Below are 57,671 nucleotides of genomic sequence, written 5' to 3'. Positions count from 1 at the left end.
CAATCAGCTGCTCTACAACTACGAGGGCGCGCTGGGCGGCAAGACCGGATTCACCGACGACGCCCGCCACACGTACGTCGGCGGCGCCGATCACGGCGGTCGCCGGCTGATGGTGACGCTGATGGGAGCCGAGGCCCAGCCGATCCGGCCGTGGGAACAGGCGGCACGACTGCTCGACTACGGTTTCGCCCTCGACCGCGACACACGGGTGGGTTCACTCGAGGACCTGCACCCGGCCGAGGACGGTTCCGCCGCGGTGCTTGCCGCACCGCCGCAACAGGATTCGGCCGCCGCGACGAGTTCCGTCGTCGCCTCCGGTTCCGACCACCCCGACAACACGCTGGCGCTGCGGGCGGGTGTGGGGTTAGTCGGGGCGGCCGTGGTCCTCGTGCTGGTGCTCTGCGCACGCCGGCTGTCCCGGCGGCGCTGACGGGCGTTGCTCGGCTCAGTGCTTGTTGCGGGTGAACAGTCCGGACAACCCGAGCGCGGCGAGGGCGCCCACCCCGACCAGGGCGAGTCCCCCGCGCACCCCCGGACCCTCGTGCACCTCGATCCGCGGCGCAATGACGGCCGGATCCGGCGGTGGCACGAAGGCGAGTGCGAGGCTTGCCCTGGTAGTCGCGGCCCACGCCGTCGAGAACAGCAGCATCCGGCAGGTCAGGTAGATGAACACGAGCAGGCCGATGATCGGGCCGAACGCCACGCCGGCGGGACCCGCGGTGACCGCCGACAGGTAGATGGCACCGACCTGCTTGAAGATCTCGAACACCACGGCCGCGAGCAGCGCCGCCTTGAGCGCGCTACGGAACGTCACAGGCTCCCGGGGCAGTCGGGCGATCACCCAGGCGAACACCGCCCACGTCGCGATCAGCGACACCACGGCCGACAGTGCGCGTAACCCGGCGTCGATGCCGGGCACCTCGTCGAGGTTGAGCACCTCGACCACCGTCCGGGCCACCGGACCGCTGCTCAGCGCGGAGGATCCGAGTGAGACCACCATCGCCAGACCCAGCCCGAGCAGTGCGGCGGCGTCGCCCAGCTTGGTCCGCACGAATCCCTGCGACTCGTGCTGGCTCTCCCACATCGCCGTGAGCGCATCGCGTAGATTCGCCATCCACCCCAGGCCCGCGTAGGCGGCACCGAGCAGGCCGAGTACGCCCACGCTGGCGCGGGACGCGATCGCCGAATCGACCACGGTGTTGAGCGTGTCCCCGAGACTTCCGGGAACGTTCTTGGTGATGGCGTCCTGCAGGTCCTGCAGCAATTCCGGCTGCCCGGCGAGCACGAAACCAGCGATGGCGAACGCCACCATCAGGATCGGAATCAACGCGAGCACACTGAAATACGTGATACCCGCCGCGTAATAGTCACCCTTTTGCTGCTGGTACCGCTGGGCGGCCCGCATCAGATGGTCGAACCAGGGGCGCGCTGCCCGCTGCCTGTCGAGAAAACTCGGTTCGTCAGCCACAGTGCTCATCCCTTCGGTGTCAGGAAACCTACCTTCTCGTACACGGCCGCCAGCGTCTGCGACGACACTTCACGGGCGCGGTGCGCGCCGGCCGCGATGACCCGGTCGAGCTCGGCCTCGTCCGAGAGGTAACCCTCTACTTTCGCTTTCAACGGTGTCACGAATTCGGCGAGTACGTCAGCCGTATCGGTTTTCAGATCGCCGTACCCCTTGCCCTCGTAACCGGCCACCAGCGTCTCGACCGGGGTGCCGGACAGCGCCGACTGGATGGTGAGCAGGTTGCTCACGCCGGGCTTGGCCTGCGGGTCGTAGCGGATCTCGCGCTCGTTGTCGGTGACCGCGGACTTGATCTTCTTCGCCGACACATTAGGGTCGTCGAGAAGATTGATCAGGCCGGCCGGGCTGGGACCGGATTTGCTCATCTTCGACGTCGGATCCTGCAGGTCGTAGATCTTGGCGGTGCCCTTGATGATCTGGGCCTCGGGGATCACGAACGCCTTGCCGAACCGGGTGTTGAATCGCTGCGCGAGATCGCGGGCCAGTTCGAGGTGCTGACGCTGGTCCTCGCCGACGGGGACCCGCTGCGGGCGGTAGAGCAGGATGTCGGCGGCCATCAGCACCGGGTATGTGAACAGCCCGACGCTCGCGTTCTCACTGCCCGACTTCGCCGACTTGTCCTTGAACTGGGTCATGCGGCTGGCCTCACCGAAACCGGTGATGCAGTTGAGAACCCACGCCAGCTGCGCGTGCTCGGGCACCTGGCTCTGGACGAACAGCGTGGCGCGGTCGGGGTCGATGCCGAGCGCCAGCAACTGCGCCGCCGCGATCTTCGTGCGGCGACGCAGCTCCTTCGGGTCCTGCGCCACCGTGATCGCGTGGAGGTCCGGGATGAAGTAGAACGCGTCGAAGTCCTCCTGCAGAGGCACCCATTGCTGCAGAGCACCCAGGAAGTTGCCGAGGTGGAACGAGTCGGCGGTGGGCTGGATGCCGGAGAGCACCCGCGGTTTCGCGGTCGGTTTCTGAGCTGCAGGGGTCGACATGAGTATTGATCTTTTCACGTGTGCCGTGACGACACGAATCAGATACCGCCCGTTACCGGTACTGGACGGTGACCGGCGCGTGATCGGACCACCGCTGGTCGTAGGTTTCGGCGCGCTCGACGACGGCCTGCTTGGCGCGCTCCGCCAGTTCCCGGGTGGCGATCTGGTAGTCGATGCGCCAGCCGGAGTCGTTGTCGAACGCCTTCCCGCGGTACGACCACCACGAATACGGCCCGGCCACGTCGGGTTCGAGCAGGCGAACCACGTCGGTCCAGTGCGCGTCCTCCGTGAAGAGCGCCGACATCCACTCCCGCTCGTGGGGCAGGAAGCCCGAGTTCTTCTTGTTCGTCTTCCAGTTCTTGAGGTCGAGTTCGGTGTGGGCGATGTTCCAGTCGCCGCAGACCACGACGTGCCGCCCCGCCGCGACGGCGGTGCGTGCGGTGTCGGTGAGGTACCGGGCGAAGGAGTCCATGAACCGCTCCTTCTCCTCCTGCCGGGGTGTCTGGGCCTCGCCGGAGGGCAGGTACAGACTCGCCACGGTCAGGTCGTCGAAGTCGGCCTCGATGTAACGACCGGCGGCCGCGAACTCCTCGTCACCGTGGCCCACCCGGAACACGTCGGCCGGCTTCCGGGACAGGATCGCGACGCCGTTGCGCCCCTTCGACGACGGTTCCGCGGACACCAGGCTCCATCCGCTCTCCAGGGCGGGTGCGAGGGTCTCGGCCAGTTGCTCGTCGGACGCCCGCGTCTCCTGCAGGCAGACGACGTCTGCCTCCGTGCGCTCGATCCACTCGGTGAGCCCCTTGCGGGCGGCCGCGCGGATGCCGTTGACATTGACGGTGGTGATGATGTGTGGCACGGCAAGCACCGTAGCGGACGGGTGCGACAGCGCGGTCACCCAGACGAACGGGTACCGCGGCGCTCCATCGCGACCGCCACGGTGAGAACCACGAGACCCGCGACGGCGAGCAGTGCGCCGACTGCGGCGGGAGCGGTGTAGCCGTAGCCGGCCGCGATCACGACACCGCCGATCCACGCGCCGAACGCGTTCGCGATGTTGAGGGCCGCGTGGTTGAGCGAGGCGGCGAGGGTCTGCGCGTCGGCGGCTACGTCCATCAGCCGGGTCTGCAGTCCGGGCACCATCGACGCTCCCGCCGCACCGACGAAGAACACCAGCAGCAGCGCCGTGTACGGGTTGTGCGACGCGATCACGAAGATCCCGAGCAGCACGCCGAGGGCCGTCATCGCGGCGAACAGGCCGGGAATCAGCGCCCTGTCGGCGAGCCGTCCACCGATCACGTTGCCCGCGACCATCCCCAGCCCGTAGATCATCAGGGCCAGCGGCACCAGCGACCGCGACAGCCCGGCGACGTCGGTGAGGGTCGTGCTGATGTACGTGTAGACGGCGAACATGCCACCGAAGCCGACCATGCCGATGATCAGCGTCATCCACACCTGCGGGCGGCGCAGTGCGCCGAGTTCGGTGAGGGGGTTCGTCATCCGCATGGCGGCGAGCGCGGGCACCCACGCCCAGATCGCACCCAGCGTCACCACACCGATCACCGCTACGAGGGCGAAGGCGCTGCGCCAGCCGAGGTTCTGGCCGAGCCACGACGCGACCGGCACCCCGACGACGTTGGCCACCGACAGTCCCATCATGACGAGCGCGACGGCCCTGGCCCGCCTGCCGCGCTCCGCGAGATGCGCGGCCACGAGTGCCGCGACGCCGAAGTAGGCGCCGTGCGGGAGACCCGCGACGAACCGTGCGGCCATCAGCACCCCGTAGCCGGGTGCGAACACGGTCGCGGCGTTGCCGATCGTGAACGCCGCCATCAATGCGATCAGCAGTGTCTTGCGGGGCACCCGCGCGGTCAGGGCCGCGATGAGCGGCGCACCGACGACCACACCCATCGCGTACGCCGAGATGACGTGTCCGGCGGTGGGCTCGGTGATGCCGAGGCTCGACGCCATCTCGGGTAACAGCCCCATCGCCACGAACTCGGTGGTGCCGATCCCGAAGCCGCCGAGCGCGAGCGCGATCATGGCGAGCGTGCGGACGGACGGATGCTGCGCGACCACACCGAGGTGCTCGGGGCGGACAGGGGTGGAAGTGCTCACAGACAAAACTTTCGACTAGGCAGAACTACGACTACGCGGCGCACGGCGCCTCGTTGCGCAACGACCCACACCGAAATTCTCTTCCCGGAATTCCGCTTCTCGCGCTGCGAACGACCGTGAGATGACTCACCCGCGATCCCGCAGACGCGGAACGGGACGCCCCCGATGTAGGGAGCGTCCCGTTCCGTACTGCCGTAGTGCTACAGCGCGGTGGCTACTGCTCGGCGATCGCCTTCTGGAGGTTGATGTCCAGCGTGCCGAGGAATTCCTCGGTGGTGAGGTAGCCCTGGTCGCCGCCGACCAGCATCGCGAGGTCCTTGGTCATCTGGCCACCCTCGACGGTCTTGATGACCACGTCTTCGAGGTTCTGGGCGAAGCCGATGACGTCGGGGGTGTTGTCCAGCTTGCCGCGGTGTTCGAGTCCACGGGTCCACGCGAAGATCGACGCGATGGGGTTGGTGGACGTCGGCTTGCCCTGCTGGTGCTGACGGAAGTGACGCGTCACGGTGCCGTGTGCGGCCTCGGCCTCACACGTCTTTCCGTCCGGGGTCAGCAGCACGGAGGTCATCAGGCCCAGCGAACCGAAGCCCTGCGCGACGGTGTCGGACTGGACGTCGCCGTCGTAGTTCTTGCAGGCCCAGACGTAGCCGCCCTCCCACTTGAGCGCCGACGCGACCATGTCGTCGATGAGGCGGTGCTCGTAGGTGAGGCCTGCCGCGTCGAACTCCGACTTGAACTCGGTCTCGTAGACGTGCTGGAAGATGTCCTTGAACGCGCCGTCGTACGCCTTGAGGATCGTGTTCTTCGTCGACAGGTACACCGGGTAGTTCTGCTGCAGGCCGTAGTTGAGCGAGGCGCGCGCAAAGTCTTCGATGGACTTGGTGAAGTTGTACTGCCCCTGGACGACGCCGCCGCCCTCGGGGAAGTTCACGAGCTCGTGCTCGATCGGCTCACTGCCGTCCTCGGGTGTGTAGGTGATCATCACCTTGCCGGGACCGGGAACCTTGAAGTCGGTGGCGCGGTACTGGTCGCCGAAGGCGTGACGGCCGATGATGATCGGCTTGGTCCAGCCCGGAACCAGTCGCGGAACGTTGGAGATGATGATCGGCGCGCGGAAGATCGTGCCACCGAGGATGTTGCGGATGGTGCCGTTGGGCGACCGCCACATCTTCTTGAGGCCGAACTCCTCGACGCGTGCCTCGTCCGGGGTGATGGTCGCGCACTTGACGCCGACGCCGTGCTTCTTGATGGCGTTGGCCGCGTCGATGGTCACCTGGTCGTCGGTCTCGTCCCGGTACTCGATGCTGAGGTCGTAGTACTCGAGGTTCACATCCAGGTAGGGATGGATCAGTTTGTCTTTGATGAACTGCCAGATAATGCGCGTCATCTCGTCGCCGTCGAGTTCGACGACGGTGCCCTCAACCTTGATTTTGGACATGGGTGCTTCGCGTCCTCCTAGGAAGTTTCCCTGGTTACACGGTTGCGGGCGCACTTCGTGAGTGGGTCCGCGAACGGTTCGCTTATCAAACGTAGACGGTCGAGGCGGCCGCTGGGGAGACCGCACCTAAACAAGACAAGCGTACTGCTATGCGCGAACCTCGCAACATGTGGGGCCGTGGAACCCGTTCCTACTCGCGGGTAACTTTTCCCTGCTAGCGGGCCTGATCGGTGCCGTTTCCGGTCGTTCCACCCCAGCCGCTAAGATTCACCACAGGTCATGAGTGCCAGCAACGAGCCCCGGCTAGCTGGCCGGCAACCCTCCACCGCGGTGGGGTGCCCCGGGTGATGACCTGGTTCCCTGATTCATACAACAGTCGGGTGACAAGCGCGGGTCCGACATCGGAGGTTCATGATGTGTTGTTGTTGTCGTAGATAGACCCCAGACAAGCCCTGCGCGCGAACGAACCAGCTCGTCGTCCGCGCCTCGTCAGAACACTGGAGTAGACAGCACATGACCGAGAACTGGTCGTTCGAAACCAAGCAGATCCACGCCGGGCAGACGTCCGACGCGACCACCAAGGCGCGGGCGCTGCCGATCTACCAGACCACCTCGTACACGTTCGACAGCACCGATCACGCTGCCGCCCTGTTCGGTCTGGCCGAGCCGGGCAACATCTACACCCGGATCATGAACCCCACGCAGGACGCGGTCGAGCAGCGCATCGCCGCCCTCGAGGGCGGCGTCGCCGCCCTCCTCCTGTCCTCGGGTCAGGCCGCCGAGACGTTCGCGATCCTGAATCTCGCCCAGGCGGGCGACCACATCGTCTCCAGCCCGCGGCTGTACGGCGGCACCTACAACCTCTTCCACTACACGCTGCCCAAGCTCGGCATCGAGGTCTCGTTCGTCGAAGACCCCGACAACCTCGAGCAGTGGCGCAGCGCGGTCCGCGACAACACGAAGGCGTTCTACGGCGAGACCATCTCCAATCCGCGGAACGACATCCTCGACCTGCCCGGCATCTCCGGGATCGCGCACCAGCACGGGATCCCGCTGATCGTCGACAACACGGTCGCCACCCCCTACCTGATCCGCCCGTTCGAGCACGGCGCCGACATCGTGGTGCACTCCGCCACCAAGTACCTCGGCGGCCACGGCACGGCGATCGCCGGGGTCATCGTCGACGGCGGCACGTTCGACTGGACCCAGGGCCGGCACCCGGGCTTCACCACTCCGGACCCGAGTTACCACGGCGTCGTCTTCGCGGACCTCGGTGCACCGGCCTACGCGCTGAAGGCGCGTGTGCAGTTGCTGCGCGACCTCGGGTCGGCGATCTCCCCGTTCAACGCGTTCCTCATCTCGCAGGGCATCGAGACCCTCAGCCTGCGGATGGAACGGCACGTGTCGAACGCGACCGCCGTCGCCGAGTACCTCGAGGCGCGGCCGGAGGTCGTGTCCGTCGGATACGCCGGGCTCGCGTCCTCCCCCTGGCACGACCGGGCGAAGCAGATCGCGCCGAGGGGGGCGGGCGCCATCGTGACGTTCGAACTCGCCGGCGGCATCGAGGCGGGCAAGAAGTTCGTCAACGCGCTGACTCTGCACAGCCACGTCGCGAACATCGGCGACGTGCGCTCGCTGGTGATCCACCCGGCGTCCACCACACACGCCCAGTTGTCCCCCGAGGAGCAGGCCGCGAGCGGCGTCACTCCCGGGCTCGTCCGCCTGGCTGTCGGCATCGAAGGGATCGACGACATCATCGCCGATATCGAAACCGGAATTACGGCGGCGGCGTCTTGACCGTGAGCGCAATACAGAACCTGCCCGTGGCGGACGGACGTCTCGGCACCCTCGACATCGGACCGCTCGAGCTCGAGAGCGGGGAGGTCATCCCGTCGGTGACGCTCGCCGTCCAGCGGTGGGGTGAACTGTCCCCGAACCGGGACAACGTGGTCCTCGTCGAGCATGCCCTCACCGGCGACTCCCACGTCACCGGACCCGTCACCGACGAACACCCCTCCCCCGGATGGTGGACGGGAATGGTCGGGCCGGGCGCCCCCATCGACACCGACGAGTGGTGCGTCGTCGCCACCAACGTCCTCGGTGGCTGCCGCGGCTCCACCGGTCCCGGTTCGATCGCCGAGGACGGTCGCCCGTGGGGCAGCCGCTTCCCGGAGATCTCCATCCGCGACCAGGTCGCCGCCGAGAAGAAGTTCACCGACCTCCTGGGCATCGACAAGCTGGCGTCCGTCGTCGGCGGTTCGATGGGCGGGATGCGCGCACTCGAGTGGGCCGTCACGTACCCGGACCAGATCGCGGCGGCGCTCGTACTCGCCGTCGGTGCCCGCGCGACCGCCGACCAGATCGGCACGCAGACCACCCAGATCGAGGCCATCACCAGCGACCCCGACTGGCAGGGCGGCGACTACCACGGCACCGGCCGGATCCCCCGCACCGGACTGGGCATCGCCCGCCGGATCGCGCACCTCACGTACCGCAGCGAGAGCGAACTCGACTCCCGGTTCGCGAACTCTCCGCAGGACAGCGAGGATCCGTGGCGCGGCGGACGGTACGCCGTCGAGAGTTACCTCCAGCACCAGGCGGACAAGCTGGTCGGCAGGTTCGATCCGGGGACCTACGTGCTGCTGTCGGAGGCCATGAACCGGCACGACGTGGGCCGCGGACGCGGCGGTATCGCCGCCGCGCTGGCCACGATCACCGCCCCCGTCATCGTCGGCGGAGTCGACTCCGATCGCCTCTACCCGATCCGCCTGCAGGAGGATCTGGCCGACGACATCCCCACCTGCGACGGTCTGCGGGTACTCAACTCGAGGGACGGCCACGACGGGTTCCTCACCGAGGCCGCCGCCGTCGCGAAGCTGCTGTCCGAGACGATGCAACTGGCACGCGCCGGGCGCTGACCCCGGCGCCGGGCGACGCCCGCTCGGACCGCTAGTCGGTTCCGAGCGGGTCGATCGACACGGCCAGCCACACGATCGCGCCACCGACGGCCACGAGTGCCCCCACGTCGAAAGGCTTGCTGCGCACCGCGAGCAGTCCGACACGCTCCGACGGCATCGTCAACCGGAAGACCGCCGCCAGCAGGGTGGCGACGCCGAACACGAACGCTCCTCGCCGCCACCGGTCCGCGAGCACGAACACGACGGCCACGGCGATGACGACGAGGACTGCCAGCATCGGCAGGTTCTTCTTCGCGAACTGCCCCCAGTCGGCCATCTCAGCCGAGAGACGCTGCGACACGCTCGGCCCGCTCCACGACGTTGGTCAGCAGGAAGGCGCGGGTGAGCGGTCCGACACCACCGGGGTTCGGGGACAGGAAACCGGCGACCTCCGCGACGTCCGCCGCCACGTCGCCGCGCAGTCCGTCCTCGGTGCGGCTCACGCCCACGTCGAGTACCGCCGCGCCGGGCTTGACCATGTCGGCGGTCACCAGCCCGGGAACGCCTGCCGCCGCGATCACGATGTCGGCGCGCCGGACCTCGGCTCCGAGGTCCCGGGTCCGGGTGTGGCAGAGGGTGACGGTGGCGTTCTCACTGCGCCGGGTGAACAGCAGACCGATCGGGCGGCCCACGGTGACACCGCGACCGACGACGACCACGTGCGCCCCCTCGATCGGGACCTCGTACCGGCGCAGGAGGTGCAGGATGCCGCGCGGCGTGCACGGCAGCGGCGCCTCCTTACCGAGCACCAGCCGGCCCAGGTTGACCGGGTGCAGGCCGTCGGCGTCCTTGTCGGGATCGATGCGCTCGAGGGCGGCGTTCTCGTCGAGTTGCATCGGCAGCGGCAACTGCACGATGTACCCGGTGCAGTCCGGGTTCGCGTTGAGCTCGTCGATGGTGGCGTCGAGCTTCTCCTGCGTGATGTCGCCGGGCAGGTCGCGGCGGATCGACGTGATCCCGACCTTGGCGCAGTCGTTGTGCTTGCCGCGCACGTAGGCGGCCGACCCCGGGTCGTCCCCCACCAGAACGGTGCCGAGACCGGGCGTGATGCCCTTGTCCTTCAGGGCGCTCACCCGCACCTTCAGGTCTTCGAAAATCTCGTCGCGGGTCGCCTTGCCATCGAGGATCGTTGCAGTCACGTGCCCCATTCTCTCAGGTTCGCCATACGCGCGTCAGGTCGGTTCCACCACGAGGCCATTGGCCGTCGCGTAGGCGATGGCCTGGGTGAGTTCGATCTGCGTCTTGTCCAGCGAGGCGGCCGTCCACAGGTTCGCGTCGACGAGGGCGCCGCGCAGGTCGGCGCCGTCGAGTTTCACGCCGCCGGTGCGGGCTCCGAGCAGATCCGCCGACCGGAGCACGGCCCGGCTCAGGTCGGTGCGGACGAGGTTGGCTTCCCGGAACCGGCAGTCCGTGAAATCCAGTCCGCGCAGGTCGGCGCCGCCCAGCGACGCGAGCGTGAAGTCGCATTCGTCGAACACCATCGGGCGCAGCCGGCAGTGGTCGAACTCGGATCCGAGGAAGCTGCAGTTACGGAACTCGCTGTGCCACAGCGTCGTTCTCGTGAACGAACAGGACCGGAACGCCGTGCCCACGTGATGAGACTCGGCGAGGTCGGCTCCGGTGAAATCGCAGTCGGTGAAGATCACCGACTCGGTGCGCAGTTCGCTCAGGTCGGCGTCGCGGAAAGTGCATTTCGTGTAGTGCCGTCGCTGCCAGTTCTGCGCGGGGAGTCGTGCGTCGCCGAAGTCCTCACCCACCACCTCTTCTACCGGATCCATGCGTCCATCATGCCGTCTCGACGTGTGGCCCTAAGCTGTGCGGGTGTTCCGAGTGATGTTCCACGAACCCCGAATCCCACCCAACACCGGCAACGCCATCCGCATGGTGGCGGGCACCGGTTGCGAACTGCACCTGGTGGGTCCGCTCGGATTCGACCTGTCCGAGCCGAAACTCAAACGGGCCGGGCTCGACTACCACGACCTCGCGTCGGTGACCGTGCACGAGAACTTGGAGGCCGCCTGGGCGGCGGTCGAACCCGCGCGGGTGTTCGCCTTCACCGCGCACGCCACCGTGTCGTACGCCGACATCGCCTACCAGCCGGGCGACGTCCTGCTGTTCGGCCCGGAACCCACCGGACTGTCGGCGGAGGTGCTGGCCGATCCGCACGTCACGGAACGGCTCCGCATCCCGATGCTGCCCGGCCGGCGTTCACTGAACCTGTCCAACGCCGCCGCCCTCGTCACCTACGAGGCGTGGCGCCAGCACGGATTCAGCGGGGCTGCGCTGTAACCCCGGCACCCGCCGCCGCGACGCCGGCGGCCGCGCCGAGGGCGATGTCCAGGAAGTCCCGCGCCGCGCCCTGCACGCCGCGCACCGGATCCCACACGGCGGACAGCCGACGCGGAAGGGTCAGCCCCTCCACCTGGACGGAGGCCAGCCGGCCGTCCGTCAGGTCGGCCGCGACCGCCAACGACGACAGCACCGCCGGCGCGTTGCCCGCGACGACCGCGGCCTTCACCGCCGTGCACGACGTCAACTCCAGCAACGGCGGGACGCACTGCGGCACCGCGTTCTCCAGGGTGGTGCGCGTTCCGGAACCGGACTCGCGCTGGATCATCGGCGTCGCGGCGAGTTCGGACACGGGAATCGGCGACCGGCGGACCCACTCGTGCTCCGGCGGCACCACGACCACCAGGTGGTCGCGGCCGATCTCCCGCACCTGCAGTCCCGCCGGAATGTCCGGGCCTTCGACGAATCCGAGATCCGCCTCACCGGACAGCACCCGGGCGGTGACCTCGGACGAATTGAGCAGGCGCACGTTGGTCACCACGTTCGGGTACTTGCGCCGCATCGCGACGGTCCAACCGGGAACGAGGTACTCCGCGATCGTCATGCTGGCCGCCACCGTCAACCCGGCCTGCCGCTCTCCGCGCAGGGCCGCGACCCCCGACGCCAGTTCCTCGGCCGTGGCGAGGATGTGGCTCGCCCATTCGAGGATCAGGGCGCCCTCGGACGTGGGTCGGACCCCGCTGGCGCCGCGGCTGAACACCTTGATGCCGAATTGGCGCTCGGCCGAACGCACACGTGCGCTGACGGCTTGCTGGCTGAGCCCGTGTTCACGGCCCGCCGCACCCATGCTTCCGAGCCGCTCGACGGACAGCAGGACGTCGAGGGCACTGAGTTCGGGAACACGGGGAGACAGCGGCACAACCCAAGGCTAGTCCCACAAACGCGATTTGTGGGCATTCAACGACAAGCCTTCTACCGGCCACGACGAGGTGACGGCAGGCTGCTGGTATGACCCCGAATTGGTTCGCAGCAGTGATGGGCACCGGCATCGTCGCAGTCGTCGCCGCGGCATTTCCCGCCGAGGTTCTCGTCGCCCATACGGTGTCCGAGATCTTCTGGCTGATCGCCGTGACGCTGCTCGTCGGGCTGACGACCGCACTGGCGCGGCACTGGATCCGTCGCCGCGACGACGCCCTCGCCGACGCCCGGAGCCACACGATGTTCCCGTTCTACGGGGCCGTGGCGATGGCCCTGCTGACGGTCGGTGCCGCCACCGGGTCGGCGGGTCACGAACTTCTCGGCGGCGTCGCCGTCCCCGTCTCGGCCACCCTGTGGACGATCGGGACCGTCCTCGGACTCGTCACCTACGTCGTCATGGCACGCCGGCTGACCCGGCCCCACCAGGTGACCCCGGTGCCGTCCTGGCTCATGCCCGTCGTGCCGCCGATGGTGTCGGCCGCCACCGGGGCCGCGCTGGTCCGGCATCTTCCGGAAGGCGCTCCGCGGATCGCGCTGCTCGTGGTCTGCTACGCACTGTTCGCGCTGGCGCTGAGCGCCGCGCTGGCCGTCGCCGCCGTCGTCGGGAGCCACCTGGTGCGCAACGGCCTCCCCGACCTCCCGCTCCTCCCCACGCTGTGGATTCCGCTCGGCGTCATCGGGCAGTCGGTGGCCGCGATCAACCTGCTCGGCGCCGCCTCCCGCCACGCCTGGCTGCATTCGGTGGGCGTGGTCTACGGGACCACGGTCGGCGCGATCGGAGTCCTCGCCCTCGCGGCCCTCGTCGCGATGACCGCCACCGCGTTTCGGCGCGGCCTGACCTTCGCGCCGAGCTGGTGGAGTTTCACGTTCCCCGTCGGCACCTGCGCGCTGGGCGCGAACTCGCTGGGCGTCGCATTGGATTCGGTCGTCGTCGTCGGTGCAGGCGTCACCCTGTGGTGCGCTCTGCTCCTGATCTGGGGCACCGTTGCGGCCAACACGCTGCGGCACGCCGCCGGCCTGGTGGGCGAGCGTGTCGCCCGGAACCGGGTCGACGCCTACAGCGTCACGCGCTGACGACGAGTCAGGCGCCCGACTCCACTGGGCGCCCGGACTGCATCCACGCAGACGTCCCGCCCGCGACCGACACGGCGTTGATTCCCCGCGCGTTCAGGTACTCCGCGGCCTGCAGGCTCCGGCCACCCACCGCGCAGATGACGTAGACGACCTCGGCGTCCGGGATCTCGTCCACGCGCGCGACGAACTCACTGAGCGGAATCAGCGTCACACCCGGCACCCGCGCCTGCGCGTACTCGTCGGCCTCGCGCACGTCGATGACGGGCGCACCCGACGCCAATGCGCCGTCCAGGGCATTCAGGTCGACTTCGATCATTGCGTCTTCGCCTCTTCTCGTTCCGCCGCCGGGCCCGACGGCGGGCCGGGCGGCCTGTTGGACATCCGGCGCAGACGGTACGCGCCGTACCCGATCAGCGCGATGACGGCCACGAATCCGAACCAGGGAATGAGCGCCCCCACGACGACGGCGGCGCCCTTGATCGCGGACAGCAGGGCATTCCAGCCGGCGACGATTCCTTCCCAGAAGGTGTCCGGGCCGGGGCTCGGCTGAGCGGCATCCGTGGCGGTGACGTCGATCGTGAGCGTGGCCAGTGCCACCTGGTCGCTCAGCGACCGCTTCTGGGCGGTCAGACTGTCGAGTTCCCCCTGACGTTCCGACAACGCACGCTCGGCCTCGATCAGATCCGCGGTGTTCGCCGCCGACGTGATGAGTGCCTGCAACCGGGTGACGGACGCCGTCAGCGCGCCGATCCGGGCGTCGAGATCCTGCGACTGCATCGTCACGTCGCTCTTCGTGACGCTGACGCTCGTGACCTTGCCCAGCTCCCGCAGATCGTCCAACGTCGTGGTGAGCGAATCGGCGGGCACCCGGATGGTCAGGGAACTGCTCGCATCCTGGTGGTCGGAGCCGGGCTGCTCGGTGAGCTGGTCGACGCGTCCGCCCAGGTCGTCGACCTTGTCCACGATCTGCCTGCCGACGGCCACCGGGTCGTCGGCGGTGATCGCGACCTGGCCGGTGACGATCTCCTGACGGCCGGTGGGCGCCTGGTCTTTCGCGGGTTGCTGCACCGCGCCGCCGATTTCCATCTGACTCGCATCCCCGGGCGAGGGGGCGGGAGTCGGTTGGGAGGAGGAGGAGTCGCTGCCGGAACCACCACACCCCGCGAGCGCCAGCGAAGCCACGACGATCGCCGACAAGACGTATCTCCTCATGTCCGAATGCTAGCGGTGCGAGCTCACCTGAAGTCCCGGGATGTGGCGGACACCCGCAAATCCATCAGCTGCAGCCGATCCGCCACCACCGTCACCGCGCCCTCCGCGTTCTGCACCTTGCCGCGCACCAGCAACGCGGGCGCCGTGTTGGCCAGCTTGCGGTATTTCGCCCAGAGACCCACCGAGCACACCACGTTGACCATCCCGGTCTCGTCCTCGAGGTTGATGAACGTGACCCCCGCCGCCGTCGCCGGACGCTGCCGGTGCGTCACCGCCCCACCCACCAGGACCCGGTCGCCGTCGGGGACCTCGAGCAGGTGCGCCGCCGGGACCACCCCGAGTGCGTCGAGTTGCGGGCGCAGGAACTGGGTGGGATACGTGTCCGGCGATACCCCGGTGGCCCACACGTCCGCCGCGGCCAGTTCGAGATCGCTCATCCCCGGCAGGGTCGGCGCGCGGGTGGACGCCCCGATCCCCGGCAGCCGGTCGCGGCGCTCCCCCGCCGCGGCGCCCGCGGCCCACAACGCCTCCCGCCGGGAGATCCCGAAACTGTCGAGAGCACCTGCGGTAGCCAGCGATTCAGCTTGCGCCGTGGTCAGTTCCACCCGGCCGGTGAGATCGAGGAACGACGTGAACGGCCCTCCGTCGCCGCGGGATTCGACGATCCGCTCGGCCAGTGTGGCACCGATGTGCCGCACCTCCCCGAGCCCGAGGCGCACCTCCGTCCCGCCCGCCTCGACGGTGGCGTGCGCGAGACTCGCATTGATGTCTGCACCGTGCACCTGCACCCCGTGCCTGCGGGCGTCGGCCACCAGCGACTGCGGCGAGTAGAACCCCATCGGCTGCGCCCGCAGCAGACCGGCGCAGAACGCCGCCGGGTGATGCAGCTTGAACCACGACGAATAGAACACCAGTGCGGCGAAACTCTGCGAATGACTTTCGGGGAAACCGAAATTCGCGAAGGCGTACAGCTTCTCGTAGATCCGGTCGGCCACGTCGTCGCCGATCCCGTGCAGATCCCGCATGCCCTGGTAAAGCCGCCCCCGCAACCGTTCCATCTTCTCGGGCGACCGCTTGGAACCCATCGCCCGGCGGAGCTGGTCGGCCTCGGCCGGGCTGAAACCCGCGACGTCGACCGCCATCTGCATCAACTGCTCCTGAAACAACGGCACACCCAGCGTCCGCTTCAGCGCTTTCTCCAGGGACGGGTGATCGTAGGTCACCGGTTCGAGCTTGTTGCGGCGGCGGATGTACGGGTGCACCGAACCACCCTGGATCGGACCGGGGCGGATGAGAGCCACCTCCACCACCAGGTCGTAGAAGTTCCGCGGTTTCAGCCTCGGCAGGGTGGCCATCTGCGCCCGCGACTCCACCTGGAACACCCCCACCGAATCCGCCCGCTGCAACATCTCGTAGACGGCCCCCTCGGAGAGGTCCAGCTGCGCCAGATCCACCTCGATCCCCTTGTGCTCCGCCACCAGATCGATCATGTAGTGCAGCGCCGAGAGCATGCCGAGGCCCAGCATGTCGAACTTCACCAGACCCACCGCCGCGCAATCGTCCTTGTCCCACTGCAGAACGCTGCGGTTCTCCATCCGCGCCCACTCCACCGGGCACACGTCGGCGATCGGCCGGTCGCAGATCACCATGCCACCCGAGTGGATGCCGAGGTGCCGCGGAAACCCCTCGATCTGGGCGGCCAGTTCGAGGACCGCGGGCGGAATGTCGGTGCCGGCCTCCTTCCCGATGCCGCCCCAGCGGCTGACCTGCTTGCTCCACGCGTCCTGCTGCCCCTGCGAGAACCCCAGCGCCCGGGCCATGTCCCGCACCGAGGACTTCCCGCGGTACGTGATGACGTTCGCCACCTGCGCCGCGTACTGGCGTCCGTACTTGGCGTAGACGTGCTGGATGGCCTCCTCCCGGCGATCGGATTCGATGTCGACGTCGATGTCCGGTGGGCCGTCGCGTTCGGGCGAGAGGAAGCGTTCGAACAACAGCTTGTTGCGGACCGGATCCACGTTGGTGATGCCGATGGCATAACAGACGGCGGAATTGGCCGCCGAACCCCTTCCCTGACAGAGGATGTCGTTGTTCTTGCAGAACGACACGATGTCATGGACCACCAGGAAGTAGCCCGGAAAGTTCAGCCCGGTGATGATGTCCAGTTCGTGCTCGATCTGCCGGTAGGCCTCCGGCCGGTCTGCAGGCGCCCCGTACCGGCGGCGTGCCCCGTCCATCGTGAGCTGACGCAGCCAGCTCGCCTCGGTGTGCCCGTCGGGAACGTCGAACGGTGGCAGTTGCGGTGCGATGAGCCGCAGGTCGAATGCGCACTCCAGCCCGAGTTCCGCGGCACCGCGGACGGCGTCCGGGTACGCGGCGAAGAGGTGCGCCATCTCCTCACCGGACCGCAGGTGCGCTCCACCGGCCGGCGCCAGGTGCCCGGCCGCGTCGTCGAGACTCTGACGGGCCCGGACGGCGGCCATCGCCATGGCCAGTCGCCTGCGCGGCGGCCCCGCGAAGTGCGCCGCGGTGGACGCGATCACCCGAAGTCCGTGCTGCTGTGCGAGTTCGGCGAGGCTGGCGTTGCGCTCACTGTCCTCCGCGACACCGTGATGGGTGAGTTCCACCGTGACCCGGTCGGCCCCGAACCGGTCGATCAGCTCCCGCAATCGTTCGGCCGCGGCGTCCGGGCCACCGCCGGCGAGCGCCTGACGCACGTGCCCCTTCCGGCACCCCGTCAGGATCTGCCAGTGCCCCCCGGCCGCGTCGGCGAGACGGTCGAAGTCGTAACGGAGTTTGCCTTTCTCCCCGCCCGCGAGGTGCGCCGCCGCGATCTCCCGGGAGAGACGCCGGTACCCTTCCTGGCCCCGCGCCAGCACCAGCAGATGTGCGTCGTCCAACGACAGTTCGGACCCGAACACGGTGCGCATCTTCAATTCCTTCGCCGCCTCCGCGAACCGGACCACACCGTAGAACCCGTCGTGGTCGGTGAGCGCGATGGCCTCGAGACCGAGCCGGACGGCCTCCTCCACCAACTCTTCCGGCGGGGAGGCGCCGTCGAGGAAACTGAACGCCGAATGCGCGTGGAGTTCGGCGTACGGAACGGTGGAACCGATGCGTTCCTGACCGCCCGCCCGGTACTCGCCCCTCTTGCGTGACCAGGCGGGGCTGTCGCCGCCGTCGCCCGGATACAACGACTCCGGGCTGACCCGCCCCGGCCTGCCCGACAGGACCCGCTCCATCTCGGACCACGTCGGCGGACCGTTTCCCCAACCCATCTGGCTACACCTCTTCATGCCGTGCACGTACCGTGCCGAGACCATGGAAGATGCCGCTGGGGAAGGCGCATCATTCGAACGGGAGTTCGATTGCTTCAGTCTGCCATCGCACGCCCGGACTGGTCAATGCGGGTCACATCACGAGCCCCGCGAGCCCCCGCAGCCGGTCCTCGGCAGGTCTTCTCGGACAGCTCACACACTTGCCCGAACCGGGGGTCTCGTAGATCAGGCAGCACGACGCCCGCTGCGTGAACCGGCGGGACACCGCCCCGGCCTGCACGTCGACGAACCGCGGGTCCGGCATCACCACACCGACGCGGCGGAGTGCGTCCACCAGCCCCCGGGCGAAGATACTGCCGCGTGCGCGGTCGCCGCACGCCGTTCCCGCGTCGAGTGCCCGGTTGGCGATCGAATCCGTCGTGATCGCCCACATCGCGGCCTCCCGCACCCCGGACACCGCGGCGAGAGCGTCGATGATCGGCGTCAGCGCCGCGGCCATCTCCGACGCCAGCTCGGACAGCCCCTCGGTGACCGGCAGTGCCGCCGACGCGGTCAGGCCGCCGAGGTACCCGTCTTCGCGCAGGAACACGGTGGCGTCGCGCAGCCTCGGCCGGGCGGCGAACCCCGTGACGAGGGCCGTCGCGACGGGGATCCCGGTCAGCGTCGAGCTGGCCGAGTACCACCACAGGGTGCCGTTCACCCGGGGGTCGTCGCTTCCCCACCGCCGCGCCGTATCCGCGACGCGATCCGCGAGCCAGCCCGGATCGGTCATGCGGTCGGCCGGGACGGTGACGGCGCCGGGCTGCGCGATCTGGTCGGCGATCATCGGGACGCGGCGGACGGTCAGCTCGTACGCGCGCCGCAGTTGCTCATCCATCGGCCAGCCCCAGGATCTCCATCGACAGCCTCGGTGTCGACCGCACCACGGCGCGGATGCCGAACACGTCGCCGAGCACGGCGCCGTCCAGCACGTCTGCGGGCGGGCCGGTGCTGATCACCCGACCATCGTGCATCACGGCCAGCGTGTCGCAGTACTCCACGGCAAGCCGGAGGTCGTGCATGGTCACGACGATCGCGAGGCCGTCGGCCGCGAGGCCGCGCAGCAGGTTCATCACCGTCAGCTGGTGCCGCAGGTCGAGGTGGTTGGTGGGTTCGTCGAGCAGCAGGACCCTCGGCTGCTGAGCGAGGGCCCGTGCGATCGACACCCGCTGACGTTCCCCGCCCGACAGGGCCTGCACGTCGCGACCCGCGAGTTCACTCAGCCCCACCTGCCGTACGCACGTCTCGACGATCTCACTGTCGACGCCGTTCGCCCGTTCGAACCAACCCCGGTGCGGGACGCGTCCGAGCGAAACCGATTCGCGCACGGTCAGTCCCGCGGACACCTGCGGTTCCTGGGTGCTCGCACCGATCGTGCGGGCCAGTTCCCGTCTGCCCAGGTCGGCACTGTCCGCTCCGTCGACGACGACGGCACCGGCGGTCGGGGTGAGCGCGCGGTAGCAGCAGCGAAGCGCGGTGGTCTTACCGGAACCGTTGGGTCCGACCAGCGCCAGCACCTCACCGGGACACACGGAGAAGTCGACACCGTGCAGCACTTCCCGCGATCCGAGTTCGGCGCGGATCCGGTGCAGGCTCAGTGCGGTCACTGTTCCGTCCTCCGATACTGCCGAGAGAGCATCCACACGAAGATCGGTGCTCCCACGAGTGCGGTGACGACGCCCACCGGGATCTCGATGCTCCGTGCGATCGACCGCGCGGCCGTATCCGCGCCGACCATCGCGATCGCGCCGAGGAATGCGGCGACGGGCAGCAGCCTGACCGCCCGGGCGCCCACGACGTATCCCGCGAGGTGCGGCACCAGCAGGCCGATGAAGCCGATGCCGCCCGCGACGGACACGGCGGCGCCCGCCAGCATCGACACCCCGAGCAACTGCACCACGCGGAAGCGCCGCACGTTCATGCCGAGGGCGGCGGCACCGTCGTCTCCGGCCTGCAGCAGGTCGATTCGGCTCGCGCTCAGCACCATCGCGGTCCCCACCGTCGCGAGTGCCGCGGCGGGGAAGATCATCGTCGACCAGCGCGAGTCGCCGAAGCCGCCGGCCAGCCAGTGCATCACCGAGCTGAGTTGATGCTCGTCGGCGACGACCAGGATCGAGAAGGTGATGAGGGCCGAGAACACTTGCGCCGACGCGACACCCACGAGGATGACGGCCGTCGGCTGCGGATACCGTCCGCCGATCGCCAGCGACAGGAACAGCGGCACCATCGCGCCCAGAAACGCGGCGACGGGGATGGTGAACGCGCCGAGGGCTCCGACACCGAGCCCGAGCACCGTCACCAGCACCACGCCGAAACCCGCGCCCGAGGACACGCCGAGCAGATACGGATCGGCCAGCGGATTGCGCGTCACCGCCTGCGCCACGGAGCCGGCCAGGGCCAGCGCGGCGCCGACCGTCGCCGCGGTCAGCGCCCGGGGCAGCCGCGAGTCGAGGACGATCGATTCCCGCGCCTGCGACCACCACGGCGCGAACGCGCCGGGGGCCATACGATGGGCGACGATCGCCCAGACGTCGCCGACCGGGATGCGCACCGAACCGAACGACACCGCGAGGCCGACGACGAACAGGGTTGCCAGCGCGAGCAGCACCATCAGTCCCGCGAACCCGACGCGCGCTGGGGTCGAGTGCGGCGCCCGCGACGGCGGCGCCGCACGTTCGGCGGTGACCGTCATCGCGCGCCGACGACGTCCGGATGCAGCGCACGCGCGATCGTCTCCACCGATCGCACCAGCCGCGGACTCTCGAAGAAGTCGTCGAGCGGCACCACCACGAACCGGCCGGCCTTCACCGCCGGTGTCGTCGACATGATCGGATGCGACTTCAGGAAGTCGATCTTCGCCTGCGCACTCGTCGAGCCGTAATCGAGGACGACGATCGCCTCCGGGGCACGTTCACCGATGATCTCCCAGGTCGACTTCGAATACGGCTTCTCCCCCTCGGCGAACAGGTTGGCCGCACCCGCATGGTCCGCGATGAGCTGGCCGACGCCCACACCGCCGACGGTCAGCGGGACGTCCTCGCCGGAATCGTAGAAGAACGTCGGAACCGGGGTGGTGCCCGCGATCTCGTCGCGCACCGTCTGCAGTCCGGAGGTCACCCGGTCGGTGATCGCGCGTGCCTCGTCCGGAACGGCGAGGACCTCACCGAGCTGCGTGTAATCGTTGTGCAGCAGGCCGATGTCGGGGAAACCCTGCCCGCAGTACTCGGAGAACAGGAAGGTGGGAATGCCCTGTTCACCGAGGGATTCGCGGGACCGACCCTCCTTCTCGTCGAATGCGCTCCGCATCCCGCCGACCACCAGGTCCGGGTCGAGGTCCAGGATCTGTTCCCGGGTCGGGTATTCCTTCGCGAGTTTCGGGATCTTCGCGAATTGTTCGGCGAACTCAGGCAGCGGGGTCGCGTCGCCGTACCCCGTGCCGACGATGCGATCGCCCACGCCCATCTCGATCAGCACCTCGGTGACGTGATCGTTCATGCTGACGATGCGCTGCGGGGGCGCGTCGAACGTCTCCGTTCGCGTGCAGTTGGTGATCGACACCGGTTCGGCGAACGATGCGGCGGAAGCGGTCTGCCCCACCGACTCCCCGCGCGAACATCCGGTGACCACCAGCGCGGCCACAGCGAGCGCGACCAGACCGGAACTTCTGAACAACTGACCGTGCATGTAAACCTCATTGCGGCTCAGAGCCACGAATGAGAAGTCGGCAGGCGCCCCCGCAGGCGCGCCTGCGGGACTCCGCTTCGTAGACCACGACGAAAAGGATGTCGCACACCCCACGCCGGGTGATCGGGCTCGCCACCGAAATGCTCTGGTGGCCTACCGTTGCGGGTCAGCGCCGGATTTCGACCGGCTTCCCCCTGCGTGTGGCTGCAAGTGCACTGCCGAGTATGCACGATTTGCCGGGAGCCGCGTCACACCCCCGCCGGTCGTGCACCGATCCGCACTACAGTCGGCAGTCGCAGCCGCCCGCCCTCACACCATCCGGAGTTGACGCATGACACGTTGGGCCTCGACCGTTGTTTCACGCAAATGGTGGGTCCTGACCCTCGCCGTCATCGCCGTTCTGGTGAGCGGCGCATGGGGCACCGGTGTCTTCGCGAAGCTCAGCTCGGGTGGTTTCACCGATCCCGGTAGCGAATCCGCGGAGGTGGCGCGGATAGTCCAGGACAACCTGGGACCGCAGACGCCGGACATCATCGTCATCTACACCGCACCCGACGGGAGGGCCCTGGACGACATCGGCCCCGAGGTCACCGCGAGCCTCGACCGGTTCGCCGCCGAGGTGCCGACGTATTCGGTGACGTCCTACTGGACCGCGGACGCGATGCGGAAGCAATTGATGGTGTCAGAGGACGGCACCAAGGCGTCCGCCGCGATCACCGTCGACCCCGACGCCGGAATCACGGCCGCCACGTTCAACGACCTGCTACCGAAGCTCGAGATAGAGGGCATCGACACGGAGTTCGCCGGCAATTCGGTGGTGGGGGTGGCGTTCAACAACCGGCTGCAACAGGACCTGGTGCTGGCCGAGGCGATTGCGCTCCCGATCACTCTCGTGTTGCTGGTCTTCATCTTCGGCGGTCTGGTCGCTGCGGCCGTTCCGGTGTTCGTCGGGCTGCTGTCGATCTTCAGCGCCCTGGCGACGCTGCGCCTGCTGACCCTGTTCACCGAGGTCAGTTCGTTCGCGATCAACGTGGCCTCCCTGCTCGGCCTCGGGCTGGCGATCGACTACGGCCTGTTCATCGTCGGACGCTTCCGCGAGGAACTCGAGTCCGGCGCCGACGTCGCCGAGGCCACCCGGCGCACCGTCCTGACGGCGGGCCGCACCGTGCTGTTCTCCGGCCTGCTGCTCGTGTGCGCGTTCTCGGGAATGCTCGTGTTTCCGCAGGACGTGATCAAGTCGCTCGGGTTCGGCGCGATGGCGGCGGTGGCGAGCGCGGCACTGCTGTCCCTGACCGCGGTCCCGGCGCTCCTCGCGATCCTGGGACACCGCATCAACGCGCTGAGCTGGCGGAAGGACGCGGCGCAGCGCGGTGAGGTGCGCGCCCGCAAGTTCTGGGGTTCCGTCGTCACGTGGGTGATGCGCAGGCCGGTCGCCATCGCGGTCGGGATCGTCGCGGGGCTGATGGTTCTCGCCGCGCCCCTGCTCAGCGCGTCTCTCGGTGAGGTCACGTACACGGCACTACCCGAGAACGATCCCGCCCGCATCGCGACGGACACTCTCACCACCGAATTTCCCACCACCGGAAACGGCGCCACCCTCATCCTCCGGGGAACGGACGGCGGCGCCCCGACCGCCGCCGACGGTGCGACGGTTGCGCAGGCCGCCGACCAGGTGGACGGCATCGGGGCCGCCAGTGTCGTGGCGTCGAACGGTCAACTGGTCGCCGTCCAGGCCGTGTACTCCGAGGGAGTTTCCACCGACGACCAGAGTGCCGCGGTGGAGGGACTTCGGGCCATCCCCGCGCCCGAGGGGACCGAACTCCTCGTCGGCGGCGGTCAGGCGACGGTCGACGACGGCAACGCGGCGATCGTGCACTGGATGCCGGTCATGATCGCGATCATGGTCTGTTCGACGCTCGTGCTGCTGTTCCTGGCGTTCGGCTCGGTGGTGCTGCCCATCAAGGCCGTGGCGATGGCGGGACTGAGCCTCGCCGCGACGTTCGGCGTGCTCACCTGGATCTTCGAATTGGGCCACGGTGCCGGCCTGCTCGGGGTCAGTCCGGCACCGCTCGAAGCGACGTTCGTGGTGCTCATCCTCGCCGTGGTCTTCGGTCTGTCGACCGATTACGAGGTATTCCTGATGTCGCGGATGGTCGAGGCGCACGCGGCGGGTGCGACCACGGAGGAGGCGGTGCGCTTCGGAACCGAACGCACCGGCCGGATCGTGACGGCGGCCGCACTGCTGCTCGTGGTCGTGACCGGTGCGTTCACCATCTCCGGCCTGTCGATCATGAGGTTCCTCGGGGTGGGCATGATCGTCGCCCTGCTCGTCGACGCGACGGTGGTCCGGATGCTCCTCGTTCCGTCCCTCGTGAAGTTGATGGGCGAGGCCAACTGGTGGGCTCCGGCCTGGATGAAGAAGGTGCACGCCAAGGTGGGTCTGGGTCACTAGTGCCACATCTTACTTTGGAGTAAGTTCGGGGCATGGCCACCTACCTCGTCACCGGCGGAACCGGATTCCTGGGTCGGCACGTGCTGCCCCTGATCCTCGACCGCGATGAATCAGCCGAGATCCACGTCCTCGTCCGGCGCGCGTCCGTCGCGCGGCTCGAGGCCCTCGCCGACGGCATTCCCGGCGGCGAGAGAGTGCATCCGCTGATCGGCGACCTGACGGAGCCGGGCCTCGGAATCACGTCGGCGCCCGCCGCCGATCACGTCCTGCACGTGGGGGCGATCTACGACCTCACGGTGGGCGACGAGCAGGCCGCCACCAACGTCGACGGCACCCGCTCGGTGATCGAACTGGCCCGGCAACTGGACGCGACCCTTCACCACGTCTCGTCGATCGCCGTCGCCGGAGATCACGAAGGACCGTTCCGGGAAACCGATTTCGATCTCGGGCAGGGTTTCCCCACCCCCTACCACCGCACCAAGTTCGAGGCCGAGAAACTGGTCCGCGAGGCCGACGGCCTGCGCTGGCGCATCTACCGCCCCTCCGCGGTGGTCGGCAGTTCGACCACCGGTGAGATGGACAAGATCGACGGGCCGTACTACCTGTTCCCCGCGATCGCGACGCTCGCGAAACTCCCCGAGGCGCTGCCCGTGGCCGTCCCCCGGATCGGATCGACCAACGTCGTGCCCGTCGACTACGTGGCGGCAGCGATCGTGGAGTTGATGTCGGCGCCCGGCCGGGACGGCCAGGCGTTCCATCTCGTGAATCCGCGCCCCCAGCCGGTCCGGGAGATCTACGCCGCGCTCGCCAAGGCCGCCGGCGCCCCGCACCCCGCGGCAGGCCTGCCCGGCGGGCTCGTCCGCCCCTTCCTCACCCCTGCCCCCGACTCACCTCTCGACACGGCCCGCAAGCTCGTTCTCGGCGGGCTCGGCATTCCGCCGGTCCTCGTCGACAACCTGACCCTGCCCACCGTGTTCGTGAACGACGATACCCGGGAAGCACTGCGCGACACAGGCATCGACGTCCCGGAATTCGCGTCGTACACCGACCGGCTGTGGTCGTACTGGCGCGAGAACCTCGACCCGGACCGCGCCCGCCGGCCCCACCCGGCGGGACCGCTCGTCGGCAGGCACGTCGTGATCACCGGGGCCTCGTCCGGCATCGGCCGCAGCTCCGCGATCGCGACGGCCCGCAAGGGCGCGAAGGTGATTCTCCTCGCCCGGCGCACCGAGGAACTCGACGCCGTGGTGGCCGAGATCCGCGCCGCGGGCGGCGAGGCCTTCGGGTACCCGTGCGACATCACCGACGACGAGACGGTCGAGCACACCATCAAAGCCATTCTCGCCGAACATGATCACGTCGACATGCTGGTCAACAACGCCGGACGGTCGATCCGGCGGGGCCTCTACCACTCGACGGACCGGCTCCACGATTTCGAGCGGACCATGGCCGTCAACTACTTCGGTGCCGTCCGGCTCGTCCTCGCCTTCCTGCCGCAGATGCGCGAACGACGGTTCGGCCACATCGTCAACATCAGCAGCGCCGGGGTTCAAGGTGCGACGCCGCGGTTCGCCGCCTACATCGCGAGCAAGTCGGCTCTCGACGGCTTCACCGACGTCGCGGCATCGGAAACCCTGTCGGACGGAATCACGTTCACCACCATCCACATGCCGCTGGTGAAGACGCCGATGATCGCACCCACCGGTCGGTACAACGTCGGGCCGATCACGTCACCGGAGAAGGCGGCCGCGATGGTGGTCCGGGCGTTGATCGAACGCCCCAAACGCATCGACGTCCCCACCGGCACGCTCGGTGAACTCGGCCACGTCTTCGCACCAGCCGTCAAGGATCGTGTGATGCACCAGATGTACCGCATGTTCCCCGATTCGCCGGCGGCGAAGGGTGAGAGCACGGCCGACGCGGCGCCGGTTCCTCAGCACACCGGGGAACGCCGGCGCCACACGTCGTCGGTGCTCGGTCGCGCCGCCCGGAAGGTCGGAAGGCTGGTGCCCGGCACCCACTGGTGACCGGCTCAGGGGGCCAGCGCGCGGATCCCGGTGGCGACGACCGATCGCACCGGCTTCGGCGCCGCCCCGCAACTCGCCGGCCGGGGCGGCAGTTCCCGCTCCTGCAGTTCGACGCCCCAGCGACGCCCGTCGCGGTGGGTGACGATCGAATTCGCGTGCACCGTCAGATCGTTCGCGGGTGCGTCCACCAGCTCGCGGACGGCGAGTTCCGCGACCTGCGCCGGTGCGTCCCAGCAACTGCGACCCCGGAGTCCGGTGCGGTACACCTCTCCGCGGGCCGCGGCGCGCACCGCCTCGACACTCTGCTGCACCGTCAGCCGGCCGTAGGTGTAGCCCGTCGGCAGCAGGATCTGCGACGGGGCGAAGCGGTGCCCACCCGTGTGCGAGCACTCCCACACCACGTCGCCGAACTCCTCGGCCAGTGCCGCCGCGACCGGACGTCCGAGGACGGCGCAGCACTGATCCCGTTTCCCGTGCGCGCACACCAGGACGACCGGGTCCGTCACCGGCGTGCCCAGGCCGGGCGCCCTCCCGGCGACCAGCCCGAGGTCCAGGTCGAGGAGGTCCTCCGGGTAGGCGATCTCGAGACGCTCGCACCACGACCGCGCGGGATGCGACTGCGCCAGCAGCACCGTTCGCCGATCCGGGGCCGCGGTGCTGCGGCCCGGCCGGCGGATGAACATGATCCGCACCCCGGCCGCGTCCGCGCGGGCGTCGAGTTCCCGGGCGAGGTCCAGGCCGAGCGCCGTGCCGTCGAGCACGTCCCGGCCCCAGGCACCCGGGAACTCCAGGCACACCCAGCCGGTGACCTGCGCAGCGGTCCCTGCGAGGGGTTCGTCGGTCGCGGACAGCGCGGAACAGGTGGCGGTGATCGTGTCGGGCACGAGGCCATTGTGTCAGTCGCGAAAATCGGTCAGTCGTGGAACTTCCTGCGCTGCGACAACTGCTGGACGAACTTCTCGATGCGGCGGGCACGCGTCTCCGGGCGTTTCGCGTCCTGGAGGCGGTAGAAGACGGCGTACCGGTTGTGGCTGTCGAGGGTCGCGTAGAAGGCCTCGGCCTCGGGATTCTGCGCGAGGGCGTCCAGGAAGTCCTGCGGTATCTCCGCCGCCTTCTGTCCCGCGTACGCGCGGTCCCAGCGACCGTCAGCCCTCGCCCGCTCCACTTCGGCCGCTCCCGACGGCTCGAGGAGACCGGCCTCGGCGAGTTTCTCGGCGAACTCCCGGTTCCGCTTCGACCACGGGCTCCGCGACGAGCGCGGGGTGAACCGCTGCACGAAGAAGTCGTCGTCGACTCGGCGGACCTGGCTGTCGATCCAGCCGTAGCACAGCGCGACCTCGAGGGCCTGGTCGTAGTCGATCGACGAATGCGCCGACCCCTTCTTGGCCATCTTCAGCCAGATGCCGGGTGAGGAGTCGTGATGGGCGCCGAGCCATTGCCGGAACTCGGACTGTCCGGTGAAGTACTCGACGCTGAGCTCGGCAGCACACATGTGCCTGAATCTAGCGGGAGAACAGCTTTCCCACCCAGACCCGGACGAATCCCTGGGAGAGATATCCGAGCGCCCCCAGCGCCAGCACCCACTTGGTGACACTGACCGCGCTGGTGGTCCGCACAGTCGCGTCGGTGATGCGCTCGCGATGGGACAGCAGATACAGCCCGACGACGTTCTCGGCGTAGTCGCCTGCCGCGGAGATCACCGGGGCTGCCGCCAGCACCTTCTGTGTTCTCGGCGACAACGGTGTCAACTCCGCCAGGCGCTGTGCGCCCGTACGCAGTGCGACGGCGTAGATCACGGGATGGACGAAGTCCGGGTAGTAGTGGCTGCGGTAACGCGCCGTGTCGGTGTCGGTCATTCCGTCGAGGATCGCCGTGTAGGAGCGGGCAGACCGGGCCGTCTGGATCTCGGCGAGCCGGGGTGCCACCGGGCCGAGCAGCCGGACGATGTTCGCCTGCGAGATCACGAATGCTGCGGACCAGCCGAGGAGTCTGCGGTCGAGTGCGGTGAGCGCCATGGGCCGATCCTGCCATCCGCGACAGCCAGTGTGCGTCAGCCCGCGGAGTGCGCCTCAGCCTGCCGCCTCGGACATCGCCTCGGCATCCTCCTCGCCGAACTTCTCCTCGAGCGCCTCCGGCGAGTAGTCGAGATCGATCTCCTCGACCGGGCGTCCCCGCGCAGACTCGATCGCCCCCAGCCGGCGCTGCGCCCGGTCCGCGGCATAGGCGATGAACTCCTGGTCGTCGAGCCCGTACGGCTGGACCTCGAATTGCTTGTTGACCCAGTCGATCATGCCCAGTGCCAACGGCATCAGCTCTGCCATCCGCTCCTGGACCACGCCCCAGTTGCTGTCGTCGGCGGCCACGTGCCTTCGACAGGTGAACGTCCCCCACGCCATGTGGCGTCGTTCGTCGTCACCGATCCTGCGGACGAGTTCCTGCATGCCCGGCAGAATTCCCCGCGTCGTGCACACCTTCTGCCACGCGTAGTACCCGGTGAGCGCGAGGCTGCCCTCGATGACGTGGTTGTAGGTGACGCTGGCCCGCACCTGGTTGGCCGGGCTGGGATCGGTCTCCAGCACTTTCAGCGATCCGGGCAACTCCTCGTAGAACAACTGCCGGTAGTACGGGTTCTCGGCGACGAAGGGGTGCAGGTCGCGTGTCAGGCCCACCGCGTCCATCCACAACCGGAACACCTGGGTGTGCTTGGCCTCCTCGAAACAGAACTGCGTCAGGTACATCTCGTCCCCGAAGCGGCCCTCGGCTGCCATCGCCTTCATGAACGGCTGGATGTCCTCGGTGACCGCTTCCTCGCCGGCGATGAACTGTGCGACCAGATACGTGGAGTTGCGCTGCTGCTCCGAGTTCAGCCCCTCCCAGTCCTCCGCGTCCCGGCTGAAATCGAGGTCGGTGGGGTTCCAGAACTTGGCGTTGCCCTTCGTGAACAGCCGCAACGGGAACGCATCCCAGTTGAGTCCCCCGGCGCGGAGCGAGCTGAATCCCTGCCTGCCGGGCGCGTAGGGGCGTCCGGGCGTGAGTGTCGACATCGTGGGCCTTCTTCCGGACGTGCGGACGACGTCGTCGGACGCCCCGCAGTTTCGGGTGTTCGTCGCGACAGGGAGGTCGTCTCGAGCCCCGCTTCGGTTCCCACGCTAGTCCTGTCGACGCCCGTGCGGTTTACATTTTGGGAGTTTTTGTCAGCTCGTCTCGGGCTGCATCAGGAACGGCAGGACCGCCGACGCGAACTCGTCGTACCGGTCGCGGTGAATACTGTGGCCGCCGCGGAACACCACTACCCGGCACTTCGGTATCGCCGCGACCGCGGACTCGAGCCTGCGCGGGTCGACCATCCCACCCGGGCCGCCTCGCAGAATCAAGGTGTCGGCCTCGATGTGCGGCAATCTGTCCCACCACAACGGATCCGGGCGGCGGAACTGCTCGAGCGCGGAGCCCGTCATCGACCGATCGAACGCGAACGCGGCCCTCGGATGACGGATCAGGCTCGTGGTCGCGTGCCACAGCTCGGGCAGCGACGGCAGCCGGTTCGCGAAGACCTGCTCCGGGTCACCGGGACGCAACGGGAGCGGCGCCTCCTCGATCACCAGCCTGCGGACCAGGTCCGGGCGCGCCTGCGCCGCGAGCGACGCGGCATGACCGCCGAGCGAATGCCCGACGAGGTCCACCCGCGACAGCCCGAGGTTGTCGCACACCTCCACCACGTCGGCACCGAACTCGTCGAACAGGTACGACGCGGCGCGCGCACTGCGACCGTGCCCCCGCAGGTCGAGCACGACGACCCGGCGCCCACGGGCGACGAGCGCACGGGCGAATCGGTCCCAAGTGCCGCCGTCACCGCCCATCCCGTGCACCAGGACCACCGGCACGGGAGGGGCGTCTGCCGAACCCGGCACCGAAGACTCGCCGCTGTCCCGGTAGGCGATCTCGATACCGGTACGCGTCGGGGTCGTCCTGCTCGTCTCCACGAGAATCCAGACTAGCGAGTACGGACGCCCGGCCTCGGACTACTGGCCCGACCCGTACGGGCGGGTGATGATCTCCAGATAGTGACCGGACGGGTCGAGGAAGTAGACGCCCCGCCCGCCGTCGTTGGTGTTGATGGTTCCCGGCAGTGTCTGCCGCGGATCTGCCCAGTGATCGAGACCCCACTCGACGATCAGACCGTAGATCCGGTCGAAGTCGTCCTCGCCGACGAGGAACGCGTAGTGCTGCGGCGGGAAATCGATCGGCGGTTCCGCGAAGTCGAGAGACACCCCGTTGTCGAGGGCGACGGCCAGGAAATGGCCGGCAGGCACGGCGTCCGGCAGTCCGAACAAGGTGGTGAAGAAGGTCGCCGACTCCTGCTTGTTCTTGGCAGCGACGATGGTGTGATTGAAAGAAATGGTCACAGTCGACCCTTTCGAGGTATGCCACGAGCCGACGATGCGGCTGTGGCCGGCCTCCATGCCTGACGCTGTCCGCCACCGGCACGCGACCCACTGCACAGCAAAGCATTTCGAACGGTCTGTTCGCAAGGGACATCGACCGGGCATGTCACGCCGCGCGGCCCACCCCGTAACGCAACGTGACGACCCCGCAGTCGTATCCCGTCGACTCCAGCAGCGTCAGCGAGTGCATGCCGGTGTCCTCGTCGAGCAGCCTGCGCCCCTGCCCCAACAGGACGGGCACCACGTGCAGCTGGATCTCGTCGACCAGTTCGGCGGCAAGCAGCGCCCGCGCGAGCGTGATGCTCCCCCAGACGATCATGTCACCACCCGGCTCCCGCCGAAGTCGCTGCACCCGCTCGGCGGCGTCGCCCGCCCACAACTGCGCCGGCTCCCACTTCCCCCACGGGGCACTGTCCAGCGTCGAGGAGAACACCAGCTTGGGGATCGCGTTGACGGCCTCGGCCACCACCTCGCCCTGCGCCTCGTCGGTGGGCCAGTAGTCCGAGAACATCTGGTAGGTGTTCCGTCCCAGCAGGGCCAGGTCCGTGTCGGCGAGGAGCCGGAGGTTGCGCCGATCCACCTCACCGTAATCCGGCACCGCCTCGAAGAAGTCCAGCTCGCCGGACGGCCCGGCGACGAACCCGTCGAGGCTCGTCAGCTCCTGCACGACGACCCTGCGGTGCGGCGCGTCCTGCCCTGTCTCACTCATAGATTCCCTCCACCGACCAACGGCCTGCCGTGCAGATCACCAGCAGCGCCCGCGACTCTTCCAGCAGCACCTGGGCCCGGGCGGCCGTCCGGGCAGCCGGCGGGTCCCACCACCGCTCGTCCACAGGCCACGGTCCGGCCCATCCGCACACCGCCCACTCTCGACTCCCCCACCGCAGCCGCGCAGGAGGCGCGCTGAACACACCACGTTCCGTGACCGTCACAGCCATACCCCGCTCGTCCGACATCCACACCTCCGGATGCGCGGTGAGCACCGCGGCAGGTGCCGGCTCCGGCAACGTGCCCGGCCACGGCTCCGAAGGATCGTTGCGGGGAACCAACTCGTCGCCCAACGGCAGCAACGTGATGCGCTCCGCCGGACCCCGCCCGCCACTGAGGACCCCCACCTGCACGGCCTCCCCGCCGAGCAGTCCCTGCACCCGCACCAGGGCCCGCCGGGCCCGCTCGTCCTGATCGCCGACCCCACCCCACAGCCCCAGCTGCAGGGCGCCTGCCGCCACCACTTCCACCGGTTCCAGTCGCAGGACGGCGATACCAGCGGTGGGCCGCTTCTCACTGCGCCCGGTCAGCCACCCGTCCAGCTGCCACCGCACCCGGTCGGCCGTCGCCTCCGGGGTCAACGGTTCCGCGCACCTCCAGATCCGGGACAGGTGCTCACCGTTGCCGGTGCTCGCCGAGATCGACAGCCGGGTGCAGGCCACCGCGGCGTCCGACAGGGTGCGATGAAGCTTCTCCGCCAGCGCGCGCCCCGCGAAGGCGGCGGCGTCGACCCGTTCGATCACGGGATCGCAGTGCTCCTCCACCTCCAGGTCGGGAGGCAGCGACCGCCCCGACGGGGGACGCTCCGGCTCACCCCGCGCGGCCCGATGCGCCAGCACCGCATCGGATCCGAACCGCGAAGCCACATCGCCCGCCGACAGGGCGGCGAAACTGCCGATCGTGCGCAACCCGAGCCGGTGCAGCAGATCGACCAGCTCACCGCGATGGGCCGCCGCGAGGCTCGGCTCGGCGGCCAACTCCCGCATCGGGAGCGGCGCCAGGAAGACCGCTCCCTCCCCGGGCGGCACGAGAGTTGCTCTGCGCGCAGCGATCACGGCCGTGGACAGCTGGTCGGCGATACCGACCTGACACTCCACCCCCACCGCCGACACCTGATCCACCAACCGTTCCGCGGCGGCTTCCTCCGAACCGAAGTACCGGGCGACGCCGCGAGCCGACAGCACCACGAGACCGGGTCGCAGCACCTCGACACCGGGCGCCACCGCGTCGACGACCGAGGCGACCGGCTCGAACAGCCGCGCATCGCGGTCGGGATCGGCTGCCACCACGTGCAACCGAGGGCACCGGGCCTGGGACTCGCGGCGGCGCAGGCCTCTGCGCACCCCGTCCGCTCGGGCCGGTGCCGAGCAGGCGATCACCCGATTGCCCGACGTCACCGCCACCGGATGCGTCGGTGGGAGGTCCGCGGCGGCGGCCGCCGCGACCGCAGGCCAATCGGGGCACCACAACGCCAGCACCCTGCTCACAAACCCACCACCTCCACCGGTGCCGGGAAGGGGGCGGCCTCGAGGGGCACCAGCGGTTCCGGAGTGCTCACCCATTCCACCCGGCCCTGCGCCGACCGCACGTCCAACCGGGTGGTGCGCGGCTGGAACGACCGCCCCCGGGCACACACCGCCAGGCTGAGGGACCGCAACCGTCCGCATCCCCGGTCCTGAGATCCGTTGCCCAGTCCGGCGTACCCGTGCACCCGGGCCTCCAGTCGCATCTCCGCGCCGTCCCAGTGCCCGTCGGTGACGACCAGAGTCGATCCCTTGCTCCGGGCGCGGGCCACCACCGCACGCGCCCGGGACGGCGCCACCGACGCACCTCCCAGTCCGAGCACCACCAGATCCATCCCGTCCAGCAGCACCGCGGCGATCTCCACCGGATCGGCGCCCGGGTCGGGGATCAGCGCCAGCCGCTCCAGTTGCGCCCCCATCTCCACTGCTGCCAGCACCCCGAGCCGGGGATGCCCGATCACCGCGACATGGCCACCGTCCGCGGTCACGGACGCCACCAATCCGAGCAGGAGCGAAGTGGCGCCCGACACCGACACCACCGACCCACGCACCAGCCCGCCCCGGGGAAGGAGTTCGGCCAGTGCCGCCGGAACCGGGAGCACCCCTGCGGCACGGGAATCGGGAACCGCGGAAGCACCCGCCGAGGGAGGCACGCTCTCCACTGGGGCGCGGCTCGCCACCGACTCACCGCGCGCGGGAACGGCCGCCATCCGTCGCCGGAGGTAGTCCAGACGCTCCTGCCGGGACAACCCGGACAGCTCCGGAGAACCCGGCACCGGAAACTCCGACTCGCCGACCACTTCAGCCAACTCGACACCCCTGACACTCGGCACCAACAGCGGTCGGCAACCACGGGGAAGACGCGGCTCGAACAGACGCTTTGTTCGAACGTATTTTCGAACTCATTTCAAGTAAAGCCGGTCGGTGGTGGCCCGTCAAGTGGACCCCGAACGGCCAGGTCAGGACCGTCGCGCATCCCGTGTCCGCGCAATCCTCTAACCTGAACGCGTGATGGAGCAGGAGCAGAGCGAAAGGGGCATCGGACCCGAATACCTGGTGGCCGGAAGGTACCGTCTGCGGTCCAAACTGGGCGGCGGCGGAATGGGCGCGGTCTGGCTCGCACGGGACACCCTGCTGCACCGCGACGTCGCCATCAAACAGGTCACCACCACCGCCGGACTCGACCCCGACGAGGCCCGCCGCGTACGCGAACGCACCATGCGGGAAGGGCGCAACGCCGCCAAACTCGCGCACAGTCATTCCATCGCGATGTACGACGTGGCACTCGAGGCCGGAGAACCCTGGCTGGTCATGGAGTACCTGCCGTCGCGCAGCCTCGCGCAGGCGATGAACATCGCCGACACGCTGCCCCCGCTGGAGGTCGCTCAGATCGGCGCGCAGGTGGCCGACGCGCTCACCGCCGCGCACGCCGCCGGGATCGTGCACCGGGACATCAAGCCGGGCAACATCCTCGTCGCCGACCGCGGCCGGGAACTCGGCACCGTCAAGATCAGCGACTTCGGCATCGCCCGGGCCAAGGGCGATTCCGCCGACACGACAAACGGGGTCATCACCGGCACACCGGCGTACTTCTCCCCCGAGGTCGCCCGCGGTCAGGACCCCACCGAGGCCAGCGACGTCTTCTCGCTCGGTGCCACGCTGTACACCGTCGTCGAGGGACAGCCACCGTTCGGGATCGACTCGGATTCCATCGCACTCCTGCACCGGGTCGCGAAGGCCGAGATCTACCGTCCGAGCAAGGCAGGACCGCTCACCGACACGCTGCTGCACCTGCTCGAGCCCGACCCGGCGCGTCGTCCGACGATGGCCGAGGCCCGCGACGCCCTGGCCCGGGTGGCCATGGCCGGCGACGGCAACGTCGCGCACCTCGTCGGCTCGCCCGTCTATGCCGCGGACGGCACCATCCCGGCGTGGGCGCACCGCTCGACGCTGCTGCCCGATTCACGGCGGCGCAGCAAGCTGGTGAGTTCCACCCAGGCCGGTCTGCCCGCGGTGCATCAGAGCACCCCGCTCAAGAACGTGCCCCGTCCGCTCGGCCGGCTGCAGTGGCCCCCGCGGCCCACGAAGCCCGCTCCGGGTTCGCCGGCCCCCACGGTCCGCGACCAGGTGGTGGCGTGGGCGCCGATCGCGATGGGCGTCATGGTCGCGATCCTGATCCTGGCCGTGCTGGTGGCGGTCATCGTCCTTCTCGCACAGCCCTGAGAACAGGTCAGTCGATCCGCCGGCGGTGCGCCCACCTCGTGAGCGCATTCCGGTTGGACTGCTGCGTCTTCCGCAGCACGTTCGACGCGTGGGTTTCGACCGTCTTCACCGAGATCACCAGTTCCTCGGCGATTTCCCGGTACGTGTAACCCCGGGCGAGCAACCGCAGCACTTCCAGCTCCCGCGGCGTGAGCGAATCCAGTTCCGGATCCAATTGCGGCTCAGGAGCATTGGAACGTCCGGTGAAGGAGTCCAGCACGAAACCCGCCAGCCGCGGACTGAACACGGCATCACCGCCAGCGACCCGGCGCACACCGTCGGCCAGTTCCGCTCCCGAAATCGTCTTGGTGACGTAACCTCGGGCGCCCGCGCGGATCACGGCGATCACGTCCTCGGCGGCGTCGGACACACTCAACGCCAGGCACACCGGCCCCGATTCGATGCCCCTCAGCACCGCGACACCACCACCGTCGGGCATGTGCACGTCGAGCAACACCACATGCGGTGAGGTGGCATTGATACCCGCCACCGCCTCCGCGACGCCGCCCGCCTCACCCACCACCTCCATGTCGGTTTCCCGGCCGAGTTCGGCACGGACACCGGAGCGGAACACGGCATGATCGTCGACGAGAAAGACACGGTACGGGGGTGTTTCAGGCAAAGTCACTGCGGCTGTTCCTCGGCGTGGGCGGTAGTGTCACCCCACTCTAGAGCGTGTCGAACGAATCCCGGTCCTGCCGCACTGCCGCCCGGCCGACGCTCACGCACCCTGACGGAACGGCACGTCCTCGACGCCGGCGCTGTCCGTGCTCTCGGAAGCGCCCGCTCCCGACCACGTCCGGCCGTTCCGCGGCATGTTAATTCGCACCTCGGTGCCCTTGCCGGGCGCGGATCGCACGTCGACGTGCCCGCCTCTCCGCTCGATTCGCCCTCGGATCGACTTCGCCAGCCCCTGACGGTCCGGGGACACCTCGTCGACGTCGAATCCGACGCCACGGTCGCGGACGAACACGCTGATCTGTTCGCGCTCGGCCTCGGCGAACAGATTGATGTCCGTCTCACCGGAGTGCTTGGCCGCGTTGACCAGAGCCTCCCGGGCCGCGCCGAGCACCGCCGTGAAACTCTCCTTCGACAGGCCCTCGCCGGTCCCCTCGACATCGAGTGCCACGTCGCCCACCGTGACCGGCCGCACCGTGACGCCGTGGTGATCCTCCACCTCGCCGGCGATGATGCGCAACGCCTCGGCGAGACTCGAATGGTCGGTGTCCGCCCCGCCGAACAACCACTTCCGCAGTTCCCGTTCCTGCCCCCGGGCGAGTCGCGCGACCTCCTGCGGGTGGTCGGCCTGCTTCTGGATCAGCGCCAGTGTCTGGAGGACGGAGTCGTGCAGGTGCGACGCGATCTCCTCGCGCTCGTCGTTGCGGATCCTGGCGGCGCGTTCCGCACCGAGTGCGCGCCACAACCGCAACCACAGGGGGACGGTCAGCAACCCGGCACCGACGAGGGTGACCACCACGGCCAGCAGCGACGAGCGCAGCGCGTCGAAGTCGACCTGCGCGAGGATCACCACGCCGAGACCCGACACGATCAACGTCACGCCGCCGAGCACCCGGGCCCACGTCAGGACGGTGGGACGCTGTGGCAGCCCGATGACGGTCCGCGGCCCCTCCGAATCGAATTCGCGCCACACCAGCGCCGCACCCACCGCCACCACGATGATCGGCGCGATCACCGAACCGACCCGCCCGCTGAACAGCCACGACAACGCGGACGCACCGGCCAGGCCGATCGCGATCAGTCCGTACGCTCTCCGCCGCTCGGACGCACTGGGCTTCTCGGTGTCGGAACCCGCGGCCGTGAAGATCCACAACAGTCCGTAGCCGACGATGCCCGCGCCGGCGAGCGCGGCCAGACACGCGAACGCGACCCGCACCTTCATCACGTCGACGCCCAGCTGATCGGCGATGCCACCCGCGACGCCGCCCACGATCCGACCACCGGCCCGGCGTTCGAGCCGAGGCATGGCGACACCGCCGGGCGGTACCGGCGCGGTCACGGCGGCCGCGAACGGACCGCCGCCCGCAGGCGTGTTCGACACAGGTTGCACATCTTCGATAGTGGCACGATCCCCGGGCGGCGGCATCAGGGTCCAACCCTGACTTCGGCGCCCGCCACGGCCCACCCCGAGAGGAAAGATCAGGGTAGTTCCCGATGTACGCGCGCCACGCCGACCGGAACGATGGTCGTATGAGCAATGGGAGCTTCCAAGAGCAGATACAAGATCTGTGGCGGACCCGACCGGTGCGGTTGCCCGGCCGCGGCCACGTCGCCGGTGTCTGTGCGGGAATCGGTTACCGCTACGGCGTCGATCCCGTACTGATACGAGTCGCCTTCGTCGTGTCCACCATTTTCGGCGGCGCCGGCGTGCTCCTCTACCTGGCGTGCTGGCTCGCCCTCACGAAATCGGGCGACCCGGTCTCACCCGCGGAGTCGCTGGTGGGACGCGGTCACAGCTCCGACTCGGGCACCAAGACCATCGTCCTCCTCGTCGCGCTGGCGATCGCCTTGAGCACGGTCGGACCTTTCGGTGTCGGGCTCGGCGGATCCGGGCTGATCAGCATGGCACTGATGCTCGGCGGTCTGTGGCTGCTGTACCAGCGGCAGCCGATACCCCCGCCGATGCCGATCGGTGCCGCGGCCCCGGGTGTCGGCACCGGGTATCCCGGGACGAGCTTCGCCCCCGGACAGTTCGGCGCCAACCCGTTCGGTCCGGGCACGTACGGCCCGGCCGCGTACGGTCCGTACACGAAGCTTCCCGACTCCTACACGCCGAGCACCCCTCCCATCCCGGACGAGAAGGCCGCCGACGCGCCTGCCGAGGCATCTCCCGCCGAAACCGCTTCTGCCCCCTCGAATCCGGTGTCGTTCGAGAAGTCATCGACCCCCGACCCGCGGGTCGATGCACCGTCGGCCCCGTTCGCGCCGCTCGAGCCGCGACCGCCGGCGTGGGACCCGCTCGGCGTCGCCCCGTTCGCCTGGGACCTGCCCGAACCGGCCAGGACCGTCACTCCCGCAGTGCAACCGGAGCGCAGGCACTCCCGCCTGACCACGATGGTGATCGGGCTGGCGATTCTCGCGGCCGCCGCGGCCACGGCGTTGTCGGTCGCCACCGGGTCCGACTGGTTGAACCCCGGTCGCATCGGCGCCGTCGCGCTCGCCGTCATCGGAGTGGGACTGCTGATCGGCGGCTTCCTGCGCAAAGGTTACGGGCTTCTCGTCGTCGCAGGCCCGCTGATCGGTTTCGTCATCCTCGCCTCGATCGTCGGGTCACTCGACCTGAACAGCGAGAACATGGGTGATCGGACCTGGACTCCGCTGACGGCAGCCGATATCGATCCCGCCTACTCCGGGGGGTTCGGCAGCTTCACACTCGACCTCAGGAACGTCACCCTCACCGAGGACAAGACAGTCGACGTCAGTGGACAGTTCGGTGAAGTAAAGGTGCTTCTGCCGCCCGGCATGAACGTCGACAACCATTGCACCGCCCAGTTCGGTGACGCGCAGTGCCTCGGGGACGGTCTCGACGGTGGCGTCGACGGCACGGCCGGTCCCGTCCTGACCCTCGATGCCGATGTCCAGTTCGGAAGTGTGGAGGTGCACCGTGGATGACATCGACGACACTCAGGAAACCGAGCAGACCCGCACGCGGACACGTCCGTCGCCGCTCCTGATCCTCGCCGGGGTGGCAGCGCTCCTGGTGAGCGGTTGGGCGCTCGCGGGGCCGTTCTCACTCGAACCGCTCGCGGACGTCGAGTTCCGCTGGCTGTTCGTGCTGGTCGCGGTGCTCGTCGGTGTGGTGCTGGTGTTCGCACCGAACCGGCGGAAAAAATAGGGCGCAAGCGCCGTGTGCGCGGTGAGCGAGTCCTCAGAACTCACTCACCGCGCACAGTGCGTCACTCCCACTCGATGGTGCCCGGCGGCTTGCTCGTGATGTCGAGCACGACACGGTTGACGTCGTGCACCTCGTTGGTGATGCGGGTGGAGATCCGCTCGAGGACGTCGTAGGGCAGTCGCGTCCAGTCCGCGGTCATCGCGTCCTCGCTCGACACGGGGCGGAGCACGATCGGGTGACCGTAGGTGCGTCCGTCACCCTGCACGCCGACACTGCGGACGTCGGCGAGCAGCACCACCGGGCACTGCCAGATCTGACCGTCCAGCCCGGCGGCCGTCAGCTCTTCGCGCGCAATGGAATCCGCGTGGCGCAGGATCTCGAGCCGCTCCTGGGTGACCTCGCCGATGATGCGGATGCCGAGCCCGGGACCGGGGAACGGCTGGCGTCCCACGATCTCCTCGGGCAGCCCCAGCTCACGCCCGACCGCGCGGACCTCGTCCTTGAACAGCAGGCGGAGCGGCTCGACGAGCGTGAACTGCAGGTCTTCCGGCAGGCCGCCCACGTTGTGGTGGCTCTTGATGTTGGCCGTGCCGGTGCCGCCGCCGGATTCCACGACGTCCGGGTACAGCGTGCCCTGCACGAGGAATTCGACGGTGTCGCCGTGGGCGGCGTTCTCGCCCAGCACGTCGCTGACCGCGCCTTCGAAGCTGCGGATGAACTCGCGGCCGATGATCTTGCGCTTGGTTTCCGGGTCGGAGACCCCGGCCAGCTCACCGATGAACGTGTCGGCGGCGTCGACCGTGATCAGCTTCGCGCCGGTCGCGGCCACGAAATCCTGCTCCACCTGCGCGCGCTCCCCCGCGCGCATCAGGCCGTGATCGACGAACACACACGTCAGGTTGTCACCGATCGCACGCTGCACCAGCGCCGCCGCGACAGCGGAGTCGACGCCACCGGAAAGGCCGCAGATCGCCTTGCCGTCGCCGACCTGCTCCTTGACCTGCTCGATCAGAGCGTCCGCGATGTTCGCAGCCGTCCACGCCGGCGGAATGCCCGCGATCTCGTGGAGGAACCGGCTGAGCACCTGCTGGCCGTGGGGCGAGTGCAGGACCTCCGGGTGGTACTGCACCCCGGCGAGCTTGCGGGCCCGGTTCTCGAACGCGGCGACGGGTGCGCCTTCGCTCGTGGCCGTCACCTCGAAGCCTTCGGGCGCCTCGGTGACCGCGTCACCGTGACTCATCCAGACGGGCTGGCTGGACGGCAGGCCGTCGTGCAGCAGACCGCCCTGGACCTTCAAGTCGGTGCGGCCGTACTCACGGGTGCCGGTGTGTGCCACCGTTCCACCGAGAGCGCCTGCCATGGCCTGGAATCCGTAGCAGATGCCGAACACCGGCACGTCCAGATCGAACAGTGCCGGGTCGAGCTGAGGCGCACCGTCGGCGTAGACGCTCGACGGCCCACCCGACAGCACCACGGCGAGGGGATTCTTGGCCGCGATCTCCTCGACGGTCGCGGTGTGCGGAACCACCTCGGAATAGACCTTGGCCTCACGCACCCGCCGGGCGATCAGCTGCGCGTACTGCGCGCCGAAGTCGACGACGAGGACCGGTCTCTGTTGCTCGATATCTGCCACCGGGTCAGTCTAATCGCCGCAGCTCTGTGGTCTGCGCGACCCCATGACCGGCGCACCCGGCCGCTATGCAACGCCGTGCTTCTGTGCTTCCGGCACCGCGGAGCCGCTGCGGATCTCGACGATCGGCAGCACCAGGGCGCCGGGGGCGTCCGCGGGGACGACGGGCACGACCGGCGCGACCGGGTTCAGGCGCCGGTATCCCTCGCCCTGCGCCGGACGCAGGTCCTGCTCGCCCTTGTTCGGCCACAGCGACGCCGCGCGTTCGGCCTGCGCCGAGATCGTCAGCGACGGGTTGACGCCCAGGTTCGCGGACACGGCGGAACCGTCGACGACGCTCAGCGTCGGGTATCCCCACACGCGGTGGTACGGGTCGATGACACCCTGCGACGGCTCCGACGCGATCGTGCAGCCGCCGAGGAAGTGAGCGGTGAGCGGAATGTTGAACACATCTCCCCAGGTTCCGCCCGCGCGGCCGTCGATCTTCTCCGCGATGCGACGGGTCGCCTCGTTGCCCGCCGGGATCCAGCTCGGGTTCGGCTCCCCGTGCCCTTGCTTGCTGGTGACCTTGCGCCGGCCGAACACACCCTTCTTCGTGTACGTGGTGATGGAATTGTCGAGGTTCTGCATGACCAGCGCGATGATGGTGCGCTCGCTCCACTTGTAGGGGGTGAGGACCTTCAACGCCGTCGGGTCCTTCGCGAGTTCCCTGAGGAACGTCATCCACCGACGTCCACCGCCGTCGGTCAGCAGGGTCTGCAACAGGGCCATCGAGTTCGACCCCTTGCCGTACCGCACGGGTTCGACATGGGTATCGGACGTCGGGTGGAACGACGACGTGATGGCGACACCCTTCGTGAGCTCGAGCGCGGGGTCGACCTTGTTCTTGGCGGCGCCGAGGATCGACTCGGAGTTGGTGCGGGTGAGCACACCCAGCCGGTCGGAGATCTTGGGCAGCGCACCCGTCTCTTTCTGGTCGAACAGCAGGTGCTGCGTACCCCACGTGCCCGCTGCCAGGACGACGTTCGCGGCGGTGTACGTCTTGCGGTTCCGGTTCTTCCGCGGACCGCTTCGCCGGGTGAACACGTCCCAGGTGCCGTCGGACGCCTCGCGCAGACCACTGACCGTCGTCATCGGGATGATCTCCGCGCCGGCCTTCTCGGCGAGACCCAGGTAGTTCTTGAGCAGGGTGTTCTTGGCGCCGTGCCGGCACCCGGTCATGCATTCGCCGCATTCGATACACCCCGTACGGTCGGGGCCGACGCCACCGAAGTAGGGGTCGGGCACCGTCTTGCCCGCTTCACCGAAGAAGACACCGACCGGGGTCTGGATGAACGTGTCGCCCACCCCCATGTCCTCGGCGACCGACTTGATGATCTCGTCGGCGGGGGTCATGTGCGGGTTCTGCACCACGCCCAGCATCTTGCGGGCCTGTTCGTAATACGGCGTGAGCTCGTCGTGCCAGTCGGTGATGTGCGACCACTGCTTGTCCTGGAAGAAGGAGGCCGGTGGTTTGTACAGCGTGTTGGCGTAGTTGAGTGAACCGCCGCCGACACCGGCGCCGGCGAGGATCAGGCAGTCGCGGAGCAGGTGGACGCGCTGGATGCCGAAGAATCCGAGGGCGGGCGCCCACAGGAACTTCGTGAGGTCCCAGCTGGTCTTCGCGAAGTCGGCGTCGGCGAAGCGGCGGCCCGCCTCGAGGATGCCGACCTTGTACCCCTTCTCCACCAACCGGAGCGCGGTGACACTGCCACCGAATCCGGAACCGACGATGAGGACGTCGTAATCCGTTGCGCGCTGCTTGCTCATCACTCGACCTCCAACGAAACCTGAGTTATTACTCGCCAGTATGCACCCCGCGGCTGTGACAGCTGCCACAAGGGTCACCTAACTGTAACGAGAGGTATCAGGAACGGTTGTGATACCCGCAAACGAACGTCGCCCAATGCCTCACCAGTGCAGTTGAACTGCACCGATGTGACATTGGGCGACGAGTGAAGCGGTGGAGAACGGAAGCCTCAGGCGCGGACGGTGAGGCCCACCTTCTGGAATTCCTTCAGATCCGAGTACCCCGACTTCGCCATCGAGCGGCGCAGACCGCCGACGAAGTTCAGCGAACCGAACGGGTCGTCCGACGGACCAGTGAGCACCCGGTCGAGGGACGGCCGCTCACCGAACGAGACCGGCAGCATCGTGCCACGCGGAACCGAGGGATGCGCGGCAGCCGACGGCCAGTACCACCCGCCGCCGGGAGCCTCCGCGGCGACGGCCAGCGGCGCACCCAGGACCGCGGCGTCCGCGCCACAGGCGATCGCCTTGGCCAGGTCGCCCGAGGACGTGATGTCGCCGTCCGCGATGACGTGGACGTAGCGTCCACCCGTCTCGTCGAGGTAATCGCGGCGGGCGGCCGCCGCGTCCGCGATCGCCGTGGCCATCGGAAGTCCGATGCCCAGCACCTCACCGGTGGTCGTGGCGCCCTCCGTGGATCCGTACCCGACGATCACACCCGCCGCGCCCGTGCGCATTAGGTGCAGTGCGGTGCGGTGATCGCTCACGCCGCCGGCCACGACCGGAACGTCGAGCTCGGAGATGAACGTCTTCAGGTTCAGCGGCTCGCTGTCGCCGTGAGCGACGTGCTCGGCGGAGATGATCGTGCCGTGCACGACCAGCAGGTCGATGCCCGCCTCCAGCAACTGCGGGGTGAGCGCCCGCGCGTTCTGCGGGCTGACCCGGACCGCGGTGGTGACGCCCGCGTCACGGACCTGCGCGACCGCAGCGGCGAGGAGACCCGGCTGCAGCGGCGCAGCGTGCAGCTCCTGCAGTTTCTTGATCGGCGCCTCGACGTCGACGTCCGACTCCGCCAGTGCGACGAGTTCGGCGAGCTTGGCCTCGACGTCCGCGTGCCGGCCCCACAGACCCTCACCGTTGATGACCCCGAGGCCACCACGCTTGCCGAGTTCGATCGCGAACGACGGCGAGACGAGCGCGTCGGTGGGATGCGCCAGCACAGGGATGTCGAACCGGTACGCGTCGAGCTGCCAGGACGTCGACACCTCCTTGGAGGAGCGGGTCCGGCGGGAGGGGACGATGTCGATGTCGTCCAGCTCATAGGTACGTCGGGCTGTTCGGCCCATGCCGATCTCAACGAGGTCGCGCACGCGCGCCCCTTTCTCGTGAATCGTGACTGGTTGCTAGCGAGCGGTGTAGTTGGGAGCTTCGACCGTCATCGTGATGTCGTGCGGGTGGCTCTCCTTCAGACCCGCGGCGGTGATCTGCACGAACTGCGCGTTCTGCAGCTCCTCGATCGACGATGCTCCCGTGTAGCCCATGGCGGCCCGCAGGCCGCCCGTGAGCTGATGGGTGACCTGGGACAGCGGGCCGCGGAACGCGACCCGGCCCTCGATGCCCTCCGGGACCAGCTTGTCCTCGGACAGCACGTCGTCCTGGAAGTAGCGGTCCTTGGAATACGACTTCGCGGCGCCACGGCTCTGCATCGCGCCGAGGGACCCCATGCCGCGGTAGCTCTTGTACTGCTTGCCGTTGACCAGGATCAGCTCACCCGGCGACTCGGCGGTACCCGCGAGCAGGGAGCCGAGCATGGCCGTCGACGCACCCGCTGCGAGGGCCTTGGCGATGTCGCCGGAGAACTGCAGTCCACCGTCGGCGATCACCGGCACACCGTGCGGCTTGGCCGCGGCGACCGCTTCGAGGATCGCGGTGATCTGCGGGGCGCCGACACCGGCGATGACGCGGGTGGTGCAGATCGAGCCCGGTCCGACACCGACCTTGACCGCGTCGACCCCGGCCTCGATGAGCGCGGCCGCACCGCTGCGGGTGGCGACGTTGCCGCCGATGATCTGCACGCGCTCGTCGACCTCGGCCTTCAGCTTCGAGATCATGTCCAGCACGCCGGCGGAGTGACCGTGGGCGCTGTCGACGACGAGGACGTCCACTCCGGCGTCGGTGAGAGCCATCGCACGGCTCCACGCCTCGTCACCCACACCCACGGCGGCACCGACGAGGAGCCGGCCGTCGCGGTCCTTGGTGGCGTCCGGGTGCTGCTCGGTCTTCACGAAGTCCTTGACCGTGATGAGGCCGGTGAGCTTGCCCTGCCCGTCCACGATCGGCAGCTTCTCGATCTTGTGGCGGCGGAGCAGGCCCAGCGCCACCTCCGCGGTGACACCCTCCTGCGCGGTGATCAGCGGCGCCTTGGTCATGACCTCGGACACGGCGCGGTTCTGGTCGACCTCGAAGCGCATGTCGCGGTTGGTGATGATGCCGACCAGCTGCCCGGCCGCATCGGTGACCGGCAATCCGGAGATCCGGAAACGGGCACACTTGGCGTCCACCTCGGCGAGCGTGTCGGACGGTTTGCAGGTGACCGGATCGGTGACCATCCCCGCCTCGGACCGCTTGACCGTCTCGACCTGACCGGCCTGGGCCTCGACCGACAGATTGCGGTGCAGGACGCCCATTCCACCGGCGCGGGCCATGGCGATCGCCATGCGCGCCTCGGTGACGGTGTCCATCGCGGAGCTGACGAGGGGCACCCGCAGCCGGATGTCCCTGGTCAGCTGACTCGACGTGTCGACCTGGCCGGGGATGACATTCGACGCCGCCGGCAAGAGCAGGACGTCGTCGTACGTGAGACCCAGCATCGCGACCTTGTTCGGGTCGTCACCGCCGGTGTGTACATGCCCTGCTGAACTTGTCATGCGGTTCGGGCCCTCCATGGAACATAGGTGCAGCGCCGGTGGCGCCGTCTGCGGACAAATCAGATCGTCGATCTGAACGAATCTTGCGGGAACACGGTTACAGGGAAAAGTCCGGAGCGTCGATCGATATTCCCAGCTCCACGAACCATGATATCGGCTCGGCGCGATCACCACGGAGCCCACCCACGCTGGGCCTACGCCGAACGGCTGGCGCAGACCGGGCTGACCTGCGTACCGTGGTGCTGTGCGCGATCAACTGCCTCCAGGTCTGCCCCCGGACCCCTTCGCCGGCGACCCCGCCGACCCGTCCGCAGCTCTCGATGCGATCGAACCGGGCCAACCACTCGACCCCCACGAGCGTCTCGCTGTGGAGGAAGACTTGGCCGACCTCGCCGTGTACGAGGCACTGCTGGCGCATCGTGGGATCCGTGGGCTCGTCGTCTGCTGCGAAGACTGCCAGCAAGATCACTACCACGATTGGGACATGCTCCGTGCCAATCTCCTCCAGCTTCTGGTCGACGGCACCGTGCGCCCGCACGAGCCCGCCTACGACCCGACCCCCGAGGCCTACGTCACGTGGGACTACTGCCGCGGCTACGCGGACGCCTCGATGAACGACGCTCTGCACGGAGACGGCTTCGACACCTGACCCGGCACAATCCGTTACAGACAACTGTGGCCCGACACTTCGCGTGTCGGGCCACAGTTGTGTGTGCCGGAGGGCCGGTGCGCCGCCGGCTAGCTGGTGGGCGGCGGCACCGGAACGGTGGTGGTCGTGGTGGGCAGTGGCACCGAGGACGGCACCTGCGGCGGCTGCTGGGTGGACGGTTCCGTAGCCGGAGTGTCCGACGGCAGCGTCGGGACCATCATGATCGTGGGGTCGGGGCTCGTGGACGGCAACGTCTCCGGCGGAAGCGTCGGCAACTGAGGCAGTTGCGGCAACGGGATGGCCGGAAGTCCCGGAATCTGCAGATCGGTGGGCGGCGTGATGCCGGTGCCCGGCAGCGGACCGACACCCGGCAGCGTCGTGGCACCGGGTGTCCCCGGCACGGTGGCCGGCATCTCGGTGCTCTGCGCCGGCGCGTCCGTCGTGGTGGTACCCGGTGACGTCGTCGTCGGCGGCGTGGTGGGAGCAATCTTCTCGAGTTCGGCGGCCAGCTTCGCGCGCCACACGTCGAGTTCGTTCCGCATGTCGGAGTCGCGTACTCCACCGGCACGGTCGGCGGCGCCCTCGAGCATGTGCTTCGCCGAGTCGGCGTCGCCCGCGGAGATCAGACGCTCGGCTTCCTGCAGCTGAGACGTGGTGTCGATCTGTGCGACGGTCGAATCGGCCTGCTGGCTGAACACGACGGACTTGACGCTCCACAGCGGATCGCCCGGTTCGGCGTTGTACGAGAAGATGGTGGCGCCGCCCATGACGACCGCGATCGCGGCAGCAGCGCCCGCGATGGGTCGCAGCAGGCGGAGCTTGCTGCGGGCGGCACTGCGCGCCGAGCGGGCGTCCGAGGCGTCGATCGCCGCGATCACGTCGTCGAGCAGCGGCCCGGTCGGCATCGGCGTCGCCACGATGTCGGCGCGCCAATTGGTCAGCAGAAGCGCGAGCTCGTACTGCTCCGGCGAATCCGTTGCGACGGGACCGCCACCGGCGATCGCGTCGATCAGCGCATCGTCGCGGCGAACTGCCGCGACGTCCACCGGTGCGTCGTCTCCTGGGAGATCGGCATCGGGATTGCCGTTGCGCTTGATGCCCCTAGCCAAACCTCTCACCTGCCTTTGTCACTTCTTTTTTCAGTTTCGCGAGGGCTCGGTGTTGAGCCACGCGGACAGCTCCCGCGGTACTACCCACGGCCGCAGCCGTCTCCTCTGCTGACATACCGACCACGAGGCGGAGAATCAAGATCTCCCGGTGCTTCTCCGGCAGCGTGCTCAGCAGTTCGTTCATCTGCCTGCTCGCTTCCGAGTCCAGCGCCCTCTGTTCGGGTCCGTCATCGTTGGCTACGACATCAGGTACTTCGGCGACGGGCTCCGACTTGTTACGGGCGGAGTTCCGATGCGCGTCGGCGACCTTGTGCGCGGCGATCCCGTAGACGAATGCCATGAACGGGCGGCCTTGATCCTCGTAGCGAGGTAAGGCCGTCATCACGGCGAGGCACACTTCTTGTGCCACGTCGTCCGCAGAGAGTTGTCCCCTCTCCGCAGCACCGACCCTGGCTCTGCAGTAACGCACAACCAAGGGCCGAATGTTTTCCAGGACCAGAGCTAAAGCGGCCCGGTCACCCTGCGTTGCAGCGGCGACGGCGGAGTCCAACTCCTCGCTCGTATTAGTCATCGTTGCTGAATATCCTGGCGTTACAGTGGCACCTCCCCCGATGGGTGTGCTCCCGCTCTCAGCGGAACACTCCAAGAGTAACGGTGCCGACCGAACGGTATTCGCCCGGATTCGCACCGAATCGCACACAGTCGGGCCGTATCCCGCCCGACCAGCGGAGTCAGAATCGGAAGCGCCCACCTCGCGCCCGTATGACGGCTTCGCACTCCACGCGGACCGCCCGCGCATGTGAGTCCGATGTCACACCGCCCAGCAACATCGCAGCCGCCCACTTCAGAGGTATCAGGCCGTGCCGATCGCAACGGTCGAGCACGTCGGCGGCGAGGCGTGCCGCGGGACCGGAATCGGGATCCCCGGTCATCGCCGCACTGCGCAACAGATCCGATTTGATGTGGTGACGCACGGATCCGGAGGCCTCCGAAATTTCCGCCGCGGTCTCGGCGTGGCGGCGCGCCGAGACGAAGTCGCCGCCCGCGAGGAACAACTCCGCACTCACCCAGTGCGTGCGGACACGCTGCCGCCACAGCCGGTCCGCGGCACCCTCGTCCAGGTGCTCGGCGCAGCGTTCGAGCAGCCGCCTGCCGAGTGCGAGCCGACCGCATCCCAGGGCGTCCGCGGCCAGTCCGGTCAGAGCGTCGCACCTGGCCTCGCGGACGAGGTCGCCGCCGCCACCGGGACCCGTCCCGACCACGGCGAGGGCCCGGCCGTCGAATCCGGAGGCGGCACGGTGCCAGCCGAGCTGACGCAGCAGTGACGCCTGCGTGCTCCACGCCAGCGACACGACGGCGGGTTCGGCGTCCCCGCCACACGTCAGCGCGTCCAGTTCGGCGCGGGACCGGCTGTAGTGCCCTCGGGCGCCCCATGCCACCGCCCGCATCCAGCGCTCGACCGGAACATCGGATGCCGGCAGTGGGCTCGCGCCCGGGTCGGCGCCGAAAGCGGCGCGGTTCAACGAAGTCGTGACTTCGGGACGGGGAGTCGAGTCGGGCACGCCGAGATCATTGCATCGTCCGGCTGCCGCGACCTCAGGTGACCGCGATGACGGCGTCCACGGCGTCGCCGAGCGTGCCCAGCGCAACGATCGACCGGGGCAGTGCCTGGGCGTGGCATCCGGGGCCACCCGCGAGCATCGTCAGCCCGGTGCGCCGGCGGCGGATCGCCCGGACGACAGAAGGGACGTCACATCCGGTGGAGGGCAACCACAGGACGATCACGTCCGGCTCGGCGTTGGTCACGGCGGCGAGAAGCGCCGACCGGCACAGGGGCAGCGCCATCCGCGTGTCCACCGACGCCGTGGCGAGAGCCGCGGCCAGTGCCCGGAATTCAAGGCCGTAGGGGTCGGCGGGCACCGACTCCCCTCCGTCGGCGGGCACATGCACGAGCAGCACCCGTCCACCACCACCGATGGGCGCGTCCAGTGTCATCGTGGACAGGATCCCCGCAACGCATTCGGCGAAGATGCGGACGCTCGTGGAGGCTGCCTCCGAGTTCCGCCCCTCGTCCGCCCATTCGAGGACCGGAACGACCAGGGTCGTCCACATCGAACTGAATCCCCGCTCGGCCACCGCCCGTACGACGATCCGCCGGATGGTCACGACGTCTCGCGCCAGGAGCGCCCCCGACAAATTCCGGATCGAGGCCTCGGCGTCACCGAGGCCGGAAAAGGACGACAGAAGGTTCGACGAGTCTGTTTTCGTCCCGTTCACCGAGTTGTCATCCAGATTTTCCCGACCCGGTCGGTGGCCCCTTTCTGACGAATATGTAGCCATTGCGTTAATCGCATATCTCGCCGCCTCGGCGGAGTTTGCCCCGCCGTCCAGTGCCTGTTGCATGCATTCGAGCCGGGCGACGTCGAGTGGCGTGTATCGGCGGTGGCTTCCCTGCGGATGAACGGAGGGTCCGATGCCGTACCGGCGGTCCCAGGTGCGCAGCGTCGACGGAGCTACCCCGAGCTTTCTGGCCAGCGCAGATACCGAGATCGTGGGTCCCTCGTCCGGAGGTCCGGAGGGGTGCTGAGTTTCAGGCTCCGCGGGCTGGGGCACCCGGACATCGTCACCCGGGACCCTGGGTCTTTCAACCCGAAACGGAATCACGGAACTGCGGGAATGTAAATATTTTCCAGGTTAACTTCTCGCTCTTGGGATATGTAAATCGCCACTGTGAACAACTATTGACGCGATTTCACAACCGCCTCTACGGTTAGCGACGTGAATGATTCAGTGGCTTGAACTTGCGTTCGAGCCCACGGTCCACTCGTCGCCAGAGGCGAGCTTGCAGCTAAGGAGTCCACATGCCTGCACCCAACCACCTTCCCGGCCCGAACGCGGATATCTGGGATTGGCAGATGCACGGACTGTGCCGCGGGGTCGACTCCTCGATGTTCTTCCATCCCGACGGGGAGCGTGGCCGGGCCCGCGCACAGCGCGAGACCCGCGCCAAGGAAATGTGCAGACGCTGCCCCGTGCTCGCCCAGTGCCGCAGCCACGCCCTGAGCGTGTCCGAGCCCTACGGCATCTGGGGCGGAATGTCCGAGACGGAACGCGAAATGCACGCCCGCCACCGCCGCGGCCGGATCGCGGTCTGACCCCACTACCCCCACTACGACACTCACCGAGGAACCCTCGTCACCACACGGGGGTTCCTCGCATCACATCGATCCCCTCGCCACCCATCCACGACGACTCGGTCTCCGAATGCCTACCGGCTGGAGGAGATGAGTGGATATGCACGCTACCGTGGTTCTCGATGAAGCGAGAAGAGTGTCGGTGACGAACCACGAGGGCAATTCCCCAGCAGAAGACGTGTGCCCGGCGGACGCGACCGGGGCACGCACGGCCCGGGCCACCGAATCCGAGGAGCTCTCCGACGCCATGGCCCGCGTCGCGAACGGCGACGCCGAGGCGTTCGCCGAGCTCTACGACCGGACGAGCGCCCGGGTCCACGGGATGGTGCTGCGCGTCCTGCGCGATCCCGGGTACGCGGAGGAGACGACGCAGGAAGTCTTCCTCCAGGCCTGGCGCACCGCGTCGAACTTCGATCCTGCGCGCGGCTCCGTGCTGTCCTGGCTGATGACGCTGGCGCACCGCAGGGCGGTCGACCGGGTGCGGTCGGAGCAGGCCGGCACCGACCGCGAGGCACTCTACGAGAACACCAACATCGCCGGGCCGTTCGACCACGTCACCGAGGAGGTGACCCGGCGGCTCGAGCATCAATCGGTGCTCGCCTGCCTCGACTCCCTCACCGACATGCAACGTGAGTCGGTGGCGATGGCGTACTACGACGGCCGCACGTACCGAGAGGTCGCCTCCCAGCTGGGTGTCGCACTGTCGACGGTCAAGACGCGCATCCGTGACGGATTGACGCGTCTGCGCGGCTGCCTGGGAGGTCTGTGACATGAACGAAGAACTTGTGGGCATGGCCTACCCGTACGCACTCGACGCGCTCGACGACACCGAACGCCACGAACTCCGCACCGATCTCGCCGCGACCGATGACCGGACGCGCTCCACGTTCACCAACGAGGTTCGCCGGATCCGCGAAGCGTTCGCGGTCGTGAGTGCGGTCGGCGCCGTCGAACCCCCACCCCACGTGCGGATCCGACTCCTCGACGAGGTCGGGCGGTCCGCAGGACACTCCGCGGCACATCCGATCTCGCTCACCGAACGCCGATCCCGTCGACGCCGCTGGCAGATCGCCGTCGCTGCTGCCGCTGCGGTCGGCGTACTCACCGGCGGCACGGTGATCGTCCGGCAGCTCACGGAAGGTCCGTCGCCCACCGTGGCCGAGCAGGTGCTGGACGCCGCCGACATGCATTCGTCGACGAGCACGATCGAGGCAGGCGGGTCGGCGACCGCCAACTACTCGAAGTCGCAGGACGCCGTGGTGTTCGTGATGGACGGCGTCGCCCCGCCCGGACCCGACACCGTGTACCAGCTGTGGTTGATGCCCGAATCCGGCGACGCGCCCGTGTCGGCCGGAACCATGTCTCCTGCGGACGTGCTCTCGGACACGACCGTCGTACTCGACGACGTCGGGTCGATGTCGAAGCTGGCCGTCACCGTCGAACCGCCCGGCGGGTCGCCGCAGCCGACGTCGGAACCGTTCGCGGTGCTGCAGCTGAGCTGATCCGGCGCAGGCCGGACACGAGAAACCCCCGCGCGGTGATCCGCACGGGGGTTTCTTCGTTCGAACGACCGGAGTCGACCGGCAGAGCCTAGTGGCTGTGTCCGTGACCGGTCTGCGACTCGCCCTCGTCCGCCGGCTTCTCGACGATGGCGCTCTCGGTGGTGAGGATCATCCGCGCGACCGAGGCCGCGTTGACGACCGCGGAGCGGGTGACCTTCACCGGGTCGACGACACCGTCGGCGAGCAGGTCGCCGTAGGTGAGGGTCGCGGCGTTGAAACCGTGTCCCTTCGGCTGCTCGGCAACCTTGCTGGTGACGACGGAACCGTCGAGACCGGCGTTGCTGGCGATCCAGAACAGCGGCGCCTGCAGGGCCTCGCGGACCACCTTGACGCCCGTGGCCTCGTCACCGGTCAGACCGAGGTTGTCGGCCAGTTCGGTGCTCGCCTGGACGAGCGCGGAACCGCCACCGGGAACGATGCCCTCGGCGACAGCAGCCTTGGCCGCGTTGACGGCGTCCTCGACACGGAACTTGCGCTCCTTGAGGTCCGTCTCCGTTGCCGCGCCGACCTTGATGACGGCGACGCCACCGGCCAGCTTCGCCAGACGCTCTTCGAGCTTCTCGCGATCCCAGTCGGAGTCGGTGTTCTCGATCTCGCGGCGCAGCTGCGCGACGCGACCCTTGATGTCGTCGTCGGTTCCGGCGCCGTCGACGATCGTGGTCTCGTCCTTGCTGACCACGACTCGGCGTGCGCCGCCGAGCAGGTCCAGCCCGGCGTCCTTCAGCGTGAGGCCGACATCGGAGTTGATGACCGTGCCGCCGGTGACGACGGCGAGGTCGTCGAGGAACGCCTTCCGGCGGTCACCGAAGAACGGCGCCTTCACGGCGACGGCCTTGATGGTCTTCCGGATGGAGTTGACCACGAGGGTGGACAGGACCTCGCCCTCGACGTCCTCCGCGATGATGAGGAGGGGCTTGCCGCTCTCGGCAACCTTCTCCAGCAGCGGCAGGAAGTCGGGCAGGGACGTGATCTTCTCGCGGTACAGCAGCACGAGCGCGTCCTCGTACACGGCCTTCTGTGCGTCGAGGTCCGTGACGAAGTACGGCGACAGGTAGCCCTTGTCGAACTGGACGCCCTCGGTGATCACGAGCTCGGTCGCCAGCGTGGAGGATTCCTCCACCGTGACGACGCCGTCGGTACCGACGCGGGTGAGCGCCTCGCCGACCATTTCGCCGATCTCCTCGTCACGCGAGGACACGGTCGCGACCTGGGCGATGGAGTTCTTGCCCTCGACCGGCTTGGCGGCCGCGATCAGTGCCTCGACGACCTTGTCGGCCGCGGCGTTGATGCCGATGCCGAGTGCCATCGGGTTCGCACCCGCGGCGATGTTCTTCAGACCGCCACGCACGATGGCCTGGGCCAGCACGGTAGCGGTGGTGGTGCCGTCGCCTGCGACGTCGTTGGTCTTGGTGGCGACGCTCTTGACGAGCTGCGCGCCGAGGTTCTCGAACGGGTCCTCGAGGTCGATTTCCCGGGCGATGCTCACGCCGTCGTTGGTGACGGTGGGGCCGCCGAAGGCCTTCGCCAGCACTACGTGGCGGCCACGCGGACCCAAGGTCACCTTGACCGCGTCGGCAAGCTTGTCGACTCCACGCTCGAGAGACCGGCGTGCGACCTCGTTGAACTCAATCTGCTTGGACATGTGTTCTGTCTTCTCCTGGATCTCAGGGTTACACGCGTGAACGCACTCCGCCCCGGGATCCTGTGGGGACTCCGGGGCGGATCACGTATGGCTTACTTGGAGACGACAGCCAGCACGTCGCGTGCCGACAGGATCAGGTACTCCTGGCCGGCGTACTTGATCTCGGTTCCGCCGTACTTGGAGTAGATGACCGTGTCACCCTCCTTGACGTCGACCGGGATGCGGTTGCCCTGCTCGTTGACGCGGCCTTCGCCGACTGCGACGACAGTGCCCTCCTGGGGCTTCTCCTTGGCCGTGTCGGGAATGACCAGGCCGGAGGCAGTCGTCGTCTCAGCCTCGTTGGCCTGGACGAGGATCTTGTCCTCGAGCGGCTTGATGTTGACGCTCGCCACGATGAGCCCTCCACTTTGGGGTATGCGGGTCCGGAGGTCTCTCCGGACTCCTGTTTGAGTGTTCCGTTTACGGCACTTCACACAGCCCCGTCGTCGCGGGTGCCGGAGCTCGATCGGCGCCACTTGGCACTCTATACGTGAGAGTGCCAACCCTCAAGGAGAAGGGGGTGGTAGATCGCGGCGAGCTGAATATCGTCCTGTCTCAGGGGCCGTCACCTAAGGTTCCTCTGGTGTCTGACATGAATCGGCGTAAATTCCTGACATTTGCCGGACTCGGGGCGATCGGGGCAGTGGGGTTCGGAGCGCGCCCGTGGGGGTTGCAGTACGCGGGCGCGGCGCCTCTTCCCACGTCCGGGGCCGGCACCACTCTCGAAGCAGTGGCCGTCCCCCTCGGAACCTCCGGGTACCGCAGGCTCGGCGCCGGACCGGGGTGGCCGACCCTCGTCCGCACCGAACTCGCCGAGACCCGCAGCGGGCGGGAGGACCGGCGCACCGCACTCGCCTCCCTCGTGCAGCTCACCGACGTCCACCTCGTCGACGCCCAGTCCCCGATGCGCTTCGAATACCTGCACCCCTTCACCGGTTCCGCGTTCCGCCCACACGAGACACTCACAGCGCAGGGACTCGTCGCTTTGGTCGGACGCGTCAACGCACTCGCATCCGGCCCCCACACCCAGCGCCCGTTCGACGCGGTCGTGAGCACCGGCGACAACACCGACAACAAGGAATTCGCCGAACTCGGCTGGTTCCTCACCGCACTCAACGGCGGCACCATCGTTCCCAACACGGGCGCGCCGGACCGCTACGAGGGCGTGCAGAACTCGGGTGCCGATCTGTACTGGAACCCGGAGTCGTCGATCCAGGACATGTACAAGAAGGCCGGCTTCCCGGAGGTCCCCGGACTGCTGGCCGCCGCGATTAGCCCGGTCACGAGCCCCGGCCTGCACACGCCCTGGTACTGCGTCTTCGGCAATCACGACGACTCGGTGGAAGGCACCGTTCCGAGCGGCATCCCACCGCTCGAAGCCATGTACACCGGTTCCCTGAAGTTCGAGGTCCCCGGATCACCGGAGCAGGCGAAAGCGGTGGACATCGCCACCAAGTTCGACGCCGCGTCCATCCCCGGCGCGCTGTCCGCGTTCACGACACCACCGAGGGTCGTCACGCCCGACCCCACGCGCGCCCCGTTCACACCCCGCCAGTTCATCGCCGCGCACCTGGACCCGGCCAACACGGGCCCCGGACCGGTCGGTCACGGCTTCGCGCCCGATGCAGGTGAAACCGGCATCGGCTACTACTCGTTCGAGATCGCACCCGGAGTGGTCGGAATCAGCATGGATTCCACCAACCGCGCCGGCTTCGTCGACGGTTCGCTGGGTGCCGCACAGTTCCGGTGGATCGAGGACACCCTGACGGCCGGCAGCAGCCGGTACTACGACACCTCGGGCGCACCGGTGTCGCAGCCGCGCAGCGACACCTGGTTCGTCCTGTTCAGCCACCACACCAGCGGCAGCATGGACAACCTGGTCCCCGACCCCGCCGCCCCGGCGGAGCCCCGGATCCCCGGCGCCCGACTGGTGGATCTGCTGCACCGATTCCCGAACGTCCTCGCCTGGGTCAACGGTCACACCCACGAGAACCGGATCACCCCGTGGCCCGGATCGACTCCGGAGCAGTCGTTCTGGGAGATCAACACGGCCTCGCACATCGACTTCCCCCAGCACGGACGGATCATCGAGGTTGTCGACAACGCCGACGGAACCGTGTCGCTGCTCACCACGCTGTTCGAAGCCGACAGTCCCTACGCCGTCGAACACACTGACCTCTCACCGCTCGGGCTCGCGTCGCTGTACCGGGAGTTGTCGTTCAACGACATTCACGCCGACCCCGACCTGCTCGGCGGGACTCCCGACCGGAATGTCGAACTGGTGCTGGCGTCGGGTCGCTAGTTCCGGCGCTTACGTGCCCAGTCGACAGCCGCGACGATCACCCGGATCCCGACGCCGAGGAGGATCAGGTTTCCGATGATCTGCACACTGACTACGGCCCTGGACGCATCGGTCGTCGCGGCGATATCGCCGAACCCGACGGTGGAGAACACGGTGAGCGAGAAATACAGCGCGCCCATGCGGGTGAGGGGTTCGGTGAAGTAGCCCGGATCACTCTCGGACATCAGGCAATAGCCCGTGGCGAACCCGAGCAGATAGAGCGGCAGGATCAGGGCCAGTGCCTCGATCGCCTGGAGCGTAGGTACGTCGGACCGGATGATTCGCCGGATCTGCCACACCGCGGCGAGCACGACCACGAGCAGGCCTCCCCCCAGGATGAGCAGGGCCGACATGTCTCCGATATTGGTCCACGGCAGGGCGAAATAGGCCACTAGGCACAGAAGGATGGTCGCGAGCGGGACCAGAAGCGCACGGAGCAGAAGCCGTCGGCGCTCACGTCTGGTGAGGTTCCGGAAATCGCTGGCGCGTCGCATGAGATTCCTTTGGACAACTGTGCAGGTGAGACCGGATATCGAGCGCAATACTCGTCTCCGACGGCCGGAAGTCGGGAGCGAAATCCGTTTGTTTTCTGTAACGTTCAGATAACAGTCGCCGATTCAACGGGCAGGGATTCCCCGCTGAACAGGGCGTTCCGACAAAGACAGCAGGTCACGCGTTCGACAACGTGAGGGGGTGTGTGTGATGGGGATGTCCCTGGGGATGTCGACCGGTGCGGCAGGTGTCGGTTCCGCCCTCGTCAGCACCGCCGCCAATGGTGCGCAGAACGTCGAGTTCCGTTACCTGTCCGCCGATCAGGCCCACACCGACCTCGGTGACCTGGTCCGCTCGTCGATCTCGCTGATGACCACCCAGGTTCCTGCCGATCCCACCACTCCCGACGCGTTCGCCGTCGCGTACCGGACGGCGGAACAGGCTCATTCGATCCGCAGCGCCGTCAGCAGGCAGCGGCACCGCGTGCATCTCGTGCCCGAGACCGCCGCCACCCTCACCTACCTGCGGCACACCGGCGAGGTCGCACAGCACGCCACTGTCGCGATCGTCGACTTCGGTGAGTCCGGACTGTCCGTCGCCGTCGTCGATCAGGTGGACGGCACGGTCCTGCACGCCGACCGCACGAGCCACGTGAGCGGCACCGGAATCGATGACCTCGTGTTCCACCACGTCGTCGCTGGCCTCTCCACTCCGCATCCCCTGCGGCACCTGGACCGGGACCTGCTCTCGGCGCGGTGCCGCGTCGCGAAGGAGCAGTTGTCCTCGGAGCCGAACGCGCACGTCGACATCGACCTTCAGGGCATCCGTCCGATCCAGATCAGCCGCACCAGGTTCGAGGAGATCGCCGCACCGACGGTCCGGGTCGCGGTCGAGTTCATCCGCGCCACCGTCGCCGATTCCCCGCGCCCTCCCGACGCGCTGGCTTTGGTCGGTGGTGGCGCGAACATTCCGGCGATCGCGTCCGCCGTCGCCGACGCCTTCACCGCACGGGTCATCGCGGTACCCGAACCCGACACGGCCACCGCGAAGGGGGCGGCGTTGCTCGCCGTCTCCTCCGCAATCCGCGACTACCCGGCCACCGAATCGAACCGCCCCGGCTCGGCGGCCAAGGTGTCCGGGGCTCTCGTCGGCGCCCTGGTGGTCGGCGGTCTCGTTCTCGGCTACGGAGTGAAGGAACTCGCACCCGCCCCGGATCCCAATGTCTCCCCCGCGGGAACCGACATGTTCCAGACCACCGAGCAGGTCACGACCACGACGACGGACGCGCCTCCCGCCACGAGGATTCCGTCGTATGATCCCACACCGACACGGGACTCCTACCCGAATCAGGTGGCCCCGCCCACGTCCGAACCGCAGCCGGACCGCACACCGGCGC

53 protein-coding genes, 2 pseudogenes and 2 riboswitches (2 of these 57 only partly in view) are annotated in these 57,671 nt (G+C 68.4%); of the genes and pseudogenes, 16 read left to right on the top strand and 39 right to left on the bottom strand.

Annotated features, from left to right (window positions below):
* Positions 1–430, top strand: partial view of a D-alanyl-D-alanine carboxypeptidase family protein gene (locus tag RJ1_RS10570; protein ID WP_073359897.1) — the final stretch only. The gene continues 851 nt to the left of window position 1, outside the view; 430 of the gene's 1,281 nt are visible here — the last part of the coding sequence; its start codon lies beyond the left edge, outside the window; the stop codon is at positions 428–430.
* Positions 431–445: 15 nt separating this feature from the next.
* Here the strand turns inward: RJ1_RS10570 and yhjD are convergent, their stop codons facing one another.
* The 5 genes from yhjD to RJ1_RS10545 form a co-directional block, all read right to left on the bottom strand.
* Positions 446–1,477, bottom strand: a complete 1,032-nt coding sequence (gene yhjD / locus RJ1_RS10565; RefSeq protein ID WP_073359881.1) for an inner membrane protein YhjD — start codon at positions 1,475–1,477, stop codon at positions 446–448.
* Positions 1,474–2,508, bottom strand: coding sequence for a tryptophan--tRNA ligase (trpS, locus tag RJ1_RS10560; RefSeq protein WP_073359880.1), 1,035 nt, complete (start codon positions 2,506–2,508; stop codon positions 1,474–1,476). The genes yhjD and trpS overlap by 4 nt, the downstream gene beginning before the upstream one ends.
* A gap of 52 nt (positions 2,509–2,560) precedes the next feature.
* Positions 2,561–3,367: an exodeoxyribonuclease III gene (locus RJ1_RS10555; protein WP_073359896.1), complete on the bottom strand. Its 807-nt coding sequence runs from the start codon at positions 3,365–3,367 to the stop codon at positions 2,561–2,563.
* Positions 3,368–3,402: 35 nt separating this feature from the next.
* Entirely contained in the window at positions 3,403–4,626 is a 1,224-nt protein-coding gene (locus tag RJ1_RS10550) for an MFS transporter (protein WP_174694962.1), read from the bottom strand.
* Between the two features lie 214 nt (positions 4,627–4,840).
* Complete coding sequence (locus tag RJ1_RS10545) at positions 4,841–6,064, bottom strand: NADP-dependent isocitrate dehydrogenase (RefSeq protein WP_073359879.1); 1,224 nt, start codon at positions 6,062–6,064, stop codon at positions 4,841–4,843.
* A gap of 275 nt (positions 6,065–6,339) precedes the next feature.
* Positions 6,340–6,460: riboswitch (SAM riboswitch) on the top strand.
* Between the two features lie 114 nt (positions 6,461–6,574).
* On the opposite strand from RJ1_RS10545, the pseudogene RJ1_RS10540 reads away from it, so the two are divergent.
* Positions 6,575–7,861 (top strand): annotated as a pseudogene (locus tag RJ1_RS10540) (bifunctional o-acetylhomoserine/o-acetylserine sulfhydrylase); the annotation flags it as partial.
* On the top strand, positions 7,858–8,982 hold the full coding sequence (gene metX, locus RJ1_RS10535) for a homoserine O-acetyltransferase MetX (RefSeq protein ID WP_073359877.1): 1,125 nt from the start codon (positions 7,858–7,860) through the stop codon (positions 8,980–8,982). The pseudogene RJ1_RS10540 and the gene metX, both read left to right, overlap by 4 nt.
* Positions 8,983–9,013: 31 nt before the next feature.
* On the opposite strand, the gene RJ1_RS10530 is transcribed toward metX, so the two are convergent.
* Genes RJ1_RS10530 through RJ1_RS10520 form a run of 3 tightly spaced genes read right to left on the bottom strand, consistent with a single transcriptional unit; the run spans position 9,014 to position 10,799 of the window.
* The gene (locus tag RJ1_RS10530; RefSeq protein ID WP_073359876.1) at positions 9,014–9,298 is read right to left on the bottom strand and encodes a DUF3017 domain-containing protein; all 285 of its coding nucleotides are present in this window, start codon (positions 9,296–9,298) and stop codon (positions 9,014–9,016) included.
* A gap of 1 nt (position 9,299) precedes the next feature.
* Positions 9,300–10,160 (bottom strand): bifunctional methylenetetrahydrofolate dehydrogenase/methenyltetrahydrofolate cyclohydrolase, encoded by an 861-nt coding sequence (locus RJ1_RS10525; protein WP_174694961.1) that lies wholly within the window; start codon positions 10,158–10,160, stop codon positions 9,300–9,302.
* 33 nt (positions 10,161–10,193) lie between these two features.
* Complete coding sequence (locus RJ1_RS10520; RefSeq protein ID WP_073359874.1) at positions 10,194–10,799, bottom strand: pentapeptide repeat-containing protein; 606 nt, start codon at positions 10,797–10,799, stop codon at positions 10,194–10,196.
* Positions 10,800–10,842: 43 nt separating this feature from the next.
* Between RJ1_RS10520 and RJ1_RS10515 the strand changes: the two genes are divergently transcribed.
* On the top strand, positions 10,843–11,310 hold the full coding sequence (locus RJ1_RS10515; RefSeq protein WP_073359894.1) for a tRNA (cytidine(34)-2'-O)-methyltransferase: 468 nt from the start codon (positions 10,843–10,845) through the stop codon (positions 11,308–11,310).
* Here RJ1_RS10515 and RJ1_RS10510 read toward each other — a convergent pair.
* On the bottom strand, positions 11,291–12,229 hold the full coding sequence (locus tag RJ1_RS10510) for a LysR family transcriptional regulator (RefSeq protein ID WP_073359873.1): 939 nt from the start codon (positions 12,227–12,229) through the stop codon (positions 11,291–11,293). The genes RJ1_RS10515 and RJ1_RS10510 overlap by 20 nt on opposite strands.
* Before the next feature lie 89 nt (positions 12,230–12,318).
* Here RJ1_RS10510 and RJ1_RS10505 point away from each other — a divergent pair, with 89 nt between their 5' ends.
* Positions 12,319–13,362, top strand: a complete 1,044-nt coding sequence (locus tag RJ1_RS10505) for a TDT family transporter (protein WP_073359872.1) — start codon at positions 12,319–12,321, stop codon at positions 13,360–13,362.
* A 7-nt stretch (positions 13,363–13,369) separates the two neighbouring features.
* On the opposite strand, the gene RJ1_RS10500 is transcribed toward RJ1_RS10505, so the two are convergent.
* The 7 genes from RJ1_RS10500 to RJ1_RS10470 all read right to left on the bottom strand — a co-directional run bounded on the left by RJ1_RS10500 (position 13,370) and on the right by RJ1_RS10470 (position 21,575).
* Positions 13,370–13,678 (bottom strand): rhodanese-like domain-containing protein, encoded by a 309-nt coding sequence (locus tag RJ1_RS10500; protein WP_073359871.1) that lies wholly within the window; start codon positions 13,676–13,678, stop codon positions 13,370–13,372.
* Positions 13,675–14,574, bottom strand: coding sequence for a DUF4349 domain-containing protein (locus tag RJ1_RS10495; RefSeq protein WP_073359870.1), 900 nt, complete (start codon positions 14,572–14,574; stop codon positions 13,675–13,677). The genes RJ1_RS10500 and RJ1_RS10495 overlap by 4 nt, the downstream gene beginning before the upstream one ends.
* 23 nt (positions 14,575–14,597) lie before the next feature.
* A complete protein-coding gene (locus tag RJ1_RS10490; RefSeq protein WP_073359869.1) occupies positions 14,598–17,852 on the bottom strand; it encodes an error-prone DNA polymerase in 3,255 nt (1,084 codons plus the stop codon).
* Positions 17,853–17,985: 133 nt separating this feature from the next.
* Positions 17,986–18,729 (bottom strand): (2Fe-2S)-binding protein, encoded by a 744-nt coding sequence (locus RJ1_RS10485; RefSeq protein WP_073359868.1) that lies wholly within the window; start codon positions 18,727–18,729, stop codon positions 17,986–17,988.
* The gene (locus tag RJ1_RS10480) at positions 18,722–19,498 is read right to left on the bottom strand and encodes an ABC transporter ATP-binding protein (protein WP_073359867.1); all 777 of its coding nucleotides are present in this window, start codon (positions 19,496–19,498) and stop codon (positions 18,722–18,724) included. Before RJ1_RS10480 ends, RJ1_RS10485 begins: the two co-directional genes overlap by 8 nt.
* Complete coding sequence (locus tag RJ1_RS10475; protein WP_073359866.1) at positions 19,495–20,583, bottom strand: FecCD family ABC transporter permease; 1,089 nt, start codon at positions 20,581–20,583, stop codon at positions 19,495–19,497. Before RJ1_RS10475 ends, RJ1_RS10480 begins: the two co-directional genes overlap by 4 nt.
* Entirely contained in the window at positions 20,580–21,575 is a 996-nt protein-coding gene (locus RJ1_RS10470; RefSeq protein WP_073359865.1) for an ABC transporter substrate-binding protein, read from the bottom strand. The genes RJ1_RS10475 and RJ1_RS10470 overlap by 4 nt, the downstream gene beginning before the upstream one ends.
* Positions 21,576–21,672: 97 nt before the next feature.
* Positions 21,673–21,812, bottom strand: a riboswitch (cobalamin riboswitch).
* Positions 21,813–21,906: 94 nt separating this feature from the next.
* Here RJ1_RS10470 and RJ1_RS10465 point away from each other — a divergent pair.
* Together RJ1_RS10465 and RJ1_RS10460 are read left to right on the top strand one after the other, a co-directional pair.
* Positions 21,907–24,027, top strand: a complete 2,121-nt coding sequence (locus RJ1_RS10465) for an MMPL family transporter (protein ID WP_073359864.1) — start codon at positions 21,907–21,909, stop codon at positions 24,025–24,027.
* Between the two features lie 32 nt (positions 24,028–24,059).
* A complete protein-coding gene (locus tag RJ1_RS10460) occupies positions 24,060–26,054 on the top strand; it encodes an SDR family oxidoreductase (protein WP_073359863.1) in 1,995 nt (664 codons plus the stop codon).
* Positions 26,055–26,059: 5 nt separating this feature from the next.
* On the opposite strand, the gene RJ1_RS10455 is transcribed toward RJ1_RS10460, so the two are convergent.
* The 9 genes from RJ1_RS10455 to imuA' form a co-directional block, all read right to left on the bottom strand.
* Entirely contained in the window at positions 26,060–26,938 is an 879-nt protein-coding gene (locus RJ1_RS10455) for a ferredoxin family protein (protein ID WP_073359862.1), read from the bottom strand.
* Positions 26,939–26,967: 29 nt separating this feature from the next.
* On the bottom strand, positions 26,968–27,546 hold the full coding sequence (locus RJ1_RS10450; RefSeq protein ID WP_073359861.1) for a YdeI/OmpD-associated family protein: 579 nt from the start codon (positions 27,544–27,546) through the stop codon (positions 26,968–26,970).
* A gap of 10 nt (positions 27,547–27,556) precedes the next feature.
* On the bottom strand, positions 27,557–28,069 hold the full coding sequence (locus tag RJ1_RS10445) for a hypothetical protein (RefSeq protein WP_073359860.1): 513 nt from the start codon (positions 28,067–28,069) through the stop codon (positions 27,557–27,559).
* A gap of 54 nt (positions 28,070–28,123) precedes the next feature.
* Positions 28,124–29,098, bottom strand: a complete 975-nt coding sequence (locus tag RJ1_RS10440; protein ID WP_073359859.1) for a R2-like ligand-binding oxidase — start codon at positions 29,096–29,098, stop codon at positions 28,124–28,126.
* A gap of 150 nt (positions 29,099–29,248) precedes the next feature.
* Positions 29,249–30,034: an alpha/beta fold hydrolase gene (locus RJ1_RS10435; protein ID WP_073359858.1), complete on the bottom strand. Its 786-nt coding sequence runs from the start codon at positions 30,032–30,034 to the stop codon at positions 29,249–29,251.
* Positions 30,035–30,073: 39 nt separating this feature from the next.
* Positions 30,074–30,457, bottom strand: a complete 384-nt coding sequence (locus RJ1_RS10430) for a VOC family protein (protein WP_174694960.1) — start codon at positions 30,455–30,457, stop codon at positions 30,074–30,076.
* A gap of 145 nt (positions 30,458–30,602) precedes the next feature.
* Positions 30,603–31,205, bottom strand: coding sequence for a dihydrofolate reductase family protein (locus tag RJ1_RS10425; protein WP_073359856.1), 603 nt, complete (start codon positions 31,203–31,205; stop codon positions 30,603–30,605).
* Positions 31,198–32,751, bottom strand: a complete 1,554-nt coding sequence (locus RJ1_RS10420; RefSeq protein WP_073359855.1) for a DNA polymerase Y family protein — start codon at positions 32,749–32,751, stop codon at positions 31,198–31,200. The genes RJ1_RS10425 and RJ1_RS10420 overlap by 8 nt, the downstream gene beginning before the upstream one ends.
* Entirely contained in the window at positions 32,748–33,587 is an 840-nt protein-coding gene (gene imuA' / locus RJ1_RS10415; RefSeq protein ID WP_162850396.1) for a DnaE2-dependent mutagenesis accessory factor ImuA', read from the bottom strand. Before imuA' ends, RJ1_RS10420 begins: the two co-directional genes overlap by 4 nt.
* Before the next feature lie 211 nt (positions 33,588–33,798).
* On the opposite strand from imuA', the gene RJ1_RS10410 reads away from it, so the two are divergent.
* Positions 33,799–35,010, top strand: coding sequence for a serine/threonine-protein kinase (locus RJ1_RS10410; protein WP_073359853.1), 1,212 nt, complete (start codon positions 33,799–33,801; stop codon positions 35,008–35,010).
* A gap of 7 nt (positions 35,011–35,017) precedes the next feature.
* Here RJ1_RS10410 and RJ1_RS10405 read toward each other — a convergent pair whose 3' ends face one another.
* Both RJ1_RS10405 and RJ1_RS10400 read right to left on the bottom strand, forming a co-directional pair.
* Complete coding sequence (locus RJ1_RS10405; RefSeq protein WP_073359852.1) at positions 35,018–35,677, bottom strand: response regulator; 660 nt, start codon at positions 35,675–35,677, stop codon at positions 35,018–35,020.
* A gap of 93 nt (positions 35,678–35,770) precedes the next feature.
* Positions 35,771–37,153 (bottom strand): ATP-binding protein, encoded by a 1,383-nt coding sequence (locus tag RJ1_RS10400; protein WP_073359851.1) that lies wholly within the window; start codon positions 37,151–37,153, stop codon positions 35,771–35,773.
* A 68-nt stretch (positions 37,154–37,221) separates the two neighbouring features.
* Here RJ1_RS10400 and RJ1_RS10395 point away from each other — a divergent pair, with 68 nt between their 5' ends.
* Both RJ1_RS10395 and RJ1_RS10390 read left to right on the top strand, forming a co-directional pair.
* Positions 37,222–38,679 (top strand): PspC domain-containing protein, encoded by a 1,458-nt coding sequence (locus RJ1_RS10395; protein WP_083400686.1) that lies wholly within the window; start codon positions 37,222–37,224, stop codon positions 38,677–38,679.
* Positions 38,672–38,902 carry a hypothetical protein gene (locus tag RJ1_RS10390; RefSeq protein WP_073359849.1) on the top strand — a complete coding sequence of 77 codons (231 nt, stop codon included), beginning with the start codon at positions 38,672–38,674 and terminating at the stop codon, positions 38,900–38,902. The genes RJ1_RS10395 and RJ1_RS10390 overlap by 8 nt, the downstream gene beginning before the upstream one ends.
* 61 nt (positions 38,903–38,963) lie before the next feature.
* Here RJ1_RS10390 and guaA read toward each other — a convergent pair whose 3' ends face one another.
* From guaA to guaB, 4 genes are all read right to left on the bottom strand, one after another.
* Positions 38,964–40,535, bottom strand: a complete 1,572-nt coding sequence (guaA, locus tag RJ1_RS10385) for a glutamine-hydrolyzing GMP synthase (RefSeq protein ID WP_073359848.1) — start codon at positions 40,533–40,535, stop codon at positions 38,964–38,966.
* A 63-nt stretch (positions 40,536–40,598) separates the two neighbouring features.
* Entirely contained in the window at positions 40,599–42,341 is a 1,743-nt protein-coding gene (locus tag RJ1_RS10380; protein WP_073359847.1) for a GMC family oxidoreductase N-terminal domain-containing protein, read from the bottom strand.
* A 209-nt stretch (positions 42,342–42,550) separates the two neighbouring features.
* Positions 42,551–43,690: a GuaB3 family IMP dehydrogenase-related protein gene (locus RJ1_RS10375; RefSeq protein ID WP_073359846.1), complete on the bottom strand. Its 1,140-nt coding sequence runs from the start codon at positions 43,688–43,690 to the stop codon at positions 42,551–42,553.
* 33 nt (positions 43,691–43,723) lie between these two features.
* Positions 43,724–45,247, bottom strand: coding sequence for an IMP dehydrogenase (gene guaB / locus RJ1_RS10370; protein WP_005239781.1), 1,524 nt, complete (start codon positions 45,245–45,247; stop codon positions 43,724–43,726).
* 244 nt (positions 45,248–45,491) lie between these two features.
* Between guaB and RJ1_RS10365 the strand changes: the two genes are divergently transcribed.
* A complete protein-coding gene (locus RJ1_RS10365; protein ID WP_073359845.1) occupies positions 45,492–45,896 on the top strand; it encodes a DUF5319 domain-containing protein in 405 nt (134 codons plus the stop codon).
* Between the two features lie 89 nt (positions 45,897–45,985).
* Here the strand turns inward: RJ1_RS10365 and RJ1_RS10360 are convergent, their stop codons facing one another.
* The 5 genes and pseudogenes from RJ1_RS10360 to RJ1_RS47580 form a co-directional block, all read right to left on the bottom strand.
* Positions 45,986–47,014, bottom strand: coding sequence for an anti-sigma-D factor RsdA (locus tag RJ1_RS10360; RefSeq protein WP_073359844.1), 1,029 nt, complete (start codon positions 47,012–47,014; stop codon positions 45,986–45,988).
* A complete protein-coding gene (locus tag RJ1_RS10355) occupies positions 46,998–47,576 on the bottom strand; it encodes a sigma-70 family RNA polymerase sigma factor (protein ID WP_073359843.1) in 579 nt (192 codons plus the stop codon). The genes RJ1_RS10360 and RJ1_RS10355 overlap by 17 nt, the downstream gene beginning before the upstream one ends.
* Positions 47,577–47,736: 160 nt before the next feature.
* On the bottom strand, positions 47,737–48,567 hold the full coding sequence (locus RJ1_RS10350; RefSeq protein WP_073359842.1) for a hypothetical protein: 831 nt from the start codon (positions 48,565–48,567) through the stop codon (positions 47,737–47,739).
* 34 nt (positions 48,568–48,601) lie between these two features.
* Positions 48,602–49,282 (bottom strand): transcriptional regulator, encoded by a 681-nt coding sequence (locus tag RJ1_RS10345; protein WP_240320039.1) that lies wholly within the window; start codon positions 49,280–49,282, stop codon positions 48,602–48,604.
* 87 nt (positions 49,283–49,369) lie between these two features.
* Positions 49,370–49,618, bottom strand: a pseudogene (locus tag RJ1_RS47580) (MerR family transcriptional regulator); the annotation flags it as partial.
* Between the two features lie 248 nt (positions 49,619–49,866).
* On the opposite strand from RJ1_RS47580, the gene RJ1_RS10340 reads away from it, so the two are divergent.
* The 3 genes from RJ1_RS10340 to RJ1_RS10330 all read left to right on the top strand — a co-directional run bounded on the left by RJ1_RS10340 (position 49,867) and on the right by RJ1_RS10330 (position 51,701).
* Entirely contained in the window at positions 49,867–50,160 is a 294-nt protein-coding gene (locus RJ1_RS10340; RefSeq protein WP_073359840.1) for a WhiB family transcriptional regulator, read from the top strand.
* A 139-nt stretch (positions 50,161–50,299) separates the two neighbouring features.
* On the top strand, positions 50,300–50,968 hold the full coding sequence (locus tag RJ1_RS10335; protein ID WP_073359839.1) for a sigma-70 family RNA polymerase sigma factor: 669 nt from the start codon (positions 50,300–50,302) through the stop codon (positions 50,966–50,968).
* 1 nt (position 50,969) lies between these two features.
* Positions 50,970–51,701 carry an anti-sigma factor gene (locus RJ1_RS10330; RefSeq protein ID WP_073359838.1) on the top strand — a complete coding sequence of 244 codons (732 nt, stop codon included), beginning with the start codon at positions 50,970–50,972 and terminating at the stop codon, positions 51,699–51,701.
* An 88-nt stretch (positions 51,702–51,789) separates the two neighbouring features.
* Here RJ1_RS10330 and groL read toward each other — a convergent pair whose 3' ends face one another.
* Together groL and groES are read right to left on the bottom strand one after the other, a co-directional pair.
* A complete protein-coding gene (gene groL / locus RJ1_RS10325; RefSeq protein WP_073359837.1) occupies positions 51,790–53,403 on the bottom strand; it encodes a chaperonin GroEL in 1,614 nt (537 codons plus the stop codon).
* Between the two features lie 92 nt (positions 53,404–53,495).
* Positions 53,496–53,795: a co-chaperone GroES gene (gene groES, locus RJ1_RS10320; protein WP_003940763.1), complete on the bottom strand. Its 300-nt coding sequence runs from the start codon at positions 53,793–53,795 to the stop codon at positions 53,496–53,498.
* A gap of 230 nt (positions 53,796–54,025) precedes the next feature.
* Here groES and RJ1_RS10315 point away from each other — a divergent pair, with 230 nt between their 5' ends.
* On the top strand, positions 54,026–55,744 hold the full coding sequence (locus RJ1_RS10315; protein ID WP_073359836.1) for a TIGR03767 family metallophosphoesterase: 1,719 nt from the start codon (positions 54,026–54,028) through the stop codon (positions 55,742–55,744).
* Here the strand turns inward: RJ1_RS10315 and RJ1_RS10310 are convergent.
* On the bottom strand, positions 55,741–56,277 hold the full coding sequence (locus RJ1_RS10310; protein ID WP_073359835.1) for a potassium channel family protein: 537 nt from the start codon (positions 56,275–56,277) through the stop codon (positions 55,741–55,743). The two genes, RJ1_RS10315 and RJ1_RS10310, sit on opposite strands and share 4 nt — an antisense overlap.
* Before the next feature lie 208 nt (positions 56,278–56,485).
* On the opposite strand from RJ1_RS10310, the gene RJ1_RS10305 reads away from it, so the two are divergent.
* Positions 56,486–57,671 carry the 5' portion of a DUF7159 family protein gene (locus RJ1_RS10305; RefSeq protein WP_073359834.1) on the top strand. Its footprint extends 434 nt past the window's final position, so only the first 1,186 of its 1,620 coding nucleotides appear in the window; the start codon lies at positions 56,486–56,488; its stop codon lies beyond the right edge, outside the window.

Source organism: Rhodococcus jostii NBRC 16295 (assembly GCF_001894825.1).
Classification (GTDB): domain Bacteria; phylum Actinomycetota; class Actinomycetes; order Mycobacteriales; family Mycobacteriaceae; genus Rhodococcus_F; species Rhodococcus_F jostii.
The sequence above is the reverse complement of the archived record's forward strand: the minus strand, read 5'-3'. Positions and strand labels throughout refer to the sequence as shown.

Coding starts and splice junctions, on each gene's coding strand:
- yhjD (WP_073359881.1), bottom strand. CDS start 1,477: ATGAGCACTGTGGCTGACGAACCGAGTTTTCTCGACAGGCAGCGGGCA.
- trpS (WP_073359880.1), bottom strand. CDS start 2,508: ATGTCGACCCCTGCAGCTCAGAAACCGACCGCGAAACCGCGGGTGCTC.
- RJ1_RS10545 (WP_073359879.1), bottom strand. CDS start 6,064: ATGTCCAAAATCAAGGTTGAGGGCACCGTCGTCGAACTCGACGGCGAC.
- RJ1_RS10530 (WP_073359876.1), bottom strand. CDS start 9,298: ATGGCCGACTGGGGGCAGTTCGCGAAGAAGAACCTGCCGATGCTGGCA.
- RJ1_RS10520 (WP_073359874.1), bottom strand. CDS start 10,799: ATGGATCCGGTAGAAGAGGTGGTGGGTGAGGACTTCGGCGACGCACGA.
- RJ1_RS10505 (WP_073359872.1), top strand. CDS start 12,319: ATGACCCCGAATTGGTTCGCAGCAGTGATGGGCACCGGCATCGTCGCA.
- RJ1_RS10500 (WP_073359871.1), bottom strand. CDS start 13,678: ATGATCGAAGTCGACCTGAATGCCCTGGACGGCGCATTGGCGTCGGGT.
- RJ1_RS10495 (WP_073359870.1), bottom strand. CDS start 14,574: ATGAGGAGATACGTCTTGTCGGCGATCGTCGTGGCTTCGCTGGCGCTC.
- RJ1_RS10490 (WP_073359869.1), bottom strand. CDS start 17,852: ATGGGTTGGGGAAACGGTCCGCCGACGTGGTCCGAGATGGAGCGGGTC.
- RJ1_RS10485 (WP_073359868.1), bottom strand. CDS start 18,729: ATGGATGAGCAACTGCGGCGCGCGTACGAGCTGACCGTCCGCCGCGTC.
- RJ1_RS10475 (WP_073359866.1), bottom strand. CDS start 20,583: ATGACGGTCACCGCCGAACGTGCGGCGCCGCCGTCGCGGGCGCCGCAC.
- RJ1_RS10470 (WP_073359865.1), bottom strand. CDS start 21,575: ATGCACGGTCAGTTGTTCAGAAGTTCCGGTCTGGTCGCGCTCGCTGTG.
- RJ1_RS10465 (WP_073359864.1), top strand. CDS start 21,907: ATGACACGTTGGGCCTCGACCGTTGTTTCACGCAAATGGTGGGTCCTG.
- RJ1_RS10460 (WP_073359863.1), top strand. CDS start 24,060: ATGGCCACCTACCTCGTCACCGGCGGAACCGGATTCCTGGGTCGGCAC.
- RJ1_RS10450 (WP_073359861.1), bottom strand. CDS start 27,546: ATGTGTGCTGCCGAGCTCAGCGTCGAGTACTTCACCGGACAGTCCGAG.
- RJ1_RS10445 (WP_073359860.1), bottom strand. CDS start 28,069: ATGGCGCTCACCGCACTCGACCGCAGACTCCTCGGCTGGTCCGCAGCA.
- RJ1_RS10440 (WP_073359859.1), bottom strand. CDS start 29,098: ATGTCGACACTCACGCCCGGACGCCCCTACGCGCCCGGCAGGCAGGGA.
- RJ1_RS10425 (WP_073359856.1), bottom strand. CDS start 31,205: ATGAGTGAGACAGGGCAGGACGCGCCGCACCGCAGGGTCGTCGTGCAG.
- RJ1_RS10410 (WP_073359853.1), top strand. CDS start 33,799: ATGGAGCAGGAGCAGAGCGAAAGGGGCATCGGACCCGAATACCTGGTG.
- RJ1_RS10400 (WP_073359851.1), bottom strand. CDS start 37,153: ATGCCGCCGCCCGGGGATCGTGCCACTATCGAAGATGTGCAACCTGTG.
- RJ1_RS10395 (WP_083400686.1), top strand. CDS start 37,222: ATGTACGCGCGCCACGCCGACCGGAACGATGGTCGTATGAGCAATGGG.
- RJ1_RS10380 (WP_073359847.1), bottom strand. CDS start 42,341: ATGAGCAAGCAGCGCGCAACGGATTACGACGTCCTCATCGTCGGTTCC.
- guaB (WP_005239781.1), bottom strand. CDS start 45,247: ATGACAAGTTCAGCAGGGCATGTACACACCGGCGGTGACGACCCGAAC.
- RJ1_RS10355 (WP_073359843.1), bottom strand. CDS start 47,576: ATGACTAATACGAGCGAGGAGTTGGACTCCGCCGTCGCCGCTGCAACG.
- RJ1_RS10340 (WP_073359840.1), top strand. CDS start 49,867: ATGCCTGCACCCAACCACCTTCCCGGCCCGAACGCGGATATCTGGGAT.
- RJ1_RS10335 (WP_073359839.1), top strand. CDS start 50,300: ATGCACGCTACCGTGGTTCTCGATGAAGCGAGAAGAGTGTCGGTGACG.
- RJ1_RS10330 (WP_073359838.1), top strand. CDS start 50,970: ATGAACGAAGAACTTGTGGGCATGGCCTACCCGTACGCACTCGACGCG.
- groL (WP_073359837.1), bottom strand. CDS start 53,403: ATGTCCAAGCAGATTGAGTTCAACGAGGTCGCACGCCGGTCTCTCGAG.
- RJ1_RS10310 (WP_073359835.1), bottom strand. CDS start 56,277: ATGCGACGCGCCAGCGATTTCCGGAACCTCACCAGACGTGAGCGCCGA.